This window comes from Marinilactibacillus piezotolerans (genome assembly GCF_900114235.1).
Lineage (GTDB): Bacteria > Bacillota > Bacilli > Lactobacillales > Carnobacteriaceae_A > Marinilactibacillus > Marinilactibacillus piezotolerans.
Genome location: NZ_FOSJ01000018.1, coordinates 1 through 44919, shown reverse-complemented (window position 1 = coordinate 44919; position 44919 = coordinate 1). Strand labels below are relative to the sequence as shown.

39 protein-coding genes and 1 pseudogene are annotated in these 44919 nt (G+C 34.1%); 32 read left to right on the top strand and 8 right to left on the bottom strand.

Annotated elements, in window-relative coordinates:
* Positions 1 to 79: 79 nt before the first annotated feature.
* The 9 genes and pseudogenes from BM212_RS06085 to BM212_RS06045 all read left to right on the top strand — a co-directional run bounded on the left by BM212_RS06085 (position 80) and on the right by BM212_RS06045 (position 11546).
* Positions 80 to 1054 (top strand): annotated as a pseudogene (locus tag BM212_RS06085) (phytoene/squalene synthase family protein).
* Positions 1055 to 1096: 42 nt separating this feature from the next.
* A complete protein-coding gene (locus tag BM212_RS06080) occupies positions 1097 to 2605 on the top strand; it encodes a phytoene desaturase family protein (protein WP_091897256.1) in 1509 nt (502 codons plus the stop codon).
* Between the two features lie 74 nt (positions 2606 to 2679).
* Positions 2680 to 3711, top strand: coding sequence for a glycosyltransferase family 2 protein (locus BM212_RS06075; protein ID WP_177206361.1), 1032 nt, complete (start codon positions 2680 to 2682; stop codon positions 3709 to 3711).
* A gap of 17 nt (positions 3712 to 3728) precedes the next feature.
* A complete protein-coding gene (locus BM212_RS06070; protein ID WP_072695522.1) occupies positions 3729 to 4223 on the top strand; it encodes a glycosyl-4,4'-diaponeurosporenoate acyltransferase CrtO family protein in 495 nt (164 codons plus the stop codon).
* 66 nt (positions 4224 to 4289) lie between these two features.
* Complete coding sequence (locus tag BM212_RS06065) at positions 4290 to 5171, top strand: VOC family protein (protein ID WP_072695520.1); 882 nt, start codon at positions 4290 to 4292, stop codon at positions 5169 to 5171.
* A gap of 32 nt (positions 5172 to 5203) precedes the next feature.
* On the top strand, positions 5204 to 5668 hold the full coding sequence (locus BM212_RS06060) for a glutathione peroxidase (protein ID WP_091897249.1): 465 nt from the start codon (positions 5204 to 5206) through the stop codon (positions 5666 to 5668).
* A 164-nt stretch (positions 5669 to 5832) separates the two neighbouring features.
* Positions 5833 to 7242: a cryptochrome/photolyase family protein gene (locus tag BM212_RS06055; protein WP_091897245.1), complete on the top strand. Its 1410-nt coding sequence runs from the start codon at positions 5833 to 5835 to the stop codon at positions 7240 to 7242.
* A 785-nt stretch (positions 7243 to 8027) separates the two neighbouring features.
* Positions 8028 to 10892: a sigma-54-dependent transcriptional regulator gene (locus BM212_RS06050; RefSeq protein WP_072695514.1), complete on the top strand. Its 2865-nt coding sequence runs from the start codon at positions 8028 to 8030 to the stop codon at positions 10890 to 10892.
* A 168-nt stretch (positions 10893 to 11060) separates the two neighbouring features.
* Positions 11061 to 11546, top strand: coding sequence for a mannose/fructose/sorbose PTS transporter subunit IIB (locus BM212_RS06045; protein WP_072696188.1), 486 nt, complete (start codon positions 11061 to 11063; stop codon positions 11544 to 11546).
* A 121-nt stretch (positions 11547 to 11667) separates the two neighbouring features.
* On the opposite strand, the gene rpoN is transcribed toward BM212_RS06045, so the two are convergent.
* Together rpoN and BM212_RS06035 are read right to left on the bottom strand one after the other, a co-directional pair.
* On the bottom strand, positions 11668 to 12948 hold the full coding sequence (gene rpoN / locus BM212_RS06040) for an RNA polymerase factor sigma-54 (protein WP_072695512.1): 1281 nt from the start codon (positions 12946 to 12948) through the stop codon (positions 11668 to 11670).
* Between the two features lie 276 nt (positions 12949 to 13224).
* The gene (locus BM212_RS06035) at positions 13225 to 14688 is read right to left on the bottom strand and encodes a PTS transporter subunit EIIC (protein WP_072695510.1); all 1464 of its coding nucleotides are present in this window, start codon (positions 14686 to 14688) and stop codon (positions 13225 to 13227) included.
* A 249-nt stretch (positions 14689 to 14937) separates the two neighbouring features.
* Between BM212_RS06035 and BM212_RS06030 the strand changes: the two genes are divergently transcribed.
* Positions 14938 to 16635, top strand: a complete 1698-nt coding sequence (locus tag BM212_RS06030) for a M3 family oligoendopeptidase (RefSeq protein WP_072695508.1) — start codon at positions 14938 to 14940, stop codon at positions 16633 to 16635.
* 51 nt (positions 16636 to 16686) lie between these two features.
* Here BM212_RS06030 and BM212_RS06025 read toward each other — a convergent pair whose 3' ends face one another.
* Positions 16687 to 17733, bottom strand: a complete 1047-nt coding sequence (locus BM212_RS06025; RefSeq protein ID WP_091897241.1) for a GNAT family N-acetyltransferase — start codon at positions 17731 to 17733, stop codon at positions 16687 to 16689.
* Between the two features lie 10 nt (positions 17734 to 17743).
* Positions 17744 to 18502: a GNAT family N-acetyltransferase gene (locus BM212_RS06020; protein ID WP_072695506.1), complete on the bottom strand. Its 759-nt coding sequence runs from the start codon at positions 18500 to 18502 to the stop codon at positions 17744 to 17746.
* Between the two features lie 510 nt (positions 18503 to 19012).
* Here BM212_RS06020 and BM212_RS06015 point away from each other — a divergent pair.
* The 6 genes from BM212_RS06015 (at position 19013) to BM212_RS05990 (ending at position 25470) form a co-directional block, all read left to right on the top strand.
* Positions 19013 to 20323 (top strand): ABC transporter substrate-binding protein, encoded by a 1311-nt coding sequence (locus BM212_RS06015; RefSeq protein ID WP_091897238.1) that lies wholly within the window; start codon positions 19013 to 19015, stop codon positions 20321 to 20323.
* Positions 20324 to 20327: 4 nt separating this feature from the next.
* On the top strand, positions 20328 to 21194 hold the full coding sequence (locus tag BM212_RS06010) for a carbohydrate ABC transporter permease (RefSeq protein ID WP_072695502.1): 867 nt from the start codon (positions 20328 to 20330) through the stop codon (positions 21192 to 21194).
* Positions 21194 to 22018: a carbohydrate ABC transporter permease gene (locus BM212_RS06005; protein ID WP_091897235.1), complete on the top strand. Its 825-nt coding sequence runs from the start codon at positions 21194 to 21196 to the stop codon at positions 22016 to 22018. The genes BM212_RS06010 and BM212_RS06005 overlap by 1 nt, the downstream gene beginning before the upstream one ends.
* Positions 22019 to 22477: 459 nt before the next feature.
* Complete coding sequence (locus BM212_RS06000) at positions 22478 to 23860, top strand: M23 family metallopeptidase (RefSeq protein WP_083540578.1); 1383 nt, start codon at positions 22478 to 22480, stop codon at positions 23858 to 23860.
* Positions 23861 to 23968: 108 nt separating this feature from the next.
* Entirely contained in the window at positions 23969 to 24727 is a 759-nt protein-coding gene (locus BM212_RS05995; RefSeq protein ID WP_072695498.1) for a TrmH family RNA methyltransferase, read from the top strand.
* A gap of 218 nt (positions 24728 to 24945) precedes the next feature.
* A complete protein-coding gene (locus BM212_RS05990) occupies positions 24946 to 25470 on the top strand; it encodes an HD domain-containing protein (protein ID WP_072695496.1) in 525 nt (174 codons plus the stop codon).
* 270 nt (positions 25471 to 25740) lie between these two features.
* Here the strand turns inward: BM212_RS05990 and BM212_RS05985 are convergent, their stop codons facing one another.
* Positions 25741 to 26607: an SDR family oxidoreductase gene (locus tag BM212_RS05985; protein ID WP_091897232.1), complete on the bottom strand. Its 867-nt coding sequence runs from the start codon at positions 26605 to 26607 to the stop codon at positions 25741 to 25743.
* A gap of 25 nt (positions 26608 to 26632) precedes the next feature.
* Positions 26633 to 27037, bottom strand: a complete 405-nt coding sequence (locus BM212_RS05980; protein ID WP_091897229.1) for a hypothetical protein — start codon at positions 27035 to 27037, stop codon at positions 26633 to 26635.
* Between the two features lie 580 nt (positions 27038 to 27617).
* Between BM212_RS05980 and mgtE the strand changes: the two genes are divergently transcribed.
* The 9 genes from mgtE to BM212_RS05935 all read left to right on the top strand — a co-directional run bounded on the left by mgtE (position 27618) and on the right by BM212_RS05935 (position 37977).
* Complete coding sequence (gene mgtE, locus BM212_RS05975) at positions 27618 to 28979, top strand: magnesium transporter (protein WP_072695490.1); 1362 nt, start codon at positions 27618 to 27620, stop codon at positions 28977 to 28979.
* A gap of 126 nt (positions 28980 to 29105) precedes the next feature.
* The gene (locus BM212_RS05970; RefSeq protein ID WP_072696184.1) at positions 29106 to 29447 is read left to right on the top strand and encodes a winged helix-turn-helix transcriptional regulator; all 342 of its coding nucleotides are present in this window, start codon (positions 29106 to 29108) and stop codon (positions 29445 to 29447) included.
* Between the two features lie 356 nt (positions 29448 to 29803).
* Positions 29804 to 30850, top strand: coding sequence for a phenylalanine--tRNA ligase subunit alpha (gene pheS, locus BM212_RS05965; protein WP_072695488.1), 1047 nt, complete (start codon positions 29804 to 29806; stop codon positions 30848 to 30850).
* Positions 30851 to 30856: 6 nt separating this feature from the next.
* Positions 30857 to 33274, top strand: coding sequence for a phenylalanine--tRNA ligase subunit beta (pheT, locus tag BM212_RS05960; RefSeq protein ID WP_072695486.1), 2418 nt, complete (start codon positions 30857 to 30859; stop codon positions 33272 to 33274).
* A 198-nt stretch (positions 33275 to 33472) separates the two neighbouring features.
* Positions 33473 to 33739 (top strand): cell division protein ZapA, encoded by a 267-nt coding sequence (locus tag BM212_RS05955; RefSeq protein ID WP_091897226.1) that lies wholly within the window; start codon positions 33473 to 33475, stop codon positions 33737 to 33739.
* A gap of 30 nt (positions 33740 to 33769) precedes the next feature.
* Positions 33770 to 34345: a CvpA family protein gene (locus BM212_RS05950; RefSeq protein ID WP_091897223.1), complete on the top strand. Its 576-nt coding sequence runs from the start codon at positions 33770 to 33772 to the stop codon at positions 34343 to 34345.
* 140 nt (positions 34346 to 34485) lie between these two features.
* On the top strand, positions 34486 to 36861 hold the full coding sequence (locus BM212_RS05945) for an endonuclease MutS2 (RefSeq protein WP_091897220.1): 2376 nt from the start codon (positions 34486 to 34488) through the stop codon (positions 36859 to 36861).
* 120 nt (positions 36862 to 36981) lie between these two features.
* Positions 36982 to 37293 carry a thioredoxin gene (trxA, locus tag BM212_RS05940; protein ID WP_072695478.1) on the top strand — a complete coding sequence of 104 codons (312 nt, stop codon included), beginning with the start codon at positions 36982 to 36984 and terminating at the stop codon, positions 37291 to 37293.
* A gap of 402 nt (positions 37294 to 37695) precedes the next feature.
* Positions 37696 to 37977 (top strand): hypothetical protein, encoded by a 282-nt coding sequence (locus BM212_RS05935; protein ID WP_072695477.1) that lies wholly within the window; start codon positions 37696 to 37698, stop codon positions 37975 to 37977.
* 173 nt (positions 37978 to 38150) lie between these two features.
* Here BM212_RS05935 and BM212_RS05930 read toward each other — a convergent pair whose 3' ends face one another.
* On the bottom strand, positions 38151 to 38582 hold the full coding sequence (locus tag BM212_RS05930) for a DUF2507 domain-containing protein (protein ID WP_177206359.1): 432 nt from the start codon (positions 38580 to 38582) through the stop codon (positions 38151 to 38153).
* Positions 38583 to 38858: 276 nt separating this feature from the next.
* Here BM212_RS05930 and racE point away from each other — a divergent pair, with 276 nt between their 5' ends.
* The 4 genes from racE (at position 38859) to cbpB (ending at position 41627) form a co-directional block, all read left to right on the top strand.
* Positions 38859 to 39698, top strand: a complete 840-nt coding sequence (racE, locus tag BM212_RS05925) for a glutamate racemase (RefSeq protein ID WP_072695473.1) — start codon at positions 38859 to 38861, stop codon at positions 39696 to 39698.
* The gene (locus BM212_RS05920) at positions 39682 to 40290 is read left to right on the top strand and encodes an XTP/dITP diphosphatase (protein WP_072695471.1); all 609 of its coding nucleotides are present in this window, start codon (positions 39682 to 39684) and stop codon (positions 40288 to 40290) included. Before racE ends, BM212_RS05920 begins: the two co-directional genes overlap by 17 nt.
* A gap of 18 nt (positions 40291 to 40308) precedes the next feature.
* Positions 40309 to 40821, top strand: a complete 513-nt coding sequence (locus tag BM212_RS05915; RefSeq protein ID WP_072695469.1) for a YfcE family phosphodiesterase — start codon at positions 40309 to 40311, stop codon at positions 40819 to 40821.
* 320 nt (positions 40822 to 41141) lie between these two features.
* Entirely contained in the window at positions 41142 to 41627 is a 486-nt protein-coding gene (gene cbpB, locus BM212_RS05910) for a cyclic-di-AMP-binding protein CbpB (protein ID WP_091897214.1), read from the top strand.
* A gap of 47 nt (positions 41628 to 41674) precedes the next feature.
* On the opposite strand, the gene BM212_RS05905 is transcribed toward cbpB, so the two are convergent.
* Entirely contained in the window at positions 41675 to 42571 is an 897-nt protein-coding gene (locus BM212_RS05905) for a mechanosensitive ion channel family protein (RefSeq protein WP_091897211.1), read from the bottom strand.
* Positions 42572 to 43178: 607 nt separating this feature from the next.
* On the opposite strand from BM212_RS05905, the gene BM212_RS05900 reads away from it, so the two are divergent.
* The 3 genes from BM212_RS05900 (at position 43179) to BM212_RS05890 (ending at position 44745) form a co-directional block, all read left to right on the top strand.
* On the top strand, positions 43179 to 43577 hold the full coding sequence (locus tag BM212_RS05900) for a DUF948 domain-containing protein (RefSeq protein ID WP_072695463.1): 399 nt from the start codon (positions 43179 to 43181) through the stop codon (positions 43575 to 43577).
* 67 nt (positions 43578 to 43644) lie between these two features.
* Positions 43645 to 44217 carry a YtxH domain-containing protein gene (locus BM212_RS05895; RefSeq protein ID WP_072695461.1) on the top strand — a complete coding sequence of 191 codons (573 nt, stop codon included), beginning with the start codon at positions 43645 to 43647 and terminating at the stop codon, positions 44215 to 44217.
* An 87-nt stretch (positions 44218 to 44304) separates the two neighbouring features.
* Positions 44305 to 44745, top strand: a complete 441-nt coding sequence (locus BM212_RS05890) for a DUF421 domain-containing protein (protein WP_072695459.1) — start codon at positions 44305 to 44307, stop codon at positions 44743 to 44745.
* The last annotated feature ends 174 nt before the right edge of the window (positions 44746 to 44919 follow it).

Sequence of the window (44919 nt, the reverse complement as noted above, 5' to 3'; positions counted from 1 at the left end):
CACATTGTTTAATGAAAAAGTCGCTAATTTTTTCAAAAACAAATAATCTGTTCAAGAAAACAGGCTTAATTACAGAGCTATGAATTATTCAGGTTATATAATATTATTTAATCTATTATATCTTACATTAATTAGAAATTTCCTGATTAATTTCGAGGAGGAAGTGAAATCGAAAAAGATAAAAAGAAAGCAAAAAAACTTGGAACTAGATTATGAATATTGTGAAGAAATCATAAAAGTACATTCCAAGAGTTTTTATTTTGCTTTTTCTAAGTTACCGAAAGAAAAAGCTCAGGCTGTATATGCAATTTATGCTTTTTGTAGACAAGCTGACGATAGTATTGATGAAGCATCATCTCCCTTAGAACAGAAACAAGCATTGGATGAATTAAAAAAACAGTTAGATCTGTTTAGCGAAGGAAATAATCTTGATACACCTATCTGGAGAGCATTGAGGGATGTGTTTGATCGATATGATATGTCACTTGAACCTTTTTATGATCAATTAGAAGGTCAAACAATGGATTATCATTTTGTTTAACCAGATACGTTAAATGAATTAGAAAGATACAGTTATTTTGTTGCAGGCTCAGTGGGGCTAATGCTATTACCCATCATTGCAACGGAAAACCATCAGGAACTAACTGATATAGCGATTTCTCTTGGAGTAGCAATGCAAATTACAAATATATTGAGAGATGTCGGAGAAGACCAGCGTGATAATAATCGCATATATTTGCCTAAAGAATTAATGGAAAAGACAGGATACTCTCGTCAAGATTTAAAAAATCAGACAGTTAATCAATCTTTTATTCTATTATGGGAATTACTGGCTTCTCGATCTGAAGAATTATACAAAATTGTGAAACAGAATCTATTGAAATTCGATTCGGATAGTCGTTTCCCAGTGCTGCTTTCAGCAAATATATATCAAGAAATTTTAAATACTGTTCGTAAGAATCAGTATGACTGTTTTACTATAAGAAATAAGACTTCTTTAATCAGAAAGTTATGTTTGTACCGAGAGGCTAATAGAAGTTTGAAAAATAGCTGATTTTTAAGGTGGTTAATAGTTGACTAAAAAGGAGAACATATTATGGAAGGTGTCCAACCGAGCAAGCAGAAGTCGATTGCAGTAATTGGTGGGGGTCTAGGAGGCATATCAGCAGCTATAGCTTTAGCGCAAAGTGGTTATAAAATTGATTTATATGAAAAAAACGAACATATTGGTGGAAAATTAAATCGTTTGGAACGTGAAGGATACGGATTCGATCTTGGACCTTCGATTTTGACTATGCCATTTATTTTTGAAAGATTATTTTTAGTTAGTGGTAAACGTATGGAAGACTATATACCTATTCAAAAATTGAACTTGCAGTGGCGGTCATTTTTTACCGACGGAACCACAATTGACCTATATGAAAAACTTTCAGATATGATAAAAGCCAACCCTTACTTAAATGAACAAGATTTGATAGAATATCGTAAATTTTTAGAATATTCCAAGTCTTTATATGAGGTCACTGAAAAAGGATATTTTAATAAAGGATTAGATACATTAGGTGATGTATTAAAATTTCATGGACCTTTGTCAGCTTTAAAAGACTTCGATGTTTTTTCTACTATGTCTAGTGCAATTGAAAAAAGGATCACTAATCTGCATATGCAGGAAATGCTAAAGTACTATATTAAATATGTAGGCTCCTCAGCCGATAATGCTCCAGCAATTATGAATATGCTTGCATATATGCAGCACGACCAAGGTCTATGGTATATTCCAGGAGGTATGCATAAACTAGGAGAAGGATTGCGTACCTTAGCAAACGAAGTGGGAGTGTCTATTCATACTGGCAAAGAAGTTGTTAAGTTGAACAATGAACAAACCAAAGAGATTCATTCAGCTGAATTATCAGATGGAAGCCTTGTTGAAGCAGATTATTTTGTCTCTAACATGGAAGTAATCCCAACATATAAATATCTACTTAATGAAGACAAAAAGATGATTGAACAGCTGGAACAAAAATTTGAACCTGCTGCTTCTGGTATGGTTCTGCATCTTGGTGTAGATCGTCTTTATCCACAATTAGCCCATCATAATTTCTTTTTTTCAGATGATTCTGACCGAAATTATGAGTCAGTTTTTCAGCATCATGAATTGCCTGAAGATCCCACGATTTATTTAGTAAATGTCAATAAAACAGATCCGGCACAAGCACCAGCAGGTCATGAAAATATTAAAGTTCTACCACATATCCCTTATATTCAAGACAAATCGTTTACTGATGATGAGTACGCTGCTTTAAGAGAAAGAGTATTAGTAAAGTTAGAAAAAATGGGATTAACTGATTTGCGAAAACATATCGTATTTGAAGATATGTGGCTACCGGAAGATATTCAGCAGACATATTATTCCAATCGAGGAGCCATTTATGGGGTTACTGCAGATAAAAAGCTGAATAATGGATTTAAACATCCTAAACATAGCGAACATTATGATAATTTATATTTTGTTGGAGGATCTGTTAATCCCGGTGGTGGAATGCCGATGGTTACTTTAAGTGGACAACAAGTAAGAGATATGATCGTGAAAAAAGATTATAAATAAACTCAGATTCAATCAGCTAGAAGGCCTTAAATTTTTTTATATTATTTAAAATCCCATATATATCATCTCAAGAATTGGATGATACAGTTCCGATACCAACTATTTCAATTATCATCCCTGTCAGAAATGAAGAAAAAAATATCGTTAATCTTCTTGATACATTAAACAGACAATCGCTTCAGCCGCAACAGGTCATTATAGTGGATGATGAGTCAACAGATCATACTGTTGAGGTAGCTTCCAAGTATAATGTGGAAATCAAAATTAAAAATCAAACGCAAAACGAAGAAGAACTCGTTGGCAAAACAGCAGCTTGTTACAGGGGCGCAATAGGCGCAACAGGGGAGTTGATGATATTTATGGACGCTGATACTTTTTTTGACCATGAAGATGCACTGAGAAACATTATTGCAGAATTTAAAAAGCTTAGTTACTCAGGGTTATTTACGATTCAGCCGTATCATCGTACTGTGAAGTTTTATGAAAAATTATCTGCCCCAATGAATATGGTCGTTATTGCAGGATTGAATTGTTTTACTCCTTTGAAAAATGTATTCAAAACCGGAGGAGCTTTCGGACCATTTCTAATGTGTTCTGCAAAGGAATATACGCTGACCGGAGGACATAAGGAGATACTCGGTTCACATCTGGATAATTTTATGTTGACGAAACTCTTTCAGGATCATAATCTTTCTGTATACAATTTTGGTGGAAAGGGGTCTGTTTCTTTTCGTATGTACCCAGAAGGACTGAAACATTGGTTACTTGGGTGGTCAAAAAGCATTGCAAGTGGTTCAAGCAATACACACCCGCTGATAATTTCAGCTGTAGGCTTATGGATAGCGGGTGGACTAATTATTCCTCTTTCAATAGTGTTCAGTTTACTGATAAATCCTTCTGTCTGGTTACCTGCTTTTATTTTTCTTTATTTTTTTTACGCAGGTCAATTTTTATGGTTGGCACAGAAGGTAGGAAAGTTCTCTAACTGGTTATTTATGTGTTATCCAATGTTATTGGTATCATTTATTATTGTCTATTCATGGTCATTCATTCAGGTACATATCTTGCATTCTGTATCTTGGCGTGATCGTAAGATAGATGTTTAAGAAAGGAGTTAACTACTATGACACTTTCTCAAACAATGTTGCTGTTACTATTAAATATTGGTATCTGGTTTATTATCCATATGTCTGTATCTATATCGCTGTTGTTTTTGCCTAAAAATCTTTTCTTAACTAATAGTTTGTTCAAATTTCTGTTTAATTCTTATGATTGGGAAAAAAGAGGACAGTTCTACGATATAGTCTTTCTAGTAAAAAGATGGAAAGATAAGTTGCCAGATGGCGCTTCCCTTTTTAATTTAGGTTACAGGAAGAAACACTTACATTCTTCTAATAAAAAAGATATCGAAGAATTCATCATGGAAACTAAGCGTGCTGAACTGACGCACTGGTTGATCATGCTATTAGTTCCGCTATTTTTCTTGTGGAACCCCTCTTGGGCAGCTTGGATAAATGCGATTTATGGAGTCAGCATCAATGCGCCATTCATTGTGATTCAACGATACAATCGACCAAGATTGGAACGAATCAAGCGACTTAAAGAACAGAGGATATAAGGGCAAGATTAATCATGAGATATTTATTGTCAGAATGCCAAAATAAATCTATGTAGGAGTAAGTATATGAATCAGTTATTTAAGATTGATCAATCAATTTTTATTAGAACAGTTACATTAAAAGTTAAAGATCTAGTTAAAGTAGCTGACTATTATGAACGAATAGGGTTAAAACGATTAACTGAGACAGAGCGAGAAATAACTTTAGGAATTAGTGAGTTAAAACCGCCACTATTGATTTTGAAGAAAGTGCAAGAGCCTAATCCACCAAGAAAGGTTGCAGGTTTATTTCATACTGCATTTTTACTTCCTGAAAGAAAGGATTTAGGTAATGTATTATATCATTTACTAAGTGAACAGATACCGATAGAAGGTGCTTCAGATCATGGGTATAGTGAAGCTGTTTATCTACGAGATCCTGAAGGAAATGGAATTGAAATTTATAGTGATAAACCAAAATCGAAATGGGATATCAAGCCAAATGGTAGAATAGCTGGAATCACGATCGAAATGGATACTGAAGGTGTTTTAGCAAGCAGAGATGAAAATGCTGCTGCCTTATTTCCTGTGCAAACGATAATTGGTCATGTCCACCTGTCTGTTTCAAGCTTAGAGGCGACACAAAATTTCTATGAGAAAATTTTAGGAATGGATTTAAAAGATAGATTTGGTGAACAGGCAAATTTTTTTGCAATGAATGGTTATCATCACCATATTGGAACAAATATCTGGTTAGGTAGAAACCTGCCAGCACCAAGTGAAAAGGATTTGGGATTAGAGGGATTTTCAATTATTGTTACCTCGAAAGAATATTGGCTTAATTTAAAAGAACAACTAAAATCCTGCGGAGTAAATGTTATGGAACAAGGTGAAAATAGGTTTGCGATTATAGATCCTAATGGTATAAAAATTAAATTTTTAAAAAATAGTCCAGATAATAGCCTATAAAATTGATTTTAGAAAAGAAAGGATGAAATGATATGCCGATTACAGATTATACAGTGACAGATATGTCAGAAAATGAAATTTCTCTATCTAAGTATGCTGGAAAACCATTATTGATTGTAAATACCGCCAGCCAATGTGGACTTGCATCTCAATTAAAGGATCTTGAAAATTTGTACCAGGACTATAAAGAGAAAGGATTTGTAGTCTTAGGATTTCCCTGTAGCCAGTTCATGAATCAAGAACCGTTAGAAGGAGAAGAAATAGCAGAATTCTGCCAAATGAACTATGGAGTTTCTTTCCCATTGTTTGATAAGATCAAAGTTAATGGAGATGAGACGCATCCTCTGTTTAAGTATTTAAAAGATCAGACAGGAAATAAAATGATCAAATGGAATTACACAAAGTTTTTGATTGATGCTGATGGAGAAGTAGTAAATCGGTATGCTCCTACGACTAGTCCAAAGAAAATAGCAAAAGATATTGAAAAATTACTTTAAATTGAATTGCTTAAAATAAAGATAGTTTACTAAGCAGAATATCTAGTCTGTTTAGTAAACCTTTTTTGTAACTATTATTTCAGGTTAGATATCAAATATAGAAAAACGAATTGTATTTATATAAAAATATAAAGTGTTTATATTAGAAGAGAAAGGGCAGATTTATGGTTTCAGTAATGTGGTTTAGAAGAGATCTAAGGTTAGAAGATAATATTGCACTTGCGAAAGCATTTGAAGAATCGGAGCAATTGATTCTGGTTTTTCATATTAATCCAGAACAATTCTTGGAAAATAGCTTGAATCATGATGCTTTTTTTGCGAGTGTATGGCATTTTAAAGAAGTACTGAAGAAAAGCGGACTACATTTACAAATATTATATGGGGATATAACAAAGAGTTTTTCTGATCTGAAAAAATCATTTCCTAACTGGTCGGAAATTTATTTTAATAAGGATGAGAGAGGTTATGGAAAACAAAGGGACGATAGAATGAGAGAGTTTTTCAAAAAACATGAGATAGCCGTTCACTCTTATATGGATCATTACTTACATGGAGCGTATGAAGTACAAAATAATTCTGGAGATCTTTATAAAGTTTTCACTCCTTATTATAATAAGTGGATTGAACTAGAAAAACCGACCCCTATACAGGTGATGATTAATCCGAAAAAGGTACTTAAAGAAGTTTTATTCAAAGAGAACGAAGAAAAATTAGAAAAAATGGTAAAAGAATCTAGCTTGAATATTCACTATCTGCCTGGAACTGAACAAGCAAAGAAGCAGTTAAATAAGTTTATTGAAGAAAAAATTGACAAATATAAAAAAGCAAGAGATTATCCTTTCGAAGATAATACAAGTCGATTATCTCAGTATCTGAGAACAGGGGAGATCAGCATACGTACTGTCTGGAATGCAGTGAAAAAAGAAACAAGCTCCGAGAGCCAGAAAACTTTTTTAAAAGAATTATGCTGGAGAGATTTCTATCATATGATTTATGTAGGTAACCCAGATCAGAAAATGAAGCCAATAAAAACTCAGTTTTCAAATATTCAATGGAATAATGATAAGGAACAATTTGAAAAATGGAAACTTGGTCATACAGGTTATCCACTCGTAGATGCAGCTATGAGACAATTGAACGAAACCGGATGGATGCATAATCGGTTGCGCATGATTGTTGCATCATTTTTAACTAAAGATTTACTGATAGATTGGCGTTGGGGTGAAAGATATTTTCAGAAAATGCTGATTGATTATGATGCTTCAAGTAATATAGGAGGCTGGCAGTGGGCAGCTTCGACAGGTACAGATGCAGTGCCTTATTTTAGAGTGTTTAATCCCACGACTCAGTCTGAAAAATATGATCCTTCAGGTAATTTTATCCGTAAATATGTAACAGAGTTAAGTGCTGTTAAAAATGAGTACATCCATGACCCGGAGAAAATGAGCAAAGAAGAACAAGAAGCGGCAGGTGTAATAATGGGTGAGCATTATCCTTATCCTATAGTCAATCACTCTGAAGCTAGAAAAAGAGCTATATCCGTTTTTGAAGAGAGTAAGGATATAGTTCAATAAATAGGAAAGCCAATGTGCTCGTAGAAGTGCATTGGCTTTTTTTCATCTATATCTTTTCCCGATGATTATCATAATAAAATTACGAATTTTTATTACTATCTTTTGCAATGATACAGCAGTCTAAGATTACTCGAATTCGTACTATGTGAAGATTCTCTTTAAAAAAATAAAAAGAGCAACAGAAAATCAAACAAAAAAAGCTTACTATATAGTAGTTTTTGAATAAAATAAAAAGAAAAGGAAAAAAAATCTGAATAAATTGTTGACTATTTCACAATATTATTATATAGTTTTAAGTGTAATGAAACGGAGAAGAAACATCCTATTTTAGTGCATTCTCTCCTTCTTCTCCTCCTTTCATTAATATAATAATATCCAGAGTTCAGTTCATAGCTTTTCTATATACTTATACTTAGTTAGCGATATAGCAAGTTTATTGATAATGAACTCTTATAAAGATAAATCTACACAAGTTCAGTGACTTCTAAACTTGTGTATTCATAACGGGTATCCCTTACCGGGTGATAGCTGAGAAGTGAAGGTGTGGCCCTTCCTTCTCGCTGCACTCTAATTACTTAGTGTATTTAATTTTAAAAGGCAATTACATAGTTACAGCAGTAAAAGAAAGTAATTAAACATAGAGATTTCAAGAATTTTAACACACTATAATAGAACAGTCCTGAATAATTTAGACTGTTTTGTTCTAGTGTGTTTTATTTGTGTATTATCTAGTGTATACTAACGGTGAAGTTTCAAGAGCCATTATCTTGAAAGGAGAACAGGAAATGAAAAGAATAGAGCGTATCTATGAATATGTCATTAACAATACTAAATACTACTCAAAAAAGGAGTTAGAATTAAAACAAGGTATTACGACGAAAGAAATTTCTGATGCATTAGATATCCAGCGGAGTAATGTCTCAAAAGACTTGAACCTATTGGTCCGAGAAGGAAAACTTTATAAAGTTGAAGGTAGACCGGTTAAATATATCGATATCAAATTAATGCAGCATAAACCATTTTCAAAGTATGTATCTAGTTATAAAGAGACACGACCTGAAGATATTGAAACTGATCAGGGTATTCATGACTTTGCTTTTTCTTCAGATGAAGATATCTTTCAGACCACTATTGGGGCTACCGGTAGTATGAAGAACGCCGTTGAACAAGCCAAGGCAGCAGTTTTATACCCTCCTAAAGGTTTAAATACTTTAATTACTGGACCTACTGGTTCTGGTAAATCATTTTTTGCACATGCAATGTTTAGATTTGCTCAATCAAATGGAATGATTGATCATTCAAAAGAGTTGATTGTATTTAACTGTGCCGATTACGCTCATAATCCTCAATTATTGATGAGTCATTTATTTGGTTACTCAAAGGGTGCTTTTACGGGCGCAATGGCCGATAAATCAGGACTTATTCAACAAGCCGATGGGAGTATGCTGTTTTTAGATGAAATTCACAGACTACCTCCTGAAGGTCAGGAAATGATTTTTTATTTCATGGATCACGGAACATATAATAGAATGGGAGAAACAGGAAAAGCAAAGCAAGCATCTGTAAGAATTGTAGGAGCTACAACAGAAGATCCCGGATCTGCCTTATTAGATACTTTTATGAGACGAATTCCAATCAATATTCATCTGCCTTCTTTCAAACAAAGACCAGCTAATGAACAAATCGATTTAGTGAAGCTGATGGCAGGTATTGAAGCAAATAGAATACAAAGAAGAATCAGTTTAACAGAAGATGTTGTTAAAGCATTGATCACTAGTGTGAATTACGGGAACGTAGGTCAACTAAAGTCGAATATCCAATTAGTTTGTGCAAGAGGATTTATGCATCAAATGCAGAAAGAAGAAGTGAATTTAACAGTTAATGATCTTCCGGATGGTATCAAAGCAGGATTGATCCAACTTTCTTCTGATAGAAAAAGGCATACTGAACTATCCAAGTATCTTGAGCCTGAGATTAGTGTTTCACCTAATGAATCTTTCGTAAAAATGACAACAGACGCTTATGAATTGCCTTATAATCTTTATGACATAATTGGGGATAAAGCTGCGCTCTTAAAGGCTGAAGGATTAGATCAGGAATCAATTAATCATTATATATCAACGGATATTAATGTTCATTTAAAGTCTTATTATAGAAATCATGGTTTCTCTTTTAACACAGAATCAAAATTGGCAGAATTTGTTAATACTGAAGTTATCCAATTGACCAGAACTTTATATGATTTAGTAAAACGAAGATTAGGTGCTGAATTTCAGCAGAATTTTATTTATGCAATGAGTTTGCATATTAGTTCTTTTCTGAAAAAGATTTTCTTAGGTGAAGAGCGTAATATAAATCATAATATTAAAGAAATGGCAATTGATTTCCCGGCAGAATATGAAGTAGCAAAAGAAATCAGAAAAATTATTTCTGATGAAATGCATGTAACGATTCCGGAAAATGAAGTATATTATCTTACCGTTTTACTCGTCTCTTTGAGAGATGAACAAGCCCAGGGGAAAGTGGGCGTTATTGTAGCAACACATGGACAATCTACAGCTAGCAGCATGACTAGTGTGGTAGAAGAGCTTCTTGATATTGAGAAAATCAATTCAATTGATATGCCCTTGGACATGCCGCCGCAAACAGCTTATGAACGGATCAAGCAAGCTGTAATAGAAGTAGATGAAGGAAATGGAGTACTGTTGCTGGTAGATATGGGTTCACTTTCTACTTTTGGTGAAAAATTGATGGAAGAAACAGGTATTTCCGTAAGAACAATTGATATGGTATCAACCGCTGTAGTACTTGAAGCGGTTCGGAAAGCTTCTCTTGTGGATACAGATCTGAACACATTATTTGAATCACTCAAAAAATTTAGAGGTTATGTCGATACAGTAAATAACAAACCATATGATCTATCAATAAAAAATAAAAAGAAACAAATTATTTTAGCTGTCTGTGCAAGCGGTGAAGGGACAGCCCAAAGAATCAAAGAATTAGTAGAAAGTGCACTTGATAATAATCTGGAAACGAATCTAAGTGTTATAGCTTGTTCGGTTGCTGAATTAAAAGAAAAAAGAGAAAAGTTGAAAAAAGATTTTTCAATTGTAGCAACTACTGGTATTCTGAATCCCAAGCTGGATGCTCCCTTTATTCCATTAGAGCAGTTTATTGAACAAGATGTTGAAGTTGTTTTGAAAGATATTATTTCTCAAAACAGCATAGTATCATTCACTCCAGAAGTAGACGAAGGAAACGCTAAAAGACTATGTCAGAATTTTATAGAAGAAAGTTATACATTTATAAATCCCGCGAAAGTAATTGATCCATTATGGATATCTGCAAAAGAATTTTATGATCTTTCTGATGAGAGAGAAGGGAATTATGCTTTTCATATTAATTTAATTATGCACCTAGCAGGTGTAGTAGAGCGAACCGTTTTAAATGAGACACTAACGATAGATTCAGACTTAGAACAGATAAAGAGACATCCACTATATTCTGAAATAAAAAAGGTTATCATAAAACTTGAAAAGCAATTAAATATTAAAATTGCATATAGTGAGTACTATTATCTTTATCATTATCTGGAAAATGGTTCTATGGTAGATGAATTAGATGAAATTGATTCAATTATTGAAGACTAAAGATAAATGTAGAACCAGCATTCATACAGATAGGGAAAGCCGATACTAGTCAGGCAATCCGATTTTTAATTAGTGTTTAATATTTGATTATATCAAATTAGTATTAACTGGGAATTTTAGCAATAAAAGAGACCAGCTGATTTTTGGGAAGGAATATAAAAAGAAATGATGGATATAAAATTAGCCCGGATTGACGATCGCTTGGTTCATGGGCAAGTTGTAACAACATGGACAAAGATCACAGGGATCAGTAGAATTTTAGTTGTAAGTGATGAAGCAGCAGGTAGCGATCTAAGAAAATTTCTACTTAAACAAGCTTCACCTCCCGGTGTAAAAACGAACGTGATGACAGTAGAGAAGCTTATAGAAATTTCAAATCATAGCTTACTGGATAACGTAAAAGTTATGCTGTTATTTACTAATCCGACTGATGTATCACAGCTGGTCAAGGCTGGTCTGCCAATAGATAAAGTTAATATTGGTGGCATGAAATTTTCACATGGGAAAAAGATGATTACAAATTTTGTTTCAGTGGATGAAACAGATATTGAAGCATTTAAATTTCTTAGCCAGCAGGGGATCGAATTAGAAATCAGAAAAGTACCAAGTGACCGAAAAATAAACTTGATAGATGTGTTGAAAAAAACAGAATAGAAAGACTAGGTGCGAAACGGGTACTGACATATTTTTAGTATCATACTTGTGAAATAGACTGTTTTAGCCATATTTAAAAGCTATGCCCTCTTTTTTAGGAGGACATAGCTTTTTTGTATCACTAGTCATATCGTTTTCTTTTGGAAGAAGCAGGAATATCTAATTGTTTACGGTATTTTGTTACCGTTCTTCTAGATAAATCAAAGTTTTCTTTTTTTAATAGATCAGCAATTTTCTGATCTGAAAGAGGCTTCTGTTTATTTTCATGTTCAATTAATTTTAACAGATGCTGCTGTACAGAATGAGTTGAAAAGGAAGTATCCTCATCAGTCTGATGATTTCTGGATAGGAAATATTTAAACTCGTATGTTCCAAAATCAGTTTGAATATATTTTCCGTTAATGGTGCGGCTAATTGTTGATTCATGTAAATTAAGCTCTTCAGCTAACTCTTTAAGTTGTAAAGAGACTAAAGAATGACTTTTACCAAAAAAGAAAGATTTTTGTTTCTGAATGATAGCAGTTCCAACGCGCAATATTGTTTCTTGTCTTTGCTTTAGATTTTCTTGAAGACTTTTATATTCTTTCTGTTTATCTTTTACATAATTTAAGACTTCCTTATTGTTATGCTCTTTAAGTTCAGTTGCATATCCCTGGTCAAACTGAAGTATGGGAGTGTTCTGTTTAGCTTCCCTTATAGTAAGTTCTTTTCCGTTCAGTTGGACGATGAGATCGGGTCGGATCGTATAATCTAACGGATTAGAAAAGTCATCTCCGGGGCTTGGGTTTAACTTTTTAATATAATCAAAGACTGATTGAATCTCTTGTAAAGTGACATCATATCTCTTAGCTATCTCTTTCCACTTGCGATCAATAAGATCGTTAAAAGATTCTTCTAATATAATGTAAGCTGTCTCTGGTGCATTTTGATCCCGTTCAGTCTGGAGCATCAGGCATTCCTGTAGAGATCTAGCAGCGACTCCAGCCGGTTCAAGTTGCTGAAGCAAAACTAATGCATCTAAAAGCAAAGTTTCATCCGTATTAGTTTCTTTAGCGGCTGTCACAAGTGTTTTTGAACAGTATCCCCGCTGATCTAATTGGTTGATCCACCAGAACATCATTTCTCTTATCAGCGTGTCTCTATAAGTCATAAGAACTTGCTCAATTAAGTAATCACGTAAACTGCGTTTAGTATCGGCGATCCAGCTCATGTCTTGACCTGCACCAATTGAATGCATTTTTGATTCTGGCATTTTGACTTCTAAAAAAGGATTGTCTAGCATCTTTGAATTTAGAAATGTAATCAGTTCATCTTGATTAAAGCTTAAAAGTTGGATTCTTTGAAGTAATAAAGGACTTAACTGCTGCTTTTGAGATAAATCATATTGTTGACTGAATCCCATTTATAAATACTCCTTTCTTGAAATGTAAAATATATATATTATTTTGTGGCCTTTCTGTCTCTATAGTTTAACACAAATGAATAAAAGACAGCAGTAGGGATAAGATATCAATACAACAAAAAAGTGGATGGGACAAAACTAGTTAAAAAGTAAAACCCCGTCAAATCAAGGATTGAATTTTCTTGATTTGACGGGGTTTTTTAATTGTTCTATACTTCAAATTCTGGCTCAACGGAGACTTTTGTCCCGTCCTCTTTTTATTTAATTGATTATATATTATAAAGAAACACTAGAGGGTTCCATTGCCTCTTTTGGTACACCGAATAGATAAGTAGCTACAAAGCCACCAGCATAAGCAGCTAATAATCCGAGAACATAAGCCCACCATAAATTATTGACGATCAAGGGAATAAGAGCTACACCACTTGGACCAATCGCGCTAGCTCCAACACCACCGAACAGACCGATGACTGCACCGCCGATTCCGCCACCAATACAAGCAGTAATAAACGGTTTGCCAAGCGGAAGAGTAACTGCATAAATTAAGGGTTCTCCAATTCCTAAGATACCTACAGGAAGAGCTCCTTTAATCATAGTAACAAGCTGTTTATTTTTTCGAACTTTGACCCATAAAGCTAATGCAGCTCCGACTTGTCCTGCTCCAGCCATTGCAAGGATGGGAAGTAATTGGGTAGACCCAGTTTGTTCAATCATAGTAACATGTACAGGTGTTAAGATTTGGTGTAATCCAAACATAACCATTGGTAAAAATAATGAACCTAGAACAAAGCCGGCAAATGCTCCACCTACACTTAAAATCCAAGAAATAAATCCAACTAAGTTAGCAGAAACAAATCCTGCTAGAGGCATGATTAGAAAGATCGTTACTAATCCTACTGTTAGTAAGGTAATTGTTGGTGTAATAATAATGTCTATTGAATTTGGAATAAACTTACGTAATTGTTTTTCAACAAGAGAGAGAATCCATACAGCGAAAATGACACCTATAATACCACCTTGGTTTGCTGTTAAAGCTTCCCCGGTAAAAATATTTGGAAGAGGCAGATCTTCGCTTATACTAGTTAAATAAATCATTCCTCCAACAATCCCGCCAAGTCCTTCAGTAGCTTTGAAAACTTTTGCTGCATTTATACCTACATAAATATTTAAAAATCCGAATAATGCCCCTTGTATTAGACCTGCTATGGAGACCATATACTCCCAGTTTTCTCCAGCAATTACTCCAGCCGTTAAAAGATTAGTAAAAATTGACGCAATTCCTCCGATTATCCCGGCTCCTACAAACGCGGGGATCAATGGTATGAAAATACTAGCAATAGATCTCAGAACTTTTTTGAAAGGAGACTGTGGATTATGTTTGCCTTTTTGTGCTGCTTTATTTTCAGCAGTTAGCTGATCAAGGTTATTAATATCTTTAGAGAATAATGCTTGATCCTCAGATGGAGAACCTTCTTCCTCTACAGCTATATCAGCTAGTGTTCCCATTTCGTTTGCTACTTTTGCAGCTAGACCAGGCCCTAAAATGATTTGATACGTATCTTCTTTAACTGTTCCAAGGACCCCATTAACTTGCTTAACTTTTTGGTCATTCACTTGACTAAAATCTTTGACGTCTATTCTTACACGAGTCATACAATTGATCAGTGAATTGACATTATGAGTACCGCCAATTTGTTCATAGATTTCCTTGGCGATTCTTTTTTCATCTTGCTTTACCATGCTATTCCTCCTATTGTAAATTTTATGTAATTCTTCCTACGATATAATCGTATCAGATAAAAAAAGAAATGCAATAAAAAACCTTTTCATTTTTGTTTAAAATTTAATGAAATAATATTTCATGATTATTTTTGATTTAACTTAATATTCTAAAGTGGATTTTAGATATAAAGAAGATAATTAGGAGAGTTAATTTATTGGGCTGTGATATACTAATTTTAAACAAATACATAAGTGGAGGTTAAAATAGTGAAATTTCAAGAGTATACGTATAAAAGACCGAGTTATGATCAGTATAAGAAACAAGCCGCTGTGTTAATTGACCAGGTTAAGTCATCAGATTCAGCAGATGCTGAAATTGTGGCCGTCAATCAAATGTCGGATTTAATGTCTTCCGTAGAAACGATGATGACATTAGCTTCTATTCGGCACTCAATTGATACAAAAGATGATTTTTATGAAAAGGAAGATCAGTATTGGAATGAGTACCTGCCGCTTTACCAAGAAATCGATACAAATTTTTACAGAGCAGTAACGAATTCTAGATATTATGATGATATTAAAAGAACTTTCCCTAAAACATTTATAAAACATATGCAATATGAGCTACAATCTTTTGATAAGTCTGTTATTGATTTGCTTCAAAAAGAAAATCAACTGAGTAGTGACTACCAAAAGCTAATTGCATCTGCACAAATTGACTACGATGGTCAAAAATTGAACTTATCTCAATTCGGTCCTTACTTACAGGATACGGATCGTTCGATTCGAAAATCTGCTTCAGATGCACAATGGAGTTTTTTTGAAGAGCATGAACAAAAAATCGATGAATTATATGATCAACTAGTGAAAACAAGAAACCAGATAGCAAAGAAATTAGGGTTTAAAGATTTTGTGGAATTAGGTTACGTTAGAATGAAACGTTATGACTATAATCGGGAGATGGTCGAAGTTTATCGTAACCAAGTCTTAGAATATGTTGTACCTGTAACGACTGATTTAGCTGAAAAACAAGCTAAGAGAATTGGTCTGAAAAGCATGAAACACTATGATACTCCCTTACAGTTTTTAAATGGAAATCCTGTACCTAAAGGAAATTCAGATGATATTATTGATCAAGGAAGAAAAATGTACCACGAATTATCCTCACAAACAAAAGAGTTTATTGACTTCATGTTTGATCATAACTTGGTAGACTTACTCGCGAAAGAAGGGAAAGCAAGTGGAGGGTACTGTACTTATCTTCCGGATTTCGAGTCTCCATTTATTTTTGCTAACTTTAATGGTACATCTGGTGACATAGACGTTTTGACTCATGAAGCTGGGCATGCCTTTCAAGTATTTCAATCCAGATGGATCAATCAGCCGGAGATTGTCTTTCCAACTTATGAAAGTTGTGAGATCCATTCAATGAGTATGGAATTTTTTACTTATCCCTGGATGGAACTATTTTTTAAAGACCAGACAGAAAAATACAAGTTTGATCATTTGAGTAGTGCGTTACGCTTCCTGCCATATGGAGTACTTGTAGATCATTTTCAACATGAAGTATATGAAAATCCTGAGTTGACACCTGATGAGCGAAAAGCAGTCTGGAGGAGACTTGAAAGACAATATTTACCTGAGAGAGATTTTTCAGAGAGTGAATTTTTAGAAAAAGGAACGTTCTGGTACCGACAAGGGCATATTTTTGATTCTCCATTCTACTACATTGATTATACTCTAGCGCAAATCTGTGCGCTTCAGTTCTGGAAACGGGCACTAGTTGACGAAGATGATCAAGCATGGAACGATTACCTTGAAATCTGTCGAGTAGGTGGAACACAAAGCTTCCTGGAAATTATCGAAACAGCACACTTACGCTCGCCTTTTGAAGAAGGATCTCTAAGAGGTGTTGTTGAGACGATTGCCAGTGAATTAGATAAAGTAGACGATACCCGACTATAATTTTATAAGTAAAAAGCGTTGCTTTCTTTTAATTAAGGAGCAACGCTTTTACTATTGATCAAGTTCATCTAATGATTGTTTAAGATTCTCAGTTTTTTCTATTTTTTTATCCAGTTCAACTTCTAATTCCTTTAGTTCATTTTCTATAAATTCTAATGAATTGTATGCTTGAGATAGATCAGTAGTCAAATTTTCTGATTCCTTCTCGTGGTAAGCATTAGGGTTAAAAGTACCATATAACCACCATGAAAATGATAAATCAAATGGATGATTTTCAGGTAGTTTCTTTATTTTCTCTTCTGATAAGTCGATCCACATTTGAGTTTCAGGTTTATTTCTTCTAGTAATAGAAAGCTGTTCATCAACTGTTTCCCAAAAGCCGGTTTGTTCCATAAAATCAGTCCACGGATAAGTCACATGGAGGTAATGATCATCTTTATCTTCTTCCCAAAGTATGAGATAGCGAGTTTGATCTTCATTTTCGTAAAAGTTCCATGATTCTACTAATTCATCTTTGAATAATGATTCTGAAACTGGAAAAGGATAGTAAGCCTCAAAAGGAAATATAGTTACTGGGAATTCTTCATTTAAGTAAGTGCGCTTGATCCATTCCTGTTTACGACCTAAATCATCTATCTTAGACCAGCTGGTCGTTTCTGCAGAAGGATTTTGAGATGAGATAAGGGATGAAAGATCTTGAGTTTGTCCCTCATATAAAGTTGTCAAGTGAGTCATACTGATTTTTTTTATTACTTTTTGAGCAGAATAATTATCAGATTGAGTATTGGCTCCTACAAACTCGACATTCGGTAATGCTAATGCTTGCTCCATAGCGTATTGGAGTATCTCTGTACCGTAATTCCGACCTCTGAAACGAATGTCACTTCTCAAACGACCTAGCATCACCTGATGATTTGCAAAAACCGTATATCCTGCAGTACTTACAAGTTGCTCATCTATAAATAAACCAAATAATCTGCTGCCATCATCTGTTAATCCTGGATAAATATTAAGCATATAATCTTCTTTTAAACCAGTTTGCATTGATTTGTATAGGTTAAAATCTGATTTAGTCAATAGTCTGATTTCTTTTGTCATGTTTTGCCTCCTACTTTGCGAAAACTTTCTGTGCACCTAATCGAAAACCAATGCAGGTGTAATTCTGTTTCAAATACATATCCTTCGGTGTATCGTCACCGTCTGCAACTAAGATAACTTGTTTTGAATTTTTTTGTGCAAAAGTCATCACTGCTTCTTGCAAAGCAGTTGCGACACCTTGTTTTCTTAAATGTGTAACGGTCAATAAGTCATCGATTTCCACAGTCTCCTCTCCGATAACAGAGATTAAAGACCCGGCTGGTTCGCTATCTACGTAGGCAATGTAAGGGATAATAGATGGATTATCAAGCATTTGTTCATACATATTTTTTTTCATATCGGCGAACTCTTTACCGAAAATCAGGTCGTTTGGATAATTGATACGTTTGAAATCCACTAAATTTTCTTTAGAAAGAGAATAGACTTTTATATTGCTTGTTTGTTTATCAGATTCAAAATTTTTCGGATCAATTGTATAAAGTTCTAGCATTTCAATTGCATAATGTTCTTTTTCAAAGTAAGCCATGATTTCAGATGTGAAGCCTTTATTCTCTGGCCAATAGAATTTCATATGCTTTAATCCTTCATTTGCATGGAACTGGTATTGCATTTCTTCAATCAACTCAAACTCCGACAAGGTGGGCTGATATTTTAATTGAAAAAAGTTAGAATCATATCTTAAAGGTAAGTCGGGATTATAAAACTGTTTGAAGAATTCGTTTTCATCAATTAACTCACTATAGCACTCAATATTTCTGAAACTTAACATGGACAAGCTCACTTCCTATCATTATATAACCAGTATCTTGAATAAAAATGGTTAACAGTTAGTTCAACGTCTCACTGCTATCAGTATTATACTTGAAAGACAAAAAAAGTTGCAATCAAGTCTCATTTATTTTGGATAAAAATTTATAACGATGCTTCTTTAATCAATTTTAAAAAAATTTTAATGTAGATGAGAATTAGTTAATGTACATATTTAATAATAACCAATAATTATAAAAATAGATAAATCGAAAATACAGAACAAAAATTATGCTAAGTCGAATGATAACACTGAATATATAATGTTTGAAATTTAATAAGGAAATATTGATATATTATTGATAATAATATGATATTAATTAATTTACAAATTTCTAAGGCTATATAGTACATGGTTTGAAATCTATTATGTTAAAATTAAAAAATAAAAAGTCTTTAAAAGAATAATTATGCATAACAAGAATTATAAATAATTTATTTTTAGGACTTTAAAAATAGAGGAGTGAATTAAATGGAAAAAAGATATAGTACATTATTGACCCCCCTTTTCGCAGTTCCATTTCTTTTATCAGGTTGTGGAACTGGTGGTACAACATCGACACCGGCTTCAGGAGACAGTGAAAGCGGTGTAAGTGATGGAGTAGTGACAGTTGATTTTTTCAATCAAAAACCAGAAATCACTGCACAATTAGAAGAACTTGCAGATATGTATAGTGAAGAGACCGATGGGAATACTCGAGTTACGATTACAACAGTTGGTAGTGGAGAAGGCTCAGCAGGGTTGCAAGCGCGCTTTTCTTCTGGTGATGAACCGGCATTAATGATGCTGGGAGGGCTTCCTGAAGTTGAACGTTACAGTGACTCATTGATAGATGTATCTGAATTAGAGGTAACGGATACTCTTATTGACGGAACTTTAGAAGGCGGTACCATTGATGGTGTTCCTTTAGGTATTCCGCTTAATCTCGAAGGATTTGGCTGGATGTATAATCGAGAAATATTTGAAGAGGCTGGGATTGATCCGGATTCAATTCAATCTTATGATGATTTTGCAGAAGCCGTTGAGACGTTAGATAGTCAAAAAGAAGAATTAGGCATTGATGAAGTATTTGCGTTTAGTGGTGGAGAAAATTATATAGCTAATCAGTTTTCTGCAAATTTCACAAGTCCTGAATTTAATGAAAGTATTATCGAATCATATGAAGCAACAGAGTTGAATTGGGAATATGGAGACCAAATGAAAAAATATACTGATCTTTTTAACCAGTATAATGTACAGCCCATTCTAACAGTTGACTATAGCCGATCAGTCGAAGAACTATTTGTTAATGATAAAGTAGCTATGGTTCATCAGGGGATTTGGATTGTTCCTACGCTTAATGATATCGATCCAAGTTTTGCAAAAGAAAAATTAGGGTTATTGCCAGTTTATGGAGAAAGTGATACAGAAGGCAAAATTATTGCTGGAGCCCCTTTTTATATTGGTGTAAATAAAAACCTAGATGATGCAGTAGTAGAAGAAGCAAAAAATTTCTTAGACTGGATGTATACCTCTGAAGAAGGTAAAGAAATGATTACTGGAGATCTGGATTTTGTACCAGCTCAAAAAGGTTATGAGCCTGAAGATATTTCAGATCCGGTTTCGCAAGAGTTGTATCGTGCTTTATTAGCGGGGGAAACAGGCGCTATGACGCATAAACAGTATCCAGATGGATGGTTCCAGCAGGTACTATATCCAGAATATCAAAAATATTTGAATGGCGATCAGACTTGGGAAGATTTTGAAACGAATACAGCAGAAGCCTTCAAAGAAATGCGGTGATTGAATGAAAGGAAAACATAATACTGCTTATTACTGGGCGTTTATTTTACCCTCAGTTATAGCCATATCGATTATAATACTGATTCCGTTATTGTTAGGGATTGGTACATCATTAACCAATTCGGACGGATACCAAGCAGTATTTACGGGATTGGAAAATTATCAACGCCTTTTTAAAGATAAACAGTTCTTATCTAGCTTATGGTTCACATTAAGATTTTCATTTGTTGCAGTGATACTGATCAATGCAATTGGATTAGGGCTGGCACTTTTAGTTACACAAAAATTAGGAAAAATCAGTACAATATTTCGAACGATTTTCTTTATGCCTAATCTAATAGGTGGAATTATTCTAGGATTTATCTGGCAATTTATATTTGTCAGAGCTTTTGAGGGGATTGCATCTGCTACAGGAATCTCATTTTTCAGTTCTTGGCTATCAGATTCTACGACAGGATTCTGGGCTTTGGTCATTGTTTTTTTGTGGCAGATGAGTGGGTACATCATGATTGTTTATATTTCGTTTTTAGCAAATATTCCCGGAGAGCTTTTAGAAGCAGGTCAGATGGATGGAGCTAATAACTGGCAGGCATTTTGGAAAATAAAATTCCCCATGTTAGCTCCAGCATTTACAATCAGTTTATTTTTAACCTTGGCTAATGCATTTAAGGTTTACGATGTAAACTTGGCTTTAACAAACGGGGCACCTTATGGATCAACTGAAATGGTTGCCATGAACATTTATAACACAGCATTTTACCAGTATGAACAAGGTTATGCCCAAGCAAAAGCTATCGTATTCTTACTCCTTATAGCAGCGATCTCCTTAACTCAAATTTTTCTAACGCGGAGAAAAGAGGTCGATTTATAATGAGTAGTGTAAAAAGACATAAAGCACTTGTTGCTTTACTAGGTATTATCGTTTCTCTGACATGGATATATCCGTTTGTCATTATTTTCTTCGGATCCTTTAAGAACAGGTCAGAAATATTTACAAACACACTCTGGATACCAGAAGAGGTGGTAAGAGATAATTATCCTACAGCCTATAATAATTTAGATTTTACAAGTAGTTTCTTAAACTCATTGTTGATTACAACAGTCAGCTTGGTTGTAATCGTGATATTTTCATCTATGGCAGCCTATGCGTTGGCTAGGAAAAAAAGTAAGATTAGTACAGGAATCTACTTCTTATGTGCTTTGACCATGTTGATCCCCTTTCAGTCAGTTATGATTCCTTTGGTTAGTATGTTTGGTCAAGTTAACTTATTGAATCGTTTCGGCTTGATTATTATGAACTGGGGTTTTACAACAAGCATGTCGATTTTCTTATATTATGGTGCAATGCGATCAATCTCAGTATCATTGGATGAAGCAGCTTATTTAGATGGAGGAAATCCATTACAGATTTTCTGGAGAGTGATATTTCCGATTCTAAAGCCTACAACTGTTACGGTCATTATTTTAAATGCAATACGATTATGGAATGACTTTTTATTACCTTCTTTGGTAATCAATCAAGAAGGAATGAGGACGATTCCCCTTAGAATGTATTACTTCTTTGGAGAGTATACAGTACAGTGGGAGCTAGCGTTAGCAGGCCTTGTCCTTGCCATAATCCCCATCATACTTCTATATATATTTTTACAGAAGTATATTGTTGAAGGGGTAACAGAAGGCGCAACTAAATCTTAACAAACTGTATAGAGTCTGAGTCAAGACTAGCTAAAAAGAAAAAAGCCGTCAAATTAAGGATGTTCAATCCTTGAGTTGACGGCTTTTCAATTTGTGTAATTTTATAGTAAATTTATAATTAGAGACTATTTTTCCAGCCCCATCTAATATGATTGAAAATTAATAGGCAATATGGATTTGTCAATTTTTGTTCACGATAGTTGACAGAAGATTCTAGTTAAATCAAGGTGTTTTTTTATTTTATTCCTGTCATATCAGGATTTGTTGTTATTATAGTGTTCAAAAAGTGTTCAAATAATACAGTTATATAACAAAGTGACACAGAATTTGTCATGGAAATAAAATATTATTATATAAAACATCATGATATTATGTGGTTAGTGGTCAAGCAGAGAGTACAGTGGTCATGCCACCTATTTATAAAAGTTAAAATTCAAATTAGAATCAGGAGTATATAAATTGATTAAAAAAAGATTATTAGTAGCTGTTGCTGCAACAAGTTTCGCCTTACCAGTATTCATACCACAAAACGTATCCGCTCAGTCTAATCGTATAGAAGAGCTGAAAAAAGAACAAGAAGAATTAAATAACCAAAATAGTCAGTTAGATGAAAAGATCAATGAAAAAGAAGAGCAAATGAAAAGCTTGGAAGAAGAACGTAATCAGTTGGAAGAAGAAGTTGCCGGTCTTCAGAAAAATATAGATGAATTGATTTTAAATATTCAAGAACAAGAAAAAGAGATCGAAAGAATTGAACAGGAAATCCAAAAGTTACAAGATGAGATTACTAGACTTGAAAAAATTATTGAAGAAAGAAACGATCAATTAGAAACTCAGGCAAGATCGGTACAAACAGAAGGTAATACGACAGATATTATTGATATGATTCTCTCAGCCGAGAATCTATCGGATCTAGTTGGTCGAATAGGGGTCGTCAGTAAGATTGTTTCTGCAAATCAAGATATTATGCAAGCTCAAATAGATGATCAGAATGCTTTGGAAGAAGCTGAAAAATCAATTCAAAATGAACGTGAATCAGTCGAATCAGCGAAAGCACAGCTTGAAGTTGATCGGAATAATTTAGTTGCACAGCGTATGGAATTAGATGATAAGATTTTACAAGTTGCCGAGAAATTTAATATGTCTGAGCAAGATAAAGAAAGTTTTATGAATGAGCAATCAGTAATTGCACAGCGTACAAGTACACTTTCTGCAGAAATGCAGAAAGAACAACAACGAATCATTGAAGAACAAAAAAGAATTCAAGAAGAACAAAGATTAGCTGAAGAACAACGTCAACGTGAAGAAGCGGAAGCTCTAGCACGAGCTGAAGCGGAAGCGGCAGCAGCTGCTAAAGTGAAAACTTCAACTTCTAAGAGCAACCAAACTTCAGGGTCTACTAATAGTGGATCAAATACTAAAACAGAAGTAGAGAAAACTCCAGTACAATCTAATTCTGGATGGACACGTCCAGCCAGTGGAAGAATCACTTCACAATTTGGATATAGAACTCACCCTGTAACCGGAGAAAAATCATCACTCCATAATGGTCTTGATATTGCTGGAGGTGGTCCGATTGTCGCGGCTAAAGCAGGAACAGTTACTCAAGCTACTTTCTCAGGAACATATGGATATATGGTACTAATTGATCATGGAAACGGCTTATCTACTCGATACGCTCATATGCAGCCGGGCTTGAAAGTCGCTCCAGGCCAGAGCGTCTCACAAGGACAACAACTGGGTATCATGGGAACTACTGGTAGATCGACTGGTGTACATTTACATTTCTCAGTATTAAAAAATGGAACTCCAGTTAATCCTATTTCTTATATTGGTGGATAACATATCCTTAAAGGAGATGCCTAGGTGCATCTCCTTTTTCTGTATATAGAAACTTTTTCCAATGTGGTAAACTGTTATCTAAAAGAAACTGTGAGAGGAAGTCTTTAAGTGGAGAGAATCGAATCCATCAAAAATAAGAAAATTAAAAGCTGGAAAAAGCTGTTAACAAAAAAAGGTAGACAAAAGTCGCAGAAATATATTATTGAAGGTTTTCATCTAGTAGAAGAAGCAATCAAAGCTGATGTTCAGATCGATTATCTACTGATAAGTGAAAACTTAAATCAAGATGATTGGCTGAAAAACATTACAGTTGAAAGCATCGAATTATCAGAAGAAGTATCAGCTGAACTTTCAGATACTGAAACTCCACAAGGAATTTACGCTATACTACCGTTTCCCGAACCAATAAATTATAAGGAGATTGACAGACCATATCTCTTTTTGGATGCCGTTCAAGATCCGGGTAATGTAGGCACACTCATTAGATCTGCAGATGCTGCTGGCTTTGGAGGTGTTGTTTTAGGAGAAGGATCAGCTGATTTATTTAATCCCAAAACCTTAAGATCAGCTCAAGGTAGTCATTTTCATTTGAACATTTACCATGGAGATCTAATTTCTTGGATTAGACGATTTCAATCTGAAGAAAAAATAGTTTATGGAACAGCACTGGATGAGAGAGCTGTCTCATACATTGGAGAGAAGCCAGAGACAAATTTTGCTCTGATCGTAGGTAACGAAGGTGCTGGAGTAAATAGTGAAGTACTTAAAGAGACGGATAAAAATTTATATATTCCTATTAAAGGCCAGGCAGAATCTCTAAACGTGGCTATAGCAGCGAGCATATTAATGTTTTCTTTATATCAATAAATGAAATTCAGTTAAAGAATTTTTCATAAATAAAACGAAAATTTGACAATTTAGTGTAGTTTGCTTTATAAACAGTAATAATTAGATTTTCAACTTTAATTTTTTCATTTTTAGGAGTAAGATAGAAAACAGATATTAATTAAAGGATTATGAATATCAAAATTACCTTGAATCTATTAAAAACAAGTCTAAACTGTAAGGCACAAAGGAGAAGTTTCATGGAATTTGTTCAATCTATCTGGGAACATGACCAGGAATATATGGCTTTGATCAAAGATTTAATTCAAAATGAAGAACTTTTAAAATTAGATACTATTACACACCATCACTACACGACTCGCTTAACTCATTCCTTATTTGTATCTTATGTGAGTTACCGTCTCGCTAAAAGATTTAATTTAAATGTGAGAGCTGTCGCTCGAGCAGGATTATTGCATGATTTTTTTCATGAAGGAAGAGAAGAAATAGCAGCTATGGAACAGGGCTCACATAATTGTGTACACCCTAAAATTGCGGTCGAAAACGCTGCTAAAATTACTCCATTAACTGATTTAGAACGCGATATCATCTTGAAGCATATGTTTTTATGTTCTAAAGTCGGTATGCCTCGCTATAAAGAGAGCATGATCGTAACATGTGTAGATAAATACTGTGCAATTAGTGAAGTATCCAAACCTTTGCGTGAAAAAACGAGAATTAAAGTTTCTGATTGGATTGCTAAAGTTCGATTAGTGCATGCATAAAAAAGTGAAACGTATCAGGAGCAGTGTTCTCCTGATACGTTTTTATTTTTGCTTAAAAGAAAATCATTGTATATCACATCAGAATAAGTGATTTTCTTGGGTTAACTAGTAAAGGAACCAATAATGAAAGAAAAGTTTGTCAACTTATAAAAGACTGAAGTGTTATGGACGTAGCTCTAAATAGAAAAAAGTGCCTTCGATAGTTCAATCACTAACGAAGACACTTATTTATTAACAGTCTGTTAAAACGAGAAAATGATAATCTGGAAATCAGCCATTTACAATAGTTCCACCATTAATATGAATGGTCTGACCTGTCGCATAACTTGAATCTTTTGTTGCTAAATATACATAAGCAGGAGCCAACTCGGATGGTTCGCCAGGTCTACCCATCGGTACGCTGCCATGTTCATCGTATTCACTGCCAATAGTAGCTGGAATAAGAGGAGTCCAGATAGGACCTGGAGCAACGGCATTTACCCGAACCTTTTTATTTAAAACTTCTGTATTCTGTGAAAAAGAACGAGTAAATGAAATAATGGCTCCTTTTGTTGCAGCATAATCCATTAATCCGGGAGAGCCTTTGTAGGCAGTGACAGAGGACGAGTTTATGATTGACCCATTTTCTGTCATATGAGGAAAAACTTCCCGAGCCCAATAAAACATGCCGAAAATATTTGTTCTAAATGTACGATCTAATTGTGCGGCAGTTATATCCATAATACTTTTTTGTGGATGCTGTTCTGAAGCATTGTTCACTAGTACATTGATCTGACCCCATTTTTTAGCGATTTCCTTAACAGTATCTTTAACAAAAGATTCATCTCCAACATCGCCAATGTATAGTAACGCATTTACACCTAATTTCTCGATTTCCTGTTTAATTGTCTGAGCATCTTCTTTATCTTCTAAATCCACTAATGCAACGTTGGCCCCTTCTTTAGCATAAGCGATTGCAACAGCTCTTCCGATTCCACTATCTGCTCCAGTTACAATTGTATTAAATCCTTTCATTTTACCGGCAGCTTTATAATCTGGATCATCTACTTTAGGAGTAGGTTCCAGTTTTCCTCTATCATCGGGCATTAGATAATCTTTTTTTGGCGCTTGAGTTTTTATTTGTTTGTCGTTATCCATCTTTTTCTCCTTCTTTCTAAAAAGTTTAAATTGGTGTATTCAACAATAATTCATTTTCTCTTAAATCAATTACTTTGAATCGATTATCTTCTTTAATGTAGATAGTTTTAGAGACTTGCTCATCATCCTCTAAAAATATGATTACTCTAACAGCTGTATTATCTTCTACTGCATAGGTCTCGAATTGAGTAGGATCAAACACATCTTGATCTTTGAATTCTTCATAGTCAGATAAATCAGTGATCACTTCGGCATCTTCTAACTCTGAATCGGATGCAGGGGCCATTTCTTGATCGGTTGCCACAGTATCTGAAACTTCTTCTTCGACTGCTGCCTCTTCTTCTGTCGTGATAGTTTCACTACCAGAATCACCTTCGGTACAGGCACCTAATAAAGCAGTTGCTAAGAATAAACTTAAAATTTTCTTCACTCAATCCCTCCTGAAGTTTCATGATTAAATTTCAGTATACAAAATAAGACTTTTAATAACAAAGATTAGAACTGAACTAATTAATAAACTCTTTTTATTGATAAAACAAGGATATTAAGGTAAAGTTAATATGTAAGATCTATCTAGAATGATAAACGATCATAAGTTAAGATAAGAGTGAGATGGATAACCATTTCACATTTGAAGCCCTCTAGAAGTAGTTAAACTGACTGATTATAGTTTTAATTCCAGTAGTTTGTATTAAGTTTAAAAATTGGATAATGTGGATATTCGCAGTTACCAGTTTAGAGGTGCAGTATTAATGACTAGTAATTCATTTTGTTTGCATGCTCAAAGGCGTGTTTTTTTTATGGAAAGAATTAAAGAGGTGTTCAATCTCTGGAGTCTTAAAAAAATCAAGAAACTAAATTAGTCATTTTGTAATTTAAATTTTGGAGGTGAGGCATATGGATAGTGCTCCCAGTTCGATATTATTCTTTGAATTAAAACATAGTTTGTTAAGTGGACATCTAGAATGTATGTCTTCTCAAAAATTTAAACATGAAATGAGTGACTAGTAATGAGAATAGTTAAAACAACAGAACAAAAACATTACAATAAAATATTTCAAGCAGCAAAAAAAAATGACCGGGAAAAATTCAGAAAATTATTTTTACAATTACATGATAGAGATCAGCATGCAATCTTTCATCTATTATATCCGGAAAAAAAAGCGAAAATAGCTGATTTCCTTACTCCAGAAGAATTTTCAGAGATTTTTGAATGGATGGATACAGAAGATCAGGAAGATGCTGTTCAATACTTGCCTGATGAGTATATGGCAAAAGTATTCAACCATATGGCGGCCGATGATGTTGCTCATTTTTTGACAAATAGTGATGAAACAGATAATCAGTTACTGTTATCGATGATGGATAAGCGAGAAAGTGATAGAGTACAAGAATTACTTTCCTATGCTCCGGAGACCGCCGGTTCGATCATGACGAAAGAATTTATTTCTATTAATTATAAAGCCACTACTAAAGAAGTTATCAGGAGATTGCGTCAAATCGGACACCATGCTGAAACAATTTATTATTTGTATGTGGTAGATGAGAAAGAACATTTACTGGGCGTACTTTCACTAAGAGATTTATTATTGTCTTCTGAAGAAGAGACAGTGGAATCTTTGATGTACTCTCAAGTAGTCTCTGTACGAGTAGATGAAGATCAGGAGCGTGTTGCACAAATCATACAGGATTATGATCTACTTGCGCTTCCTGTTCTAGCCTATGATGGTTCTATGTTAGGGATCGTAACAGTTGACGATGTAATGGATGTTATCCAAGATGAGGTTACGGAGGATTTTAATGAATTTGCTGGTATCCGCAGAGGAACGGATGATAAAAAAATGTCTCCATTCAAAGCTGCAAAGTCTAGAGCACCTTGGATCATTATTTTATTATTCTTAGGATTACTTACAAGCAGTCTGATCAGTTATTTTGAAGAAACTTTAGAATCTGTAGTGATATTAGCTGCATTCATACCAATGATCATGGGAACTGCTGGGAATGTAGGAACACAATCATTAGCGGTGGCTGTTAGAAATCTTACGATTGATGACAAAGATAAAGATAGTTTTTTTAAAACTGTCAGACAAGAATTTACTGCTGGAATGATGATCGGTATTTTAGCAGCAGTCGTAATGATTGGAATTGTTATGGTCATTTATGGGAATCCTGTTTTAGGAGTTATTATTGGGGCTTCTATTTTCTTATCCGTCAGTTTGGCTTCAGTTACTGGTTCCGTTATTCCAGTTATTATCAACAAGTTCAATATAGATCCAGCGGTTGCATCAGGACCTTTTATCACTACGTTGAATGATACAATGGGACTGATTGTGTATTTTACAATAGCAACTTCTCTTATAAACTATCTATAAATAATAAAATCTTGCAATTTTTGAACAAAATAGATAAAATGTATGGAAAATAATTATATGTTCTTACAATAAGTAAAAAATGGTGGTATACTATTAATTGTCTGAAAGTAGAGGTGAACATACATGATTGAAATAACACAAGATAAAATCATTTGCCCTAAATTTGAACAAACTTTTTCTATTTTAGGGAAAAAATGGACCGGACTTATAATCGATGTTTTGTTGGAAGGTCCTCATCGCTTCAAAGACCTTTCTCAATCCATTCCAGAAGTAAGTGATCGTGTCCTTGTAGAAAGATTAAAAGAACTGGAACAAACTGGTATCGTTACTAAAGAGTTGGATGAAAATTGTGAGCTTAGATCAGGATATTGTTTAACAACTAAAGGTCTTGCACTGGAAAGTGTAATGAAAGAAGTACAATCCTGGGCGGACGAATGGATCAGTGAAGAAGAATGTCATCAAGCCTAATTCAATTTAATTAAGAGTATAACTTAATCTATTAAAACTATGGTGAAAAAGAGTAGTTCAGTGAAATATCAAGAGACCGAATATCATAGGCTGAAAATGTTCGGATAGGAAACGGGATGAAGTTCACTTTCACCGCTTGGATAGTTCATAGTAAGTATAAACTATCTATTAAAGTAGATTTCCAGATAACAGGAATCTCGGTATGCGCCGTTATGCAAAAGTGTAGAGTCTGGATGAGTCCGTCTCTAAACAAGGGTGGTACCGCGTGTTGACCTCGTCCCTATATTGGGATGAGGTCTTTTTCTATACAAAAAAGTAAAAATAAAAATACATAAAAAGAATAAAGGAGTACATCAATGGACTTAAAAGAGAAATTAGCTGCATTAGCAGATAAAGCAACACAGGAGATCAAATCCGTTTCGACATTAGAAGAGCTTGAGACTTTGCGCGTGTCATATTTAGGAAAAAAAGGAGAATTGACACAAGTATTAAAGGGCATGAAAAATCTGTCAGCTGACGAACGTCCAATTATTGGACAGTTAGCTAACCAGGTACGTGACAATTTGACAAATCAGATGGCAGTGACTAGAGAAACGATTGAAAAAGAAGCATTGAATAAACGCTTGTCAGAAGAAACACTAGATGTAACGCTGCCGGGAATTAGACCGAGAAAAGGACAAAGCCATGTAATCACACAGATCATAGAAGAGATTGAAGATTTATTTTTAGGAATGGGTTATCAAATTGTTGAAGGAAATGAAGTTGAAGAGGATTATTATAATTTTGAACGAGTGAATCTACCCCAAAACCATCCCGCTCGTGATATGCAAGATACCTTTTATATTACCTCTGAAATTTTAATGCGTACCCATACTTCGCCCCTGCAGGCTAGAACGTTAGAAACACATGATTTTTCAAAGGGACCACTTAAAATGATCAGTCCAGGGAAAGTCTATCGTCGTGATACAGATGATGCAACGCATTCTCACCAGTTCCATCAGATTGAAGGTATGGTAATTGATAAACATATTACAATGGCTGATCTAAAAGGAACACTTGAAACACTTGCTAAAAAAATGTTTGGGGAGAATCGGGAAATCCGATTACGACCAAGCTATTTCCCATTTACTGAGCCTTCTGTTGAAGTAGATGTAAGTTGTTTCAAGTGTGGAGGAAAAGGCTGTAATGTCTGTAAACATACTGGCTGGATAGAAATTCTTGGAGCCGGAATGACACATCCTGAAGTTTTAAAAATGTCTGGAGTAGACCCTGAAATCTACGGTGGATTCGCCTTTGGACTAGGACCAGACCGTATTGCAATGTTGAAATATGGAGTAGATGATATCAGAAACTTCTACTTAAATGATCAGCGTTTCTTAAAACAATTCAAGGTGAAAGGGTAGGGTATAATGAAAGCATCATATAATTGGTTAAAAGAATATTTAAACTTAGAAAATACAACTCCAGAGCAGTTAGCTGATCAGATTACACTAACGGGAATTGAAGTAGATAGTCTGATCGTACCAGGAGAAGGTCTGAAAAAATTAGTTGTTGGAGAAGTCCGTTCAGTCGAAAGAATGGAAGGTTCTGACCATTTAAATATTACACAAGTGGATGTAGGGGAAGCAGAACTCTACCAGATCGTTTGTGGTGCACCAAATGTAGCCAAAAACCAGAAAGTAGTCGTCGCCTTACCAGGAGCAAGGCTTCCTGGGAATTTCAAAATTAAAAAAAGTAAGCTAAGAGGACATGTATCAAATGGAATGATTTGCTCATTAGATGAGCTAGGATTCTCAGATTCAGTAATTCCTAAGCGTACAGAAGACGGAATCTATACTTTGCCAGAAGAAGCTATAGTGGGAGAAGAAGCGTTATCATATTTAGGGCTGGATGATATCATTATTGATTTAGATATCACACCAAACAGAGCTGATGCGATGAGTATGCGAGGAGTTGCCTACGAAGTAGGAACAATTCTGTCTCAGAAACCAGATTTTAAAGAAATGTCTTTATCCGAAAATGCGGATGAGTCTATTGAGAACTATGTGGATGTTTCAGTTGAAAGTAAACAAGATACACCCTATTATAAGCTGCGTATAGTAAAAGATGTAACAGTTAAAGAAAGTCCACTGTGGCTGCAGCGAAAATTAATGAATGCGGGAATCAGACCGATCGATTCAGTAGTTGATGTAACAAATTATATTATGCTTGAATATGGACAGCCGCTTCATGCATTCGACTATGATGCTTTAGACTCAAAAGAAATCTATGTCAGAAGAGCAAATCAAGATGAAAAAATTATAACACTTGATGGGCAAGAAAGAATATTAAATCAAGAAAATCTTGTTGTCACTAACGGACAGCAGCCAGTGGCACTGGCTGGGGTTATGGGTGGACAGAATTCTCATGTAACACAAACAACTAAGACAGTAGCGATTGAATCAGCTGTATTTGCTTCTTCATTGATACGTAAGACAGCACAGTCTTTGAATTTGAGAAGTGAATCTAGTTCAAGATTTGAACGTGGATTGAATTTAGGAACTGTGGAAGCTGCTTTAGATCATGCAGCTGCGTTAATTGCCGAAATCAGTGAAGGTCAGATCGTATCAGGTATAGCTGAAATCGAATCTACTGATCCTTTAGAAAAAAGAGTGTCTATTACACTGGAAAGAATCAACCATGTATTAGGAACCAGACTTTCATTAGAAGAAGTTGCTTCTGTATTTGCACGTTTGCAATTTGAATATACACTGACTGAAGATAAATTTACTGTTTCGGTTCCGCTTCGAAGATGGGACATTTCAATTGAAGCTGACTTGCTTGAGGAAGTTGCACGAGTATATGGGTATAACAATATACCGTCGACCTTGCCGGTAATGGAGTCAACTCCAGGCGAATTAGATGATAAGCAACGGTTGACACGCTTTATTCATAGATTTTTAGAAGGCAGTGGATTAGCGCAAACAATCAGCTATGCTCTAACGACACCTGAAAAAGCAAAAAGATTCAGTCTGAAACGATCAGCAACGACTAATCTGGACTGGCCAATGAGTGAAGAACACCAGACACTGAGATTAAGCCTGATCAGTGGATTAGTGGATAATGCGGCATATAATGCAGCAAGACAAGCAAAAAATATTGCTCTTTACGAAGTAGGACATGTTTTTTATGACAATCAAACTGGAACCTTACCGTTAGAAGAGGAACATGTTGCCGGTTTATTATCAGGGGATTTAGCAGAAAAAACATGGTCGGATTCTGCTAAACCAGTTGATTTCTATTCATTAAAAGGGATTGTTGAAGAATTACTTGAAACTATCGGAATTAAAGAGACCATTCAATATGTGGCAACCAGCTCATTTGACGATTTGCATCCTGGTCGTACCGCTGCAATTTATCTGGGAGAGAAAAAGATTGGGTTGATTGGTCAGATTCATCCTCAAGTTACACACTTATTTGATTTAGAAGATACGTATGTTTTTGAATTAAATATAGATGCACTTGTTAAAGCAGAAAAAAATTCTGTACTTTATGAAGCTATTCCAAAATATCCAGGAACTTCACGCGATATTGCATTGCTGGTTCAAGAATCTGTTAGTCATAAAGAGGTTATGAATGTAATCAAATCAAATGGCGGGAAATGGTTACAACAAGTTCGTCTGTTTGATCTATATCAAGGGGAACATATCCAACCTGGTAAAAAGTCAATTGCTTATTCATTAGCCTATTTGAACCCGGAAGCAACATTGAAAGAAGAAGAAGTAAATAAAGATTTTGAGAAAGTGAAGGAAGCTTTGCAGAAAGATCTTGATGCAGAAATAAGATAAAACAGATTAATTATCTAGCTGGATTTATACAAAAAAAGGGCTCTCAAATAAGAGCCCTTTTTTTGTGGCAAAATAATAAAAAAATAGCAGGATTCACTGAGACCTACCAGCAACATTAGAAAACGGTCACCAAATGATGCAAGAATTATTTTTTCATGTTATTATAATATAGAATTTGCATATCTAGGAGGCTGATGTATGCCTGATGAAAAAAGAAGGTTTAAAGCAAAAATAGCAGGGGAAACTTATACAATAGTTGGTCCTCGTTCAGAAAAACATATGCAAGTAGTAGCACAGACAGTAGATGAACAAATGACTCAACTTCAGAAAATGACTAAAGGACTAGACTCAGAAAAAAGAGCAATGTTGATGGCTATCAATGCAGTTTCCGATCAGTTAGAAATGAAGAAGAAAATGATTAAGCTTGAAGAACGAATCAAAGAGTTGGAAGAAAAACTTTCATAAATTAAATAAATAGCCATTAAGGAGCAAAAAATGTTATTAACATTAATCATTCTCGTATTATTATTATTATCTTTATATAGTGGGTTTAAAAGAGGACTGATATTACAGTTAGTTTTGACAATTGGATATGCAATCTCTTTTTATTTTGCCTTAGAATATTATCAGCAAATAAGTGATCTGGTTGAAATGATGGTTCCTTACCCTAGTCCCGGATCATCAGAGACAAGTCCTTTCGTACTTTATGGAAAAGAATTCATTTTTAATTTAGATCAGGGATTCTATAATGGTGTTGCATTTATTGGTATTCTATTCATTGGGTGGATCATTACTAGATTTGTTGGAGGACTGCTGAACTTTTTAACTGAAATTCCAGTGCTGAAACAAGTGAATGCAATTGGTGGAGCAATCGTTGGCTTTATCGTTGAATATGTTGGAGTTTTTCTGATTTTATTCTTGTTATCAACGATTCCAATCCAGATGATTCAAAACCAATTTGAGTCTAGTGTACTTGCAAGAACAATAGTTTCAGAAACACCGGAATTGTCCACTGATCTATATAACTGGTGGATCGAAGAAGGCATTCAAGAAGACGGTGTTGAAGAATAAAACTTATGGTCGTTTAAAGTAATATTAAACATCAAGGTTAAATAAAGAATGGTGTTGCTCTAGAAAGGAAAAGCGAATCTGCTTTTTTCTAGCAACACTTTTTTTAATGACGGATATAAAAACTAGAGAGGCTTGATAGAATGAAGATGAAAATTGAAAAGTCATTTAAAACATTAGATTTTCCTAAAGTAATCAATCAGCTATCTAAACATGCTGTTTCATATTTGGGAAAAGAAAAGATACGAGCTCTTTCTCCTTCTTCAAATTATAATGAAGTTAAAGAAAAGCAAGAAGAGACAGATGATGGTGTAAGGATTTTACGAATGAAAGGTGGAATTCCTTTATCTCCTTTTATTGATGTCAGACCGCATCTGAAGCGAGCCAATATCGGAGCATCGTTGAATGGAAAAGAAGTTGCACAAATTGGAAAAGTAATTAAGAGTGTACGCGAGATTGATCAGTTTTTTGAACAACTAAAAGAAGATGAAATCGAGTTAAAACAACTATATAAAACCAGTGATCAATTTATAGCATTAAGACCACTTGAGAAAGCCATTTTTTCTGTCGTAGATGAAGGTGGATATGTTCTTGATGATGCCAGTGCAGCTTTAAGGGGTATACGAACTGGAATAAAGCAGACAGAAAGTAGAGTACGTCAAAAATTAGAAAGCATCGTAAGAGGAAGCCAGGCAAGGTTTCTTACTGATGCAATTATCACGATGAGAAATGACCGGTATGTTATACCCGTCAAGCAGGAAAATAGAACTACATTCGGTGGGGTGGTTCATGATCAGAGTTCTACGGGACAAACATTGTTTATTGAACCGCAAAGTGTTGTGGATCTTAATAATCGTTTAAAACAGTATCAAAGTGAAGAACGCAGCGAAATTGAAAAGATATTAGCTGAAATCACAAATGTAATCATGCCTCATACAGCAGAAATCGATCAGAATATGACGGTCTTGACTTTACTAGATTTTATCAACGCAAAAGCGAAATATGCTCAAGAAATTAAAGGAATCAAACCTTTAATCAGTGAGAATAATGCGGTCTCCTTTTTACAGGCTAGACATCCATTACTAGAAGAAAACGAAGTAGTTGCAAATGACATCATATTAGGCGAAGAATATCAGACAATGATTATTACAGGGCCAAATACAGGGGGGAAAACTGTAGCGCTCAAAACATTAGGATTGCTTCAACTAATGGCACAGTCAGGGTTGCAGATTCCAGTAGCTGAGCATAGTGTTATGGGAATTTTTTCTAGTGTATTTGCTGATATAGGAGATGAGCAGTCAATTGAACAAAGTCTATCAACTTTTTCTTCTCATATGACGAATATTGTTGAGATTTTAAGTAAAATCGATGATCAGAGTTTAGTTTTGCTAGATGAATTAGGAGCGGGTACAGATCCGCAAGAAGGAGCTGCTTTAGCAATTGCAATGCTAGATGCTATTGCTGCAAAAGGAAGTTATGTACTCATTACATCTCATTATCCTGAACTAAAGGCATATGGTTATAATCGACCTCAAACAATTAATGCCAGTATGGAATTTGATGTAGAGACCTTGAGTCCTACGTATAAACTTTTAATCGGAATCCCCGGACGCAGTAATGCCTTTGAGATTGCTAAAAGACTGGGATTAAATAATATGATTATTGAATCTGCAAGACAACTGATGAGTGGGGAAAGTCAGAGTGTGGATGAAATGATCCAAGACCTTGAAAACAAAAGAAAGCAGGCTAATCTGGAAACGATTAAAGTCCAAGAAGAATTGAAAAATGCCCAAGCCTTGCATAAAGAACTGAGAAATGCTTTTAAAGAATATGAAGCAGAAAAAGAAGAATTAAAGAAAAAAGCTCAAAAAGAAGCAAATCGAATCGTAGAAAAAGCTCAAAAAGACACAGAAAAAATTATCGAAGAGCTAAGGGTTCGTCAGCTGCAGGGGCAACAAGGATCTGTGGTTAAAGAGCATGAGTTTATAGAAGCACAGACTAAATTATCCAATTTAAAATCAGAAGAAGAAAATCTGAAGAAAAATAAAATATTACAAAAACAAAAACGTAAGAAAGAACTAAAACCAGGAGACACTGTTCAAGTAGAGTCATTGGGCCAAAAAGGGACAATAGTTGAAAAATCCGGGAATAAACAGTGGGTCGTACAAATGGGTATGCTAAAAATGAAACTTAATGAGAGCGATCTAACACCTACTCAACAAGAAAAAGAACCAAACTACAGTCAGACTTCATTGAAATCAACTTCCATGGGTTCTGTATCGACTGAAATAGATTTAAGAGGTGAGAGAGTGGAAGCGGCTTTGAACCAATTAGACCAGTATATTGATCAGGCAATACTCTCAAATTATCCCAAAGTAACAGTTATCCACGGAATGGGTACTGGAGCAGTTAGAAAAGCTGTTCAAAATTATTTAAAGAAACATCCTCAAGTCAAATCTTTTAATGATGCACCAGCAAATCAAGGAGGAAATGGCGCTACGAATGTTGTTTTTAAATAGATTATAAAAATAGTCTAATAAATAAAACCCACTAATGGATTTTTTTAAAAATCTTTGGTATACTGAAAACAATGATAGGAACTTACTTTTTAATAGTAAAGTTATTAGGAGGAATTTATAATGGTTAAAGAACTTACAGACAATACATTTGATGAACAAACAGATTCAGGATTAACATTAGTAGACTTCTGGGCAACTTGGTGTGGTCCTTGTCGTATGCAATCTCCAGTTATCGATCAATTAGATGAAGAATCTAACGGAGATGTTAATTACTATAAAATGGATGTAGATGCTAATCCAGAAACACCTGGAAAATTTGGAATTATGAGTATTCCCACTTTATTAGTAAAAAAAGATGGAGAAGTCGTAGAAAAGTTGATTGGTTATCACAGCAAAGAGCAAATTGAAGAAACGCTTTCTAAACACAAATAATTCTTGAAAAAAACAGCTAACTAAACAATAAGGCATTCTTCTGATCCAACCTAAATACTAAAATTATTATGAATTGTTATAATCGTTTTAGATTGAACATGGGTCGTGTTGGGAGAATGTCTTTTTATGCTTAAATTACTATAATTAAATAAGGATAAATGTGTCTATTTTTTAACAATAAGCATAATTATTAAAGAGATAAGGGTATTCGGGTATCATTATACGATAGTTTAGGATAAAATATAGCCAACATAAGATATTGTTGAAAATACTAATATTATTGAACTATCTGAACGATTTATCTAATGAGAGATAAATTGAGAGAATGACTGCCTTTTTTATTATGAACTACTTACAGCATTCTAATAGGACTACTTAAAGGAATGAATGGAGTGTGTTATATTGGCTCAGAGAAATAGTTTTAAAAATCAAGTTGAAGATACTACACAGTATGAGTATGTTGTCGAATGCGTGGATAAGCAAGTTCATTTATTAGTAGAAGCAAGAGATGTGTTTCACAATGCAGATAATGAAATTGATTGTCCCTTGGATGTAGTCTTGAGGAAGAATAAGTATTCTTTTCAGGATTTGATGAGCTGGGATGCAAGGGAAGTTAAATTTATACAGATTGTGGATGGAGAAGAAACTATTTTAAATAGTGTTTCGTTGAATGTAAATTTGTAATCATTAATAATACAAGTGAATAGGAATTATAACAAAGTGTTTTTGAAAAGACTTGAGTTTGTGCAACTAGCGCCGCTTCTTTTCTTAGCGCTTTTTTGTTTTGTACTAAAAAACACTTTATTAAAATAAACAGCTGTCTGTTCATTTCAATAGAATGCTTTTAAAGCCTGTTATTATACTGAAGGTACTGGTTCTTTAGGATCCATTTGAATAGTTAAGAGAACTTCTTTTTTCTTACGTTTTATCTCATATATTCCTTCTGAATAGATGTTATACAGTTTTTGCAGTTGCTGAGACAAATATCCTGTTTCTAATGAGAAGGAAGGATTTTGACTGTTTTCTAATCTCTGCTCTACGATTTCTCCAGTTAGTTTATAAACTTTTCTATTTTTTTTATCTTCAATTAGAGAAAGTGATCCAAATGAATAGTGTCCAAAAAGTTTGATGATATCAATCTCGGTTTCGACAGGTTGGTTTCGGGCTAGATCTTTTCCTGCCCAATATAAAATAGCATCAATATCTTCGCCTAAAAGGTTAGATATCAAACGATCTCTCAATAGGATAAGTGACTCAAACTGTTGAATTTCCATCTTTTGCTCTGACAAACTTTTCACCTCATGATTTAACCTAGTATGCATTTAATTATAACGCAGTTCACTAAACTTTTCTAACTAAATTTTATTAGTAGATTTGTTTTTTACATTAAATTTAATTTTGCCTTCTAGTTAATATTTGTTCGTATAACGTTCTACTTGCGCTTTTTATTAAAAAAAGGGAAAATGGGAAAGTAAATGCGGAAAATATTTATAAATCAGAAATATGCTTGAGTTCATATTAGCAAAGTGTACTTGGCTCAATGAAATAAAGAAGGTTGTTATAAGATGAGTAAAATGGCGATAGGTTTACTTGATTCTGGTGTTGGTGGTTTGACTGTAATGAAAGAGGCAATAAAACAACTGCCGAATGAATCTTTTTATTATATAGGGGATACAGCTCGCTGCCCATATGGTCCCAGACCAAAAGAGCAAGTTAAAGAATTTACATGGGATTTGACAAATTTTCTATTAGAAAAAAATATTAAAATGCTAATTATTGCTTGTAATACAGCTACAGCAGCAGCTTTGCCAGAGTTGAAAAAAAAGCTGGATATTCCTGTAGTAGGCGTGATTTTACCTGGGAGTCGGGCGGCAATAAAAACAACTAAAGAGAATCGAATAGGAGTCATTGGTACTGAAGGAACGATTTTATCGGGAGAGTATCGACGAGCGATTATAAAAAAACAATCTGCAACTCATGTGTTCAGTCAAGCCTGTCCTAAGTTTGTTCCACTTGTAGAAAGTAATCAGTTGAGTAGTGCAATTGCAAAGAAAGTAGTTACTGAAAGTTTACAAAGTTTGAAAAAACAAAGAGTAGATACACTTGTACTAGGGTGCACTCACTATCCATTACTTAGACCTTTGATACAGAATGTTATGGGAGAACAAGTGACCTTGATTGATTCTGGAGCAGAAACAGTTAATGAGGTTAGTGTATTGCTGGATTATTATGACATGGCTGAAGAAAAAACAGAAGAAGTAAATGAAAGAAAATTTTATACGACTGGATCTGTAAACATGTTTAAAGAGATTGCTTCCAGCTGGTTAGAAATGAACGAAATAGAAGTTGAACACGTATCAATAGATAGATTGAAAGGATTAGATTTAAATGAATCAGAAAAATAGAATTATTATCGCAACGGGAAATAAAGGAAAGGCTGCAGAATTCAAATCGATTTTTGAAAAATACGGATTTGAGATTCATACACTTCATGATTATCCAGAATTGGGTGAAATTGATGAAACAGGTGATACTTTTGCCGAAAATGCTTTACTTAAGGCTGAAGGAATAGCAAAAGAGTTAAATACGATCGTTTTAGCAGATGATTCGGGACTAAAAGTAGATGCACTTCAAGGACAACCAGGAGTATACTCCGCAAGATATGCAGGGGAAGAAAAGAATGATGCAAAAAATAATGCCAAACTTTTAGGAGAATTATCAGAATTACCTTTTGAAGAAAGGACTGCTCACTTCCATTGTACACTTGCCTTAGCAGGTCCAGATAGGGACAGTCTGACCATTGAAGGAGAACTAGATGGCTATATATTAGGAGTCCCAAGAGGACATAATGGATTTGGATATGATTCCCTATTTTATGTTCCTGAAAAAGAAAAAACACTTGCGGAATTAACCCATGAAGAGAAAAATGCTATCAGCCATAGAGCAGTAGCAGTTCGTAAATTAGAAAAAGTTTTAGAAGAATGGATTCAAAATTAAATAGAAAAGGATGATTTTATGAAAGCACTGATAATTAGCGATAATCATGGAGACACATATCACATGGAAGAAATTCTCTCTATATATGAAAAAGAGATAGATCTCTGGATTCATTGTGGCGATTCTGAATTTACGGAAGAAAATCCATTGTGGCAGAACTACCATACTGTAAAAGGTAATATGGATAATACAAATGCTTTTCCAGAAAGCACAGTCGTTAAATACTATGACAATTCGTTTCTAGTTGCTCATGGCCATTTGCATAACGTGAAGTCTTCTTTTTCATCTTTAAAAAAGGAAGCAGAAAAAGAAGGAGTACAAGTAGTCTTTTACGGACACACTCATATTCCTAGAGTGGATAAAGAAGATAATATTTATTTCATTAATCCAGGCAGCATTTCTCAACCTCGTGGACCTATCCATAAAGGCACTTATGCTATCTTAGAATTAGAAGATAATAGTGGAATCGTTCGCTACTATGATGAAGAGCATAATCCAGTACCTCAACTAAATGAGAAAATCGAATTATAAGGTAGGTTATAGGTTAAACTTATATAAATTTTTGTGAAGGGTAGAAAGTATACACATATTTTAGAATAAATCTGACTTATGTGTATGCTCGTTCCTACTCTTTTTTTGTGGATGCAGAAGCATTGAAATAATAGAATTTGCTTAATTTATTAAGAACGTATGTAATTATTTTAGAATTTATATACTGATTTAAGTTAATAAAGTTCAAATGTTTTAAGAGTTATCTAAGAGTTTTCACTTATTACGATAAAAAGTTTGGGTATAGGATAAAAAGATAGTAGAATGATAATGGAGCAATAACGTTTACAAGGAGTGAAACCATGATTGGTGAGAAAATTAAATCCATACTAATTGACAAAGACAATCAGCTAGTCAAATCCGCAGATCAAGTGGCGGTAGTAGGAACGAAAAATCGATTGAACCATGCGCTTCTCATACTTACAACAGACAAATATTCACTGGTTCCTGTACTGGATGAGAAATCAAGAATGCAAGGTCTGATTTCAATGCCTTCAATAATGCAGGCAATTATGGATATAGAAGATGTACATTTTGAAAAGCTAGGTAAAATAAATGTAGAAGATATTATGGATAAAGATTTTCCTTTTGTCTATGAAGATTTTGAACTAGAAAATGTATTGCACATGTTAGTGAACCATGCTTTTATTACAGTAATAGATGAAGAGCGTATTTTTAAAGGGATTATAACAAGAAGTGAGATTTTAAAAGGTACAAATAGAATTGCACACGAATTTGAGCGGATATATGATGTTAGAGAAAAAACGACTACTGATTCAATAAAGTAAAAAATAGCTTCAGATCAGCAAACGATCTGAAGCTGTTTTTTATTTATCTAAACTGTTGTATCAAAATTGATTCTAGGCAGTTCAATGCCTTCTTTAGCAAGAGCTTCGACGTAATTTTCATAGAAAGCATTTCGTACACCAAATTCTTTACCAGCTTTCGTATACATAATAATTTGAGCTGCTGTCTGCCCAGAGCCGATAGGAACAAAAGCAATTTCAGAAGGTTCAATAGTTATTTCATCGTATTGGGGGATAAGGTTCTGATTGACTCTATCAAGCACTCTACGGACTTTATCTAAGTCAGTATTTGGGAATAGTCTAATCTGTATCATTACACGCATATCGGCTCTAGAACGATTGCTGATAACTGTAATAGAACGATTTGGTATAAAGTGGATAGTTCCATCAAAGTCCTTGAGTTTAGTTGTCTTCAAATTAACATCTTCCACCACACCTAGTATACTGTTGATTTCTACGACATCGCCGACATCTAATTGTTTTTCCAGTAATATCATAAAGCCATTAACGATATCTGAAACGAAGCCTTGAGCACCAAGAGATAAAGCCAAACCAATTACTCCAGCACCTGCTACCAATGTCCCCACTGGAATACCCATAAGCTCGAGAATAGTATAAATCAAAAAGAAGTAGAGAACAGAATTATATATATTTTGACTTAGTTTGTATAAGGTATTATATCTATTTGGAACTGTGTGTTTTTCTTTTATATATCTCCTGAAAACTGTCTCGATAACATATCGGCCAACTTTTCTCAAAATAAAAAATACTATTAATGCAAGCAAAAACTGTAAAACTAAAATAATGGCAGAAACTAAGATTTCTTGCCAATCAATGGACTCCCAAAATTGCGTAAGTAGATTCTTCTGCTTAGTGACTTCTCCAATTACTTCATCCACGCTGCCATCTTCTGTTGCTAAATACATATATTATAACTCCTTTTCATAATGAAAATTGAATTGAAAGTCAATTTTACGTTCAAAAATCATTTAATAGATTACATCAAAATAAAAATAAATGCTACTGATAATAAATGCAGCACAATTCATCTATTAATAATAGCATACTATAAATTCTATAAAATTTTATAATTTTACTTATATATAATTTACCGTAAGACATCATTTTACCAGAAAATAACAGATTAACACAAAAAAAGCAGAGTATTCATTTCACATTTTGTAATCTGTAAAGATTTTATCACTCAATGTTTGAGTTTAATATTTATTTGTTCTATTATTTGGGCAAAATGATAATCGAGTATAATCTAATAAATCAGATTATTTTATATTAAGAATGTAAGAATTTTCTTAGTTAGTGTAAATTTAAATAACTGAAAGAGAAATTAGGAATATCTATATTACTATAGCCTATTTCCTTAAAATATAAAATATAAATGACAAGTGCGGTTACAATCAATAAATGTACTTTATTATTTGAAATACTAATAAATAAGCAATCTTACTATTTGCTTTTTTGTTTCAGATAATGGTATTCTAAAAATGTAAATAAATTATGAAAGAGGGATTTAATATGACGGGTGGAGAAATTGCAGCATTAATTGCAGCTATTGCATTTGCTGTTTTAGTATTAGGACTATGTTACGTTTTATTCAAAGTAGCAAGTGTGGTATCACAATTAAATACAACGATCGACGAAGCAAACAAAAGCTTGGGCACAATTACGAAAGATGCAGATCATTTATTGATCGAGGTTGAAGGATTGTTGAATAAAACAAATACAACCTTGAACGACGTAAATGGTAAACTGGGACTAACTGACCCATTATTCAAAGCTGTTGGAGACTTAGGTGTTTCTGTATCAAGCCTGAATGATTCAACTAGAAATCTTACTACTTCTTTAGGTAGTGCTTCTAAACGTGGAGCAAAACTAGGTGTTTCAAGAAAAATCAGTAATAAAATTGCCAAGTAGTTATTTTATTTAAGAGTTATAATATATCATTAATAAATTCTGATAGTGAAAAGGAGAGCGGATAGTTATGAATAAACAAAGTAAATCAGAAGGATTTTTACTGGGAACAATTGTTGGAGCTGCGATTGCAGGGGTTAGTGCATTACTATTTGCACCAAAATCTGGTAAAGAATTACGGGAAGACATTACTCAGCACTCAGATCGTACAAAAGGTCAATTGAAAGATTATGCTGATCTTGCCAAAGAAAAAGGCGCAGAGTTAAAAGAAACTGCTCAAAAAGCTAGTTCAGACTATATGGATAATGCTAAAAAAACATATGGTCAAGTGGCTGAATCATTAAGCAGCAGTAAAGATCAACATAAAGAGTCATTAAACGAAATCAAAAAAGAAGCAGCTTCTATGGCTGAAGAAGCAAAAGATGCTGTCAGTGGTGGAACTGAAAAAGGAAAAAATCTGAACAATGATACTGGTATAGGAACAGAAGAGGCTAAATCTCGTACAATGTCATTTGATTATGATGAAAAGAAAATGACTGAAAGTGAAAGTAAAAGCCAAAAAACAGAAAATACTAGTACTGAACAAACTACCGAAGATGGCAAGAATGATAAAGGGACAACGAATACAAACGTTGGAATTTAATTAATTTCAATCATTTTTAAAAGAGATGCACTTTAATTAGTGTGTCTCTTTTTGTCAGGATAAAGAATAGAAGGGAGAAATAATAGTATGACACTTCAGTCGTTTCTAAGGTTATTAGTTGTTGGATTTGTATGTTATTTTTTGATTGTTCTAGTACTAAGGATTTCCGGGAAACGGACATTGTCAAAAATGAATGCTTTTGATTTTGTTGTTACCGTCGCACTTGGTTCAGTATTATCCAATATTCTAATTAATAATGAAACTTTATTAATGGAGGGTATCGTTTCATTTTGTTTACTAGTAGTTTTACAATTTTTATCAAGCTGGCTATCAGTTCGTTCCAGCATGGTAAATTCATTGTTAAAGTCACAGCCATCATTATTGTATTATGAGGGAAACTATTATTATAAGCATATGAAAAAGGAACGAATATCAAAAAACGAAATCACTCAAGCAATTCGCTCGGAAGGGATAGCATCTACAGATTCTGTATCTGCAGTTGTATTGGAAACAGACGGTAAGATTTGAGTTCTGAAGAAACAACCAGATAACACTAAAGAAGATACTTTGGAAAATATAAGCAAATAAATAAAAAAGACTTTCTATGAATATAAAATGGACCCTATAGAATGGACACTAAAAAAAGTGCCCTCTATATGGTCTATTTTTGTATACTTATATAGAAAAATATAAGTATGGTTG

Bases quoted from the DNA above. Each gene is read 5' to 3' on its own strand.
- cbpB (WP_091897214.1), top strand. From the start codon at position 41,142: ATGATTGGTGAGAAAATTAAATCCATACTAATTGACAAAGACAATCAG.
- BM212_RS05945 (WP_091897220.1), top strand. From the start codon at position 34,486: ATGAAGATGAAAATTGAAAAGTCATTTAAAACATTAGATTTTCCTAAA.
- BM212_RS06070 (WP_072695522.1), top strand. From the start codon at position 3,729: ATGACACTTTCTCAAACAATGTTGCTGTTACTATTAAATATTGGTATC.
- BM212_RS05895 (WP_072695461.1), top strand. From the start codon at position 43,645: ATGAATAAACAAAGTAAATCAGAAGGATTTTTACTGGGAACAATTGTT.
- BM212_RS05905 (WP_091897211.1), bottom strand. From the start codon at position 42,571: ATGTATTTAGCAACAGAAGATGGCAGCGTGGATGAAGTAATTGGAGAA.
- BM212_RS05920 (WP_072695471.1), top strand. From the start codon at position 39,682: ATGAATCAGAAAAATAGAATTATTATCGCAACGGGAAATAAAGGAAAG.
- BM212_RS06050 (WP_072695514.1), top strand. From the start codon at position 8,028: ATGAAAAGAATAGAGCGTATCTATGAATATGTCATTAACAATACTAAA.
- racE (WP_072695473.1), top strand. From the start codon at position 38,859: ATGAGTAAAATGGCGATAGGTTTACTTGATTCTGGTGTTGGTGGTTTG.
- BM212_RS05900 (WP_072695463.1), top strand. From the start codon at position 43,179: ATGACGGGTGGAGAAATTGCAGCATTAATTGCAGCTATTGCATTTGCT.
- mgtE (WP_072695490.1), top strand. From the start codon at position 27,618: ATGAGAATAGTTAAAACAACAGAACAAAAACATTACAATAAAATATTT.
- BM212_RS05955 (WP_091897226.1), top strand. From the start codon at position 33,473: ATGCCTGATGAAAAAAGAAGGTTTAAAGCAAAAATAGCAGGGGAAACT.
- BM212_RS06035 (WP_072695510.1), bottom strand. From the start codon at position 14,688: ATGGTAAAGCAAGATGAAAAAAGAATCGCCAAGGAAATCTATGAACAA.
- BM212_RS06010 (WP_072695502.1), top strand. From the start codon at position 20,328: ATGAAAGGAAAACATAATACTGCTTATTACTGGGCGTTTATTTTACCC.
- BM212_RS06045 (WP_072696188.1), top strand. From the start codon at position 11,061: ATGGATATAAAATTAGCCCGGATTGACGATCGCTTGGTTCATGGGCAA.
- BM212_RS06020 (WP_072695506.1), bottom strand. From the start codon at position 18,502: ATGTTAAGTTTCAGAAATATTGAGTGCTATAGTGAGTTAATTGATGAA.
- BM212_RS06055 (WP_091897245.1), top strand. From the start codon at position 5,833: ATGGTTTCAGTAATGTGGTTTAGAAGAGATCTAAGGTTAGAAGATAAT.
- rpoN (WP_072695512.1), bottom strand. From the start codon at position 12,948: ATGGGATTCAGTCAACAATATGATTTATCTCAAAAGCAGCAGTTAAGT.
- BM212_RS05950 (WP_091897223.1), top strand. From the start codon at position 33,770: ATGTTATTAACATTAATCATTCTCGTATTATTATTATTATCTTTATAT.
- BM212_RS05990 (WP_072695496.1), top strand. From the start codon at position 24,946: ATGGAATTTGTTCAATCTATCTGGGAACATGACCAGGAATATATGGCT.
- BM212_RS06015 (WP_091897238.1), top strand. From the start codon at position 19,013: ATGGAAAAAAGATATAGTACATTATTGACCCCCCTTTTCGCAGTTCCA.
- BM212_RS06025 (WP_091897241.1), bottom strand. From the start codon at position 17,733: ATGACAAAAGAAATCAGACTATTGACTAAATCAGATTTTAACCTATAC.
- BM212_RS06060 (WP_091897249.1), top strand. From the start codon at position 5,204: ATGCCGATTACAGATTATACAGTGACAGATATGTCAGAAAATGAAATT.
- pheT (WP_072695486.1), top strand. From the start codon at position 30,857: ATGAAAGCATCATATAATTGGTTAAAAGAATATTTAAACTTAGAAAAT.
- BM212_RS05915 (WP_072695469.1), top strand. From the start codon at position 40,309: ATGAAAGCACTGATAATTAGCGATAATCATGGAGACACATATCACATG.
- pheS (WP_072695488.1), top strand. From the start codon at position 29,804: ATGGACTTAAAAGAGAAATTAGCTGCATTAGCAGATAAAGCAACACAG.
- BM212_RS05985 (WP_091897232.1), bottom strand. From the start codon at position 26,607: ATGGATAACGACAAACAAATAAAAACTCAAGCGCCAAAAAAAGATTAT.
- BM212_RS05890 (WP_072695459.1), top strand. From the start codon at position 44,305: ATGACACTTCAGTCGTTTCTAAGGTTATTAGTTGTTGGATTTGTATGT.
- BM212_RS06065 (WP_072695520.1), top strand. From the start codon at position 4,290: ATGAATCAGTTATTTAAGATTGATCAATCAATTTTTATTAGAACAGTT.
- BM212_RS06005 (WP_091897235.1), top strand. From the start codon at position 21,194: ATGAGTAGTGTAAAAAGACATAAAGCACTTGTTGCTTTACTAGGTATT.
- trxA (WP_072695478.1), top strand. From the start codon at position 36,982: ATGGTTAAAGAACTTACAGACAATACATTTGATGAACAAACAGATTCA.
- BM212_RS06080 (WP_091897256.1), top strand. From the start codon at position 1,097: ATGGAAGGTGTCCAACCGAGCAAGCAGAAGTCGATTGCAGTAATTGGT.